The organism is Bacteroides sp. MSK.20.12 (assembly GCF_019052435.1).
Classification (GTDB): domain Bacteria; phylum Bacteroidota; class Bacteroidia; order Bacteroidales; family Bacteroidaceae; genus Bacteroides; species Bacteroides xylanisolvens.
The window spans coordinates 1-43135 of sequence record NZ_JAHQVH010000052.1 but is presented as its reverse complement, the minus strand read 5'-3'; the positions used below and the strand labels follow the sequence as shown (position 1 = coordinate 43135).

Here is a 43135-nt window from a genome sequence, read left to right as displayed (position 1 = left end):
CACGTGCCATGCAGGTGATTGATAGGTTTCATGTACAAAAACTTGTATACGAAGCTGTACAAGAGTTGCGCATTACATATAGATGGCAAGTGATAAAAGAGGAGAATAAAGCTATGAAAGCGGCAAAAGAGAAGGGGGAAGTATATAAAGCAGAAGAACTTAAATCCGGAAAAACCAGACGTGCCGCTTAACAAAAACGATGCGTTTCAAAAAGTACAAAAACGACACGTACAAGAAAAAAGGTGAGCGCGGTCCTATTCAGCATGATCAAAGCCCACCGTTTTTCTTTCACTTGAACCCTCTTTAAATGGCTTTAAAATATCATTTAAAAGCCATTGCAGATTCAAAATAATTCACTATCTTTATGCAATGTTAGGCTGCTATACCTGACACCTCATCCGGCTTCGTGTACAGCATCATGTCTGTATATTTAGCTTGATAGTTTACGCTTGCACTAAACTCCACTTTCCTGCATTCCTTGAATGGGCTGCCGACAAATGGGTTTCGGTCCATCCAGTCGCACAGTTCTAAAATGGAAGACTTGTTCGAAGTGAAATACACGAACGAATGCCCTTTCAGAACGGTTAGTACATCCAGATAGTCAGCCAGACGCCAGAACATCTTGTAAGTACCCACCTCGGTGGAGAGGTACGGCGGATCAACCAGGAACACCACACCCGGAACATCTTTGTAACGTTTGAATACTTCCTTGTAGTCTTCGCTGGTTATAGTCAGTCCTTCCAGATAATCCTTTGCTTCGGGATAGTCTGTCTGCCGAATCCTATTGTAAATGGCTTCTTTCTTCATTCCTTCCAAACTGGTCACATATTTCATGGCGAACAACAAGGATGCGGAAACCGTGATATAATCCACGTAGCCGTGCTCTTTTTCTTCCCTCTCAATACGGGCAAACATTTTATCGCGAATCTCCCCGGTTATACGTTTGTTTCTGGGTTCCCCTTCAGCTATCCGACGCAAATCGGATAACAGCACATTAGTGGCCGGGATATTTACAAGTCGGCAGCGGTAGTTGTCGAAGTCATTATACACAACGGTGGCATCAGACCTGACACATTTGGTAATATGTGACAGCAGGCCCGAGCCACCAAACAGGTCCACAAACACGGTGCTGTCCGGGAACTGTCCCAGCACCTTGATAAATTCCCTCGCAAACATGCGTTTCTGCCCCACGAAAGGAAGCGGGGCGGACAAATACATCTTTTTCATTTCATTCTGTTTTAAAACGGCCGCAAAGGTCCCCAGAATAAACGAAAAACAGCGGGAAACATGAACTGTTCCCGCTGCAAGACATATACAGCAAACTACACGTTCAACCCGAAGCGGACCGTCTCGTCACCGGCGATCAGCGCACGGGTGCCCGGGATATTATTCTCGTAGATATGTACATTGCCCAGGTAGAGGGTGATCGACTTCAAGGGAAGTTCTATCTGCCGCGCCATCAGGTACAGGTGATAAATATCGGAAGGCAGCCCGAGGTTCGCGTCACTGCTACGCTGGTAGGCGGATAGAACCAGTTCACCGCCATCTAACTGGAACTGTACCAGACTCAAACAGGGTGCCTGGTTGCTCTCGGCACCGGTTTCGCCCAGGAAAAGCACGTAGTTCTTGCTGTTGCGCCTCTCCCGGTTAATTTTCGCTATCAACGGGGGCAGCTTCTCGAAATAGGTCGGGTAACTGTTCACCAGGATGGAGCCGCAATAGTCCCACCAGTTGATGCCGGCCTCCCGGTACTTCTCCACGTTGCGCTCACCCTGCATAAATAACTGCAACTCGCTGCGGAGCTTCTTACGGGCGATATGATGCCCCTCGAATATGTCGAGCAGGTCCGCCGGTGTCAGCGAGAGCTGCTCGTTCAGAAGGTACTGTATGTTTCCCTTCTTGTTGGTCTGTGTCTTTCCCGTGGCAAGAATCTTGTCCAGGATACGGTAATACTTGTTCATAGCCATTTCCTCCTTCTAAATTTGAAACACCCTAAAGATAAGGGGAAACGGCACTCCCTACGGCATAAAACAACCCGTTCACACTGCAAGCGTCTTGCAGTCGCTCTGGAATCGTTTCACCAAGGCATAAACCTTGCGTTCGCTCACCGAATACTTTTCGGACAATACGGCCACAGCATACGAGACTTTTTCACCTTGATCGAGTAGGCGGGTATAGTCCGCGTACAGGTCGATATACCGGGCATCTTCCAGACGAATGCCGGCCGCCTGAAGCCTTTTCAACAGCTCCCGGTTAAAGTTTAATATCTCAATCACTTTCATACAACAAAAAAATTATATCTTTGCATCGCCAATCATTTTTTAGACAACAAAAAAAACGTCAAACCGTGACAGAGGGTATTTGCCCCCGGTCGCGCGGTTTGGCGTTTCATGTTTATAAAAGTGATTGGCGTTACTTTTTAACAGGCCGGGGGCTTTTTTCTTATCCTCCCCCGAAGGATTTATTCCACCCGGTACTTCTCCGGATCAAAAGCGTCTTTCTTCCTCCAGCCGTCAGACAGCGTGTCCTGAACATGCTTCATGGCTTTCGTGTAGAAATCGGTCAGTTCCTCCAGTGTGACGAACTCCCGATATTGGGGAACCTCATCCGTACCGAACTTGAATGTCACGGGAAGCGTAGCACCACCAGTCTGTACGGCCAGATCATACGCTGCCTTATAATTGAACTGGTTTTCACTTGACAGCCATACCGGCATACCTTCATAGAGAAAACCGGAAAGTATCTCACGGTCAATTTGCTCATTATACCAGTCTGTAATGACGGACTTTATAGTATCCATGTGAGGTCTGCCGACAAAGCTTTCCTCCATATAGGAAGCGGATCCGTCTTCACGTTCCTGCACATCCCAGCGGATGCGCCATCTGTTGCGTGCCGGGCTCACGCACTCGATCAGTCTTATCCCGGATGTTCCTTCTACCCGTTTCATGTAAATATGTATTTAGTTCGACCTTTGCCGAAGGTTTCCGTCTTGATGGTGGTTTCGAACGGGAAGCCGTCCGGCATTTCCTTCACTTGCAAGAGGATGTTCTTCATCTCCTCGCTGTTGGTAAAGAACTTTTTCGGTTCGCCGTTCATCTCAATGGCCACGATACAGCGGTCCTCGCCCTGTTCGGTCTTGATGCCCGTCTCAAAGTCCTTCACAATAATCGGTAAGTTTACCAGTTCCCGGATGCTTACCACCACCCCGGGAAAACGTTTCTTGCCGTCCTCCGGCTTGTAGGAAACGTTCAAGTCTTTAAATGATCTCATGTCTTTGCCTGTTAATTTTTTAAACAACGTATGACAGTCGGCGTGCTTGGCCATCCCGTAGAACGACGCTATCAGCTCACGCCTCCTCCTTCTCGATTTTACCTCGTGCATTTTTCGGGCGAACTTCTGCTTGATGCGCTTGCGAATGCGGACATGGTCCGCACCGAAAGTCACATACCCCAGAAAGTCGATGCCCTCGCCCGGCGGGAACACGCGCTCGTTCCCCTTCACCAGGAGACCGGCACACTCCATGCGCCCGTGGACGGCATCACGAATCTTCCACAGTTCCGCTTTCGTTTTACCCAGTACGACGCCGTCATCACAATAGCGGTAGAAATGACGCACAGCATACCTGTCCTTCAGATAATGGTCCAGATACACAGACAAAAGCAAATTGCCCAGCCCCTGCGAGCTGCGCAGGCCGATACTCAGACCTTCAGGCATCAGGCGGACAAAGCTCTCCAGCATGGTCACGAGCTTTGCGTCCTTGAACACCCGGCTGACGCAATACATCACAAAATCCTGCTTCACGCTCTCGTAGAATTTGGTGATGTCAAACTTGTAACAGTAACGCGTACCATCAGGGTCCTCGGCCATGTCACGGCGGACATACGCCAGGAGGTCGTGCATACCCCGTCTCTTGATACTGGCGGAGGTGGTACGGATGAAACGTTTCCGCAGATGGCGGTCCACCACCGCCATGATGGCATGCACGGCGATGCGGTCCTTCATCGGGATCACCTGGATGCGGCGCAGCTTGCCGCCCTCGATGATCTCGCGTTCACGGTAGTCCTTCACGCGGAAAGTACCGGATGCGATCTGCGCGGCCAGCTCCTCCAACACCTCGGGCTTATGCGCGAGCAGATAGCCCCCCTGGCGGCTGCGTTTACGCTTGCTGCCGCGAAGGACCTGCCGGAAGGAAGCCTCCATGTTGGAAGGCTCCACGATCTCCTCGATAATATACCCAACCCTGCGCATAAATTACTGTTTATTGCTTTTAATACGGGGCCTTCAATCCCCCGGGCCCGGCTTCTTCGAACCGTTTCCGGCCTACCAAACCCTACCCGACACTTTATTTTTCAGTTTTCCGGCCCTTGCGGACCGCTGTTACTGCGGCTTGCCCCCCTCGGCACCACGGTGGGGACAAGTCCCCGGTGTTGTACGCCGATTAAAATTTCCTTTCGATTGTTGTTCAGACGAGAACCGATGTTCGTGTTCGTATTCGAGGAATCGTTGTTCGCATTCGACATCGAAACACCGCCATTCGGGTTCGCGTTGTTGTTGCCACGATAGACCACACGGCCTATGGGGAGGCGCCACCTTTCAAATGCAAAAGTACTATTTTCAAATTATTATTTAACAAACAGATACAAAACCTGACGTCAAAAAATATTTTTCGACGGGCTGACGCCCGTAATGAACGGCGTTCCCCTGCTCGGGGAACACCGGACGTTTTGTCGCTTCGCTCCCGCTTTGACGCTTTACGCTGCCGGTCATGCCACCTCGCTTAACGACTTGAACGCAGCGACGCTTGACGCCCTGACGAGCCGGCCGCGGAAGGCCAGACGAGAACCGATGCTCGCGTACGTATTCGAGGAATCGTGGTTCGCATACGACATCGAAACACCGCCATTCGGGTACGCGTTGTAGCTGCCACGATAGACCACACGGCCGGAGGCAGTGGATATGTAGTAGATGTCGCAGTAATTTGTCGAGGAGGAACCCGAAACGGAACCCACCGGAATCACGTCCATATATTTGCCATGCGCCACGGCGGTAATCCAGATACCGGAGCTCACGGAACCCTTAACCAGGCGGGTACTGCCGTCAGGCATCCAGATGCGCCACTTCCCGGAATTGCCCGTGTCATTAGGGAGGTCCACGCCGTCCATCATGTCATATTTATGACCATAGATGTCCTCGTAGCCAAGGCAGCAAATATTATTCACCTGCGTAACCGTGGCCCCGCCGTAGTCATCCTTCTCACGGTACCACGCATACTGGTGGACGGAGTTTTCTATCAGGCTGTTCGTCACATTAGGGTTGATTGAGGAGGCTTCCTCGTAGCCGATCGTGTCCGTCATCCCGCGGCTCGCCGTACCACCCGTAGTACGGTTGTTCGTGTGAGAGCCCGCGCCGCATTGTTCCTGGCTGTCACGACGACCGTACTTCGCGTAGAAAAGATTCGCGATGCGCGAGTGCATAAGGGCATCAATCTGCTGCATACCACGCTGGACACTGTAATAGTGAAAATCAGCCCAGGTCATGCTCGCCGTAGTGCTCCCGCCGGTAATGCAGGCGCGAAGTTTGGAACCGACAACACTGCTGCCCACAACGGCACACAAGTGCTCGTCATTAGGCACCCATTCGGGTTCCATATCCTCGATCCTGTCACTGTTAGAAAGGACAACCTTATCGAACTCTGCCGTGTTCAGAATGGAGAAGTGAAGAGCAGTGGCACCCTCCGGAACATCGGCAATCAGGTACATACCGGCCTCGAACTTGTTGCTCAAGGTAGGGACGACGATTGAACTGATGACCGTGCCGGAATCGTCTGTGAAAATGCTTCCGACAAGGCTTGTACCGGGAACGCTCGGGAAACGCACACGCTTGTAACCGTCCACGTTCACCTTGCATACCGAATACGTACTGTCAGTACTGTAGCTGTTCGAAAGCGTATCCTTTCCGCTCATGATCTTACGACCGGAAAGATAACCGCCACTCGTGCCCTTAATGTCGTCAAGCGTAAGGACGTCAGCATCCGGAACGGAAGGCATGTTATCCGAACCGTTACTGCTGTAACAGGAGTAATGCTTGCCGTTCAGGTAATCATTGATACCCTTGCTCCAGAAGAAGGGCTCGTACATCATCCAGTCACCTTCAGTGCCGTCCAGTCTGGCAGCCGTGCCGTCGGCGTACTTGTTGCTGTCCGTGTCGTCCAGCGGGTAGTAGGTCATCTCACCGTCCAGGTTGTTCACCGTGGTATCAACGTTCGCCATGTTCACACCCCGCGTCGTCGCTTTTTTAGTCACTTTAGCAAGTACACGGTGACGCTGCTTCAGGATGGCGGAAATATGACCGCTCACCTCATACGCGTTGTCATACTTGTAGCCGGTACCGTTGTCAAGGTTGCTCACGTTCGCGTCATCCGATACCTCGTCGTCGAACTCGATCATCGTGTATTCCGGCTGCCGGATATTCAGTTCCGGGAAGTGCGCCTTCAGAGCGCTGTACGTATCGTCATCAATGTAGCGCGTGAGCTGTACCGTACCCACCAAAGCGCACGTGTCCGTAGTATTGCCATCGGAATCCACACCGCCCATCCCGACAAACTTATTCAGCCACGTACCGTCATCCTCGCGGTCAATACCGGTTACTCTGATACGTTCCACACTCGTGCAACGGCCCAGCAGGGTTTCCCAGTCAATACCTGGACAACTGTCAAAGATGAAGGTCTTCACCTTGCTGTAGCTTTCCAATGTCAGCCCGCCGGTGGTCAGTCTGCCCAGATATTCCAGACGGAGGCTGGTCAGTGTACCGGGAAGGTGGAGCAGCGTCACGGGAGAACCCTTGGCTAGCACCACGCTCTGCACCTGCGTACCGCGGGCCTCAAGTTCTTCCAGCTTGGTCTGCGCACTCAAATCCAGCTCGGTACTGGTACTTCCCCCGGTTTTCGCCTGTGCCTGGTTACGAAGGTTGAGTTTACGTAGCTGCTTGCAGTTGCCGATGTTCAACCACCAGCCGGTACTGCCGTTGCCGGAACTTTGAAGGTTCAGTTCGCGCAGCACGGTACATTTGCCCAGGTCGAAAGCGTTTTTCAGGTGGTCGGCGGCCCCGCTCATATCCAGCACCTTCATACGGCTCGCGCCATAAACCCTCAAGGGATCGTTCACCGTATAGGCACCGGTGATGGAAAGGCTCGCAGCCGCATCTTTCTTGATGATGCCGGTATTCCCTATATTCGGGCTGTTGTTCGTACCGTAGCCGAAAGCATAAACCTCGTTGGCCGTAATCTTCAGCACGTCGGGGGTGTCAGCAGCCGTACGTGCCAGATAGAGGTCGATGTTGTCACTGGTGAAATTGCTCGTGCCGTACTTGGCATCCAGAAGGGCGAAACGATTACGCACGAAATATTCACGGTGCGCACGGTTACTGCCCTGAAGGGCGTAGATGAACGGCCACACCTTGCCGTACATCTCCTGCGTGGCGGGCAGGATGTACTTCAGCTCGCCGCTCTTGTTATAGGCACGGTCGCACCAGTTGCCCGCCTGCTCCACGTTCAGCATGTCCAGGACACGGCTGGTGGTAAGTACACCGCGAAGAGCCTGCGCCTGTGTCTTCAGGTCAGCGTCCAGGTTGGCCAGAACGAGGTTCCAAAGCCAGCTGTCACGGCCTTCAAAGGCATATTTCCCGGCCTCGGCATCATAAGTGTCGCGGTCGGTGGTGTAGTCATACACCAGGAAACAGTCGTTGCGTTTTCCCATCTGGGTATCACCGTCGTAGTAGGTGATGTACCATATCAGGCCGTCCCACGTGCGCAGCATCATGTTCTTCGCACGCTGGTCAACGGCAAGGAAATAGTCCGTCCAGAGGTAATACGTCAGCAGGAAAGCCTTGTCGAAATAGTCACTTATCTCGTCCCTGAACTTCTCGCTCTTAAAAGTGGAGAGGTCGGCGCTCGTCGCACCGTCCGGAACACACGAGCGTATCCATGCGTACAACCGTTTCACGGCCGTACGCTGCGACTCGTCAAGGCCCGCCCATTTCACATCATCCGGAACGTTGGTCTCGGCACCGGCATCAAACACCTCCTCCAGATGAGCGTCACTTGTGGTCTTGAAAAGGCACATGGCCTCGGTATTGTTCAGCATTTCCAGAGTGAGGGGACAGGCAGGATCGTAACCCTCCACGCCACTAAGGCCGAACAGGTCGCCGCTCTTGCTTTTCTCGTTGTTGAAGTTGTACTGCCCCACATAGTCGTTCTCACCGTCCTCCGCAGCCGCCACAAACATGTCGATAGGCACACCGTCGATAGCGGTACGCACGGTGACCGCGTTCAAATCGCTGCCGCCCGTCTCGTACTGGTAACGCTGCGGAGGGGTGAGAAGCCCCATCTCCTTCAGCACGTCGTTGAACAGTTTGGCACCGCCTGTATTCAGCGACATGGACGAGTCGGAATAATCACTCTTCAGACAGATCAGGTTCATGGCGATGCCACCGGGACGGACGGGATATTTCTTTTCCGCCTGCTCCTTGCCGCCAACGGTGAAGCTAAGGTTCGTGCCGCCCTTGCTGATATAGATACGGATGTTCTTGCTCGGATATTTCGTGGAACTGGTACCCTGAATACGGATATAACAGTCACGAAGCACGAAGTCGTATTCGGATCCGAAAGGGGAGTAATAGAAGATATCCGCCGAAAAGTCCGTCTTCTTGTTGTTCTCGGCATACACGTCATCGAGTTTGTTCTGGCGCACGATACGCAGCACCCCCTTGCCCTTGGCACGCAGCTTGTCCATATCCACAGTGTCGGTATCACCCAGGATATCGTTCTCCTCGTACAGCGCGATCATCTCCTCACCGTCCGCACTGTCCACCATCCGGTTCTCCAGTTCCTCGTCGTCACTCAACCGGCGGGTATAGATACGCACGCTCTTTACCTCCACGTCCGCCCCGGCGCTGTCAATGGTGATATATTTCGGATTGTCCTGGCGGAAGCTGAAGGCGTTGTCGTAGATGTCGGCACCGGTACGGTTGCCGTCCACATAAAGCTCCATCAGACGGCTCTCATTGCGGGTACCCACCATGAGGGCCACCTTGATCCACCGGTCTTCCACATAATTCGTGCCCAGCTTGATCTCACGCTCCACCAGCTCGTCGTCCTCGTTGGTATAGGACACTTTCTCACCGGTCTTGAAACTCGCTTCCGAAGGGGTGATATAAAGCCCCTTGCCACTGTCGAGACAGTCCACAACTGCGGTATCGCTGTCAGTGGGATTGCTTACCCGGAGGGTCAGTTCAATGGTCAGTCCCGTACTTTTCACATCGGTGGCAAAGGGCCGGTAGCCGATGACGGCTTTCGCACCGTTGGTCAGCTTCAGCGCCTCACCCGTCCAGCCGTTGCTGCTCCAGTCAAAACCCTCGAACGTGGTCTCCACGCCGTTCGACTCCCATGTTCCGGGGTTACTCTCCCCGTTGCTGCGGCCCGCCGCGTCAAGCTTGACCGCCAGGCCGTAGGTGGCCTCGCTGATATCGATACCGCTCTCACCCACGTCGATGCGCAAAGTGTACCCGGTCGGACCGGCTTTCAGGACAAGCGTCTGCGTGCCTTCCTCGGTAAACCGGTTACTGTAGGTCATCATGCTGCGGGGAGCGCTCACGGTACTGCTCTTGACGCCGTTTTTCCAGAACTCCACTTCAGCGGGCACACGGTCGGGATCATAGGCCACCCAGTCGAAAGTGAGCTTCTCGTAGCGGCCGGCTTCAAGGACCGGCTCCAGATGCTCGTCCCGTCCGAGGATATGCCCGTCGGCATGAATGAGCTTCAAACCGATGAAGGGCGCGCCGGTTCCGGCCTTCAGCAGGTCGATATGGATGCTCTCGCTTTTCAGCGTGAGGTCGTCAGTTTCCATCTCGGCCACCAGCTGGGCGGTATGCCGCCCCACGGACAGGCCGGTCATGGAAACCTCGAAACTGCCGTTCGTCGTGCCGCTGCGGGTGACCGTATGCGCGTTCTGCTGTACACCGTCCACGTACAGGCTGACGGTTTTCGTGCCGGTACCGCTCACGGCGTAGGGTATACTCGCGGAATCATAGGTACCGTAACCGCCGTTCTGGATGGTGGCCGCCAGGTTGTAACCGCAGGAAAGGGACAGGGTGACGCTCTTCACGCTCACGTACGCCTGCTTCTTCTGCGCCTTGCCCGTGGTGGGATCGGTAGTCTCGGCAATGACGTAGATGTCGCTCGTGCCCACCAGCAGGTATTTGGTCAGGTCAAGGGTATAGGTACCCTTGCTCACTTCCTTCAGCGAGGAGGAATAAGTGGTGGTCGTCCCGCGCTTCACCTGGATGGTGACGGTCGCTTTCTGTCCGGTACTGCTACCCTTGTCATCACCGCCGGCAACCTGGTGGTCATAGGTATAGGTAAGTTTCACCGCTCCGCCTTCCTTCACGGTTTTCTTGTCGGTCTCGGCAAGCAGCACGATCTTGGTGGTGGAGGACTCACCGCCGCCACCGCTGCCGGCCGGGATGTCAACGCTCGCGATCTCCGCCCCGCTCTTGTTGGTCAGCGCAAGGCGGACACTGCTCTCGTCGTCGCTCACTTCCGCGCTCATGCCGAACACGGTACCGGCTTCCACCTCCTGGAATTTGGCGGCGACGGTCCTGTTCTGGACGGGATTGGTACTGTCAGCATCCAGGCTCTCGTCCACTTCCAGCTTGTCGATGGTCAGATCCACGTTGCCCTCGCTGTCGGGAACTTTCTTCTCGCCGTTCACCGTCAGGCTCTTCATCGTTCCGGCACCGCCGAAGTCCTCCCAGCTCGCCTCCTGCTCCCAGCTCGACAGACTTGTCCCCACGAACTGTTTGGTCTCCCATTTGCCCTGCGAGACTTCATAGGTGATGCAACGGCCCTTGTAACGGTATTTCTCATCCACGGCACCGATCGCGGAGGAAAGGACATAATAACCGCTCTCCAAAGGGACTTCCGCCGTCACATTATACGTGTTACCGCCACCGCCCGTACCACCGGGAATATCAACGGAGGCAATCTCCGTCCCGGTCTTCCCCAGCAGGGTGAGTTTCACCGTGTCGTTCTCCTCATCAGGGACGGCCGTCATGCCACCGACCAAGCCGTCGTTCACACCGGCGGCGGCATCCTCCGCCTGTTTCGCAGCCGCGGATGCCGCTGCCGCGGCGGAATTTGCAGTTTCAGCAGCCTGATTGGCGGTACCGGCCGCATCAGACGCCATACCCGCAGCTTTATTCGCCAAAGCCGCAGCATTATCCGCTTTCGTGGCAGACGCATTCGCCGTGGCAGCGGCATCATCGGCCGGTTTACGCAAAAGGGTAAGCGGAGCACTCACCAGCTCACTGCCGCGAAGGGCGGGGAGACTTTTGATATTGTCAAGGGAGCTGACCTCCACAAGTTCATCAACGCTCTGGCTCTCGGCCTTGATAGCGTTCAGGATCTCCTGTTTTTCCGCATTTGTCATGGCTAATCCTCCATTACCCTTCTATCTGTTTCACTATTTGGGAATAACAGCCCGGAGTAAGACCGGTGACAGCTTCCTTTATCAAAACCGCATCCTCCGATGTCAGATCCACATCCGCATCGGAACCCATAATCCTCATGCAAAGACTGTAAGCATGTAATTTCTTTTCATTATCCGTCTGAATATTACCGCTCGGACGGAAACCGGTACCGTTGAACAGGCACTGGGAGACTATGACTCCCATACACTGGGGTTTCTTATCAATCAACAGCACGCTACCGTCGAAATCCTTAAAATACACATTAAAATTTACTTTCATATCCTTTATTTTTAGATATATGTCATCTTAACGACAATTCCATTAACAACCTCAAGGGTATAGTTATAAGTTATAAAATCACTCTTTACAGCCCACTGGAAGGTACCTGAAACACCCTTTCGGTAACTGTATGTCCCATCGCTGGCCAGGCTCCATCCCGTACCGTAATTGTTCGACAGGATATCACCACAATACACCGCCCCGTTCACATGCACACCACCGTCAAAATAGCCGGCATAAGTATTGGCACTGATAGGATAGCTCTGACCAGAGGACTTGCTGGAGGCATAGATAGCGGCACCACCCAGATTCGAGCCTACGGCCTTGACACCGAACCGTCCCTGCGTGGCGGCATTAAAGGACACATCCACAATACCCTCCATGTCCGTTTGTGAGACACCAAGTTTCAGACTGCGGGAATCATTGCCGAAATAATCACCGGCTTTCCAGTACAACCGTCCGGAATCAATCGTAAAACCGCCGATTTTACCCTCATAGGCATACACTGTACCATAAATCTTGGCGTTGCGCGTCTCAATACTACCGTCTTCCAGAATCTTGAAATTATCATTAGCCGTAACAAGCCCCTCCAACGTGATATTATCGCCCTTGATTTTTACGCCGTCACCCCCAACACCTACAAGGGATTTCAAATTTCCATCACCGTCAATGGCATACAACCCGGAATATTTGGAAGTAACCATCAGGCCGGTCTCTTCCAGCAGGTTCTCGTCTTTGTCGAACACCGCCGCCGAAATCTTTACCAGACGCTCCGACTGCTCGAAAAGGGTTTTATAACGGTGTGTCAGGGATTCAACACGGTCGGTGCTCAATATGAGCATATACAGGTAAATATCACCGGTAAAACTCAATTTAAAATCACCTGTACCGTTCCAGAGTCCGCTACAGGTGTACTGTACGTACCCGTCGGTCGCGGACAGTTCTTCCTCCACCTCCATGCTGTTGAAATTGGCAAAGCCTGTCTTATCCACACCCACAAACTCCACACGCAGCGTGCCGGCCTTGGCACAGCGGTAAAAGAAAGTCAGGAACACCGGGACGGCTTCCTTCTCCCCACTGTCATTTTCAGGCATGGAGGGAATACTTTTCAGGTTCTCACGTTTCTGGAGGATGTACTTGTTACGAATCCGGACAACCGTACGGCCGTCATCCTCGGTCACGCTCGCGCTGTCACCCTTCCTCGTCAAGACGTTACCGTTCGCCCAGATCCACCGGTTGCCCACAAGGAAGAACACGGTCTCGTTCTCCGTGTTCCACTTCATAAGGCCGTCATCAAAGGCGGGGTTATTCAGGTAGCCGCGCTCGGTGGCGAAGTCATTCCGCAGGGCGGTGACGGAACTGACGATTTTCCCCTCGACTATCTCGAACTTCGTCTTGATATCCTCGCCCGTTACCAGAAGGAACGTACCACGCAGGTAGGCGTTGTCGCTGTACAGGCCATCACCGTGAGGCTGGTTGTCTGAAGGGAACCAGTCGTCACTGATACCGTCAAGGTTGCCCAGACGGGCACGCAGGCAGCCGGTGAAGTTCTTCGCCTTCACCACGTCCATCACGTCCACACGGGGCTGCCCGTCCTCGGTGGCGGAGATCAGGATCAGGTTCTGGCGCAACGGATTCTCCGTGTTGCCCATCAGCACGCACTCGTCACCAGACTCCGGAAGAGAAGCGCCGAACTCGTCCTCGCCCACGAGGATGGAACCACCCTCCACGCCGGCCACCTCAACCCAATAGCTTTTCAAATTCCCGCCGCTGAAGGTCTGGCAGCGCATGAGGTCATGGGCCACGAAAGTGTTCTCCTGCTCGAAGGTGATCCTCCAGTAACCGCCCTCAAGAACAGCGGTCTTTATTTTCCCGTTGGCGGCACTGACACAAAGCTGGCCGCCGACGCTGCGTACCTTCTCGATAAGCAGCTCCAATACTACCATGACCTGGCGTACCGTCAGCTTGTCGATGGTCAGATGGGACAAAGCGTCCTCCATCCAGAGCCGCCAGCCCTCACCGAAAAGACCGTCCACGAATTTCGGACTGCGAAGAAGCTCACGCACGACAAGGGTCAGCAGCCCGGCATTGCCCTTGTCATCAATACCCGCATTATCCTCCTGTCCGAAAGAGGCTCCCGCTTCGAAGGTGATCTTCCCCTTTGCACGGTCATTCTTTTTTTTGCTGATGTGTTCCGCCTGACTTCTCCGCGCGGAAAAAAGATTGTTGTCCGTAGGCAGTGTCTTGTCCCAGCTACGGATAATGTCAGGAAGCGCGGCACCCTCCGCCTTTGACTTCGTATAGTTTTTCAGTTCCCCGATACTGTCATTCACCCGTTCAAACGCACCACTATGCAGGGCATCGCTGATCTCGATGTCCATCTCCCCGGGTTGGTTCACCTTCCGGGTAATTTTCGTGATGCGGCTGCTGCGATAACCGGTTTCGGGGAAATACTCCTCGCTTTCAAGTCTCACACGGCGGCCTACGGACAGGGAAACACCGTTCTCCTCAATCCACACATGGTCGGTCGGGGCCTTGTAAACGGCAAGATCCTGCCAGCATTCGGTATTGAACTGTTCCACCGCCGTAAGAAACTCCTCCTCGGCAAGCGGGTAATATTCGTCCGGCATACGGATATTCCAGAGAATATAACGGTCACCGGATTTCGGAATAAGTTTGCCGCCGGGGAGTTGCGTGTCATCATCATAGGGCCATATCGTAATAATCTCGAACTCACGGGTGGCACTGTTGAAATTCACCTCGAAATAGTGGTCCTCACCCTGCCCCAGTCCGGAAAGGTCACCGTCCTGGAACGATACACGTTTGGTCTCGTCGGGCAGCTCGTAATCGTTCGGATCGAAGTTCAGGCTGTCGTCCCTGAAATAATAGACCGTGAAAGGGTTGCCGTCGTCATCTTTCACATCTTCGCTGCGCACACTGCTGACAGCCCCGATCCTGCGGGGATAAATGCCGCTGAAGGCGTCTTGCTCGTAACGGTCATAGATGCCGTACTCCTCCGTATGTATCTCGACATATTGCCTGCCCCCCGGAAGCATCAGGCGGCTATGCCCGTATTTTGACGGATCTATGTTCCGCGTGCTGCCTACCGGGAACAACCGGGTATAAAAATTGTCGGTACCCGTCGTGTCGCGTTCGATTCCGGTCAGTCCCTTCCCGTAGCCCAGCGTTATTTCCTCGCCATGCTCACACCGGCACACGTTCACGGTCTGGCCTTCCACCCACCATTCAGCCTGCCCGCCGACCGCTTCGGCTATCTCTTTCAGGGCTTCGTTGCAGTACTTCCCCTCGTAATCGATGACGATAAGGTCCGTACCGTCCACCCGCCCCACTTTCCAGTCGGTGGTGTGGTTCATTCCGTCATTGATACACTTCACGATCATGGCCACGTGTTCACGCGGAGTCGCTGTCAGCGTGAACACAGGCTCGGTGTTCCCGTCGGTGGTTTCCAGCACAAGAAAACGTCTCACCAGGCTCTCGATACCGTAAAACTTCAAATCATATACCCACTCCTGGCCGCTCTTCTGCTTCGGGGTGTACCGTTCGGTCAGCCAGTAGCGCTCACCCTCAAAGTCCACCCGGTCATTCACGTCCAGGGCGATATATTCGTAATGCGTGAAAGAGAGTGTCAGGACATTGTCACCCTGCACCTCCTTCACCTGGGTGGAGCTGTCGCCCGCCTCGATATCGGTCCGTCTGTTGCCGTTGCTGTCATAGATGGTCAGCATGTCTGTATCTTGTTTAAACGTCGTTTGAATAGGGTTTGAATCACATTTATATGACCGGGACAGGTTCCCGGAACTTCACCTTGAACTTGCCGGCGTGCACGCCTTCCTTCCAGAGATAGGTCAGAGGCTGGAACTTGCTGCAATCCGTATATTTCACACGGAGAGTCAGGGCAAGTTGGGGAAAGGAAATCTCAAGCCACCCGTCACGGCCTTTCTTCAGGAAATTGATGAACTCGAAATACTTCTTCAGCCAGCCGGCCTGCGTTTTGCCAAACAGGGCGAAATGAAGCGTCACGTCACGGGCCTCGTTCCTGGGCGTCAGCACGGAGGAATATTTCTCCCCGTCCTCCTCCCGGATATTCACAGCCGTGTCCGTTTTCGTCTTGCTCGGGGTCAGGATGGCGGTCAGGTTATCCATCCCGCCGCGCTTGTCCTCAACGAGGAACACCCCGTATGTACTCCAGATGTCGGTACCGTTGACAAGTACCAGACCGCCTAATATCTTTTCCATATCATTTGCATTTTACTCCGTCACGATTGATTTTACGAATCTCTTCCTCTATTTTGCCAAGGTGCGACGCGCTCGTGCCGGTGTTCTCCTCGATACGGGCAAGATGCCCCTCGGCGGTGTTCATCTTGTCGATGACGCTCTCCATCTTCTCATCGATGCTCGACCAGTGTTGCAACCCGCTGGTGAACATGCCGTCCAGTTTTGTACCCTGGTCCTGTGTCATGGCTGAAAAACCGCCGGTTTTGGCGCTCTGGCTCGTACCGCCCGAGTTATCGTACCCGGTGGCCGCGGCAAGATTGTCACGAAGAGCGACGGCTTCCTCGACATACTTCATGTACTCGTCCTGGAGGGCCTTACGCTCGGCTTCTGTAAGGTCATTGTCTTCCATCGCCTTGCCGAATTTCTCCCACCAGCCTTTCAGCTTGTCGGAATACAGCTCACCGATCTTGTTTGACAGCATCGCACGCATGAAATACTCGGATATGTCCTCCGCCGCGGCTGCGGCATCATACTTCATATCCATCAGGTTATCCACGAAACTGCTGTACATGCTGTCGAAGGAAATACCGGTGAGACCTTCATACAGCTGGTCGGTAAGTTCCTCCAGCTTGCCCGCCTGGTCGATATAGTCATCCAGCTTCTCGGTCAGACGACCTCCATATCCGCCCTTGCCGGTATCCTGGATCTGCGTCCACATGTCCACGTTACTGCGCAACTTCTTCATTTCCTCCGGACTTAGGTTCCAGATGTCACCGTTCCAGCTACGCCCGATCTGACCGCTCAAACGGTCAATCTGTTCCTGTGAGAAACCGCCCCAGTAATAATTCCAGCTGTGATGCGAACCGTGATAGCCGGCCTGCGACATGGCCATGTCCAGATAGTTCGAGTTCGTCTCCTGCTGGAGCCTGTAGGCATCCCGGTAGGCGGCCACGGACTTTGTACCCTTGCTCGCCTTGATCTCCTCCGTCAGGTCCTCGATAGCCGTCTGCAAGGTCTCGTTGCGCTCGGTCAGCCGGTCGATGGTTTCCTGGACCTCTTTGGCATTGCTTGAAGTCGTCCAGGAGGAAAATCCGCCCCAGGTCAATGCGTCGAATATCTTGCCCACACCGGAAAGCAGCGATTTTCCGATAGTCACAAAAAGATCACCGGAAAGCACATCGTCAAGAATACCGCTCACGGCATTGAACACCGCGTCGAGCAGGCCACCGATGACCACACTCAAACCATCCTTGAAAAGGTCTATAATACTTACAATCCAGCCGACAACAGGCACATCCTCAAGTGTTTCGGAAACCTTTCCGAAAGCCTCGCCCAGTTTGCCGTCCACTTCCTTGGCACCTTTGCCGAGTGTGATCAGGCCATTATACGCCCCGCTGATACTGCCGGAGGCAATCTGCTGCAATCCGTCCCTCACATTCTCCATACTGGCCTTCAGACCGGAGGCAGTATTCGAGAGGGACTGCCGGGCACTGTCAGCCGTTTCCTGCAAGGCGTTTATATTCTCACTCGCGGCATCGGCATTGGCCTGCGCCGTTTCCAGGGCTTGCCGGGCGGACTCCTTCTCCTGTTCGGTTCCGGACTGTTGCGCCTCAATGTATGATTTCTGGGCGGCAATGAGTGCCGTATAGGTGTCCGCATACACCGCCTGTGCCTCCTTCAGGTCTGAAAGGGCTTTCTGGTAGGCAGTAACCTCGGCACCCAGTTTCTTGAAACTGACCTTGCCGGAACCGCCCAAAGCCCTCTCCATCTGCTGGACGGCAGAGACAAGCGCGTCCTGGCTGGCATGGTCGGCATTTCGGAACTCGTCAGTGAGCATGTATTTTCTGGCATCCGCCAATACAGGCTTTATCATATCGGAAAACATCCCGCCGAATTCACCGAAGACAGTACCCCAGTCAATACGGGCTTTCAGTTCCTGCACTTCGATGCCGGCAAGTTTGCTGTCACGTTCAACACCGAGAGAGAGCTTCTCGCTGCCGGATGTCGTCTTTTGTATCTTTTCCGCATATTCGGTCGCGATGGCGAGTTTCTGCTGCTGGAAGGTGCCGTAGGCCTGCAAATATTCCTGCATCACTCCGAACTCTTCCCGATAAGCTTCCGCTATTTTTTTCTGTCGGCCGGACTCGTTCAGCTCACGGGCCTTGTCTATTTCGGACTGCTGATCTTCCGACAGCGAACCGGACTGCCCCGCTTTCGCGTTGTCACGTTTCCAACCGGCTTCCTGCCTGGCTATTTCATCCTTGCGTGCCTGGTATTCATTGTCTATCTGGCGCAGCTTCTTCTCCAGCCCCTCGGTCATCATCTCAATCTCCGCCTCGTCATTCTTCCTTTGCAGCCCGGCGAGTTCCTGGCCCAGCTTTTCAGAAACCTGTTTGCGGCGTTGGGCTTCTTTCTCCGCCTTGTCCGCCTTCTTCCGTTCGGCCTCGGAATCCTTATCCTCACCGGGCTTGACCTTGTCGTACTCCTTTTTGGCGGTATCAACGGCATCCTTCAGTTCTTTCGCCTTCTTCTCAAACTCCTCACGGGAAAGGCTGTTGGACGTTTCCTGAAGAAAGGCGTTATAAGCCTTGAGCGCGTCCTGGTATTTCTCTTTTGCCGCAGCCACCCAGTCAGTGCTTGAATCCGTGGGCAGGTTACGCCGGTTTTGTTCCGAAACCAGTTTGTTCAGCTGATACTTCAGTTCGTCACGGGAATAAGTTCCGGTAAGATTTTCGTCACCCTGCGTAATCTTTCCGTATTCCTTCTCCTGGACAGACATCCGGGCAAGCAGGGTTCTACGCTGCTTTATCTGCTGTGCAAGGGTCTCGTTACTCACACCGGTCAGGTTTTCGAAATAGGCATTTACCTCGTCCTTGCGGATTTGTCCGTTCAGGCTCTTGCGTTTTCCGTACAGATTCTGAAGCTCTGCCTCCTCATCCCTTGAACGTGCGGATTTCTGGACATATCGGGCTCTTTGCCGCCCGTAGCTGTCCTGGTAATATTCGGTTGCCAACCGGGTCTTGCCTTCAAGTTCTTTTATCCTGTCATCCACACGTTTCAATTCATTGGCGGGATTGGATATGGACTCACCGGCTTCCAATCGGGCTATCTCTTCCTTGATTTTCTTGATATTCTTCAGTTTCTCATACTCGGTGTCGTATTTGAAGAATATATCCGGATATTTCTGTTCCAGCTTGTTTAGCGCCTCACGCCGGGCATCCGTGGACACGGCTTCATCCCCGGCAATGGAACACAGTTCCTCTATTTTGCGCCTGTGCTCTTCCTCGGCCTCTATGGTTTTCTGCTTCTGCTGCTGATACCTTTCCTCGGATTCCTGCAAACGTTCGATTTCCGTCTTCATGGAGATCAGTGCCACGGCAACACCGGCAAGCAGGGTCGCAACCAGCACATAGGGATTGGAAAGCATGGTCCGGTTGAGCATTTTCTGCGCTTTCTCAACCAGCAGGAGCCAGTTGTAATGCAACGCCTCCGCAGCCACCGCCCAGCCTTTCACGGCCGTGACTGTCATGACGGCAGTCCGGTACACACCATACGTGCCGACAAGCCCGAGCAGGATACGGCCGAAACGTTCGTAATGCTCCACCATGTAGGAAACACCGGAAAGCGTGGTGTTGATGACACCTTCCGACTGCTGCCCGATTTCATTGAACATCATTGAAACGGCATCCTCTATATTGGAGATCTGTCCGGTTATCGTTTTGGATTGTGCCTCCATCAGACCACCGAATTTTCCGCCCTCGTCCGTCAGGCTCTCTATGACCTTCTGCACTTCGGGAAAACCGACCTTGCCTTCCTCCACAAGCTCCTTCACCTTGCTTTCAGCCACGCCGAACTGCTTGGCCAGTTCGGCGATCATAGGGATGCCCCGGCCGGTGAACTGGTTCAGGTCCTGTGTATAAAGCCGTCCCTGGGACATGGTGGTGCCGTAAAGATAGACCAGATCGTTCAAAGGGATGGAAAGTCCGGCAGCGATGTCACCCAAGCGGATCAGCGTCTCGTTCACTTTCTCCGCTTCAAACCCGTAGGCAAGAAGCTGCTTGGCACCCTGCGCGACATCCTCCAGGCCGAAAGGAGTGGTCGCGGCCGTATGTACCAACTGCTGCATCAGGGTGTCGGCCTTCTCCGCACTGCCGAGCATGGTCTGAAACGACACCTCCAGCTGCTGGAACTCGCCACGTACCTTGGTGATGTTCGACACCAGCTCCTTGATAGTAAAGGCGGCCGCCAGCTTGCCGACGGTGTTGTTCAACAGGGAACCGCTCCTGTCAAGTTCCCGGATCTGTCTGTTGGCGGACGATGCCTGCTGGGACATCCGCTCGATCTTGCCCACGGCCTTGTCAAGACGGGCGCTCAAATGGTCCACCATAAGGAATTCTATTTGTACCGGTTTCATCTATTTTAGCTTGCTTTGAAAAAATCCTACTATTCCATCCGCTTCATCCTCGGCGCTCCGCTCATCCGCAGGACCGGAAGATCCGGACTTGTCACGGACATACCGGGGAGCGTCACTAAGCATCATGATCAGGGTCTGGTAATTCACCTTGTTCAGTATATAGTCCACGCTCCAGCCGGTGGCACTGGCAATCTGCCACACAAAACCGAAAGGGCTATGGGAGCCTTCATAACGGCTCTTTAACTCCCCTTCTTTCTTTGGCTCAGTCTCAAGCTCATCGGATTCGTCCGCTCGGCTGATCTGATAATAGGTATAAAAGGGTCGGTACCCATCAGGCTGACAAAACGCTTGATCGCACCCACCAGATAACGCTGTTCCATGAAGTTCCTTATGAGCCATGCCACCGGGCGCAAAAGCACGCGGCGGCTGAAAGGGCCACGACAAAGGGTATAGGCCACCATACGGCTCACCGCCTTGCCGTGAGAGGCCAGAAACTGCATTTCCTCCTCCTTGCTGAACCCCCACATCTCCTCACTGGTGATCCCCATCGACAAATATGTCCGGGCAAAAAGAATCTGACCGGACATATAAGGCCGCCTCATGGTCACGCGCAGCTCCAGCGGGGATTTCCTGAAAGGGATATGAAACGCTTTCAGCGGGACGCTCACACCGATATCCAGCAGCGCGTCCGCACCCTCACGCTGGATCTGCTTGATGACAGCTTCGTCCATACGCTACTCCTCGGCCGGGTTAGTGGAAGCAGCAGCGGCAGATTCAGCAGGAGGCAGTTTATACTGTTTCCACTCTTCCGGGATAGAATCCGTATTGAATACGCCATGGGGCTGGGAGCCGTCTTCCGGCATGGCCACTTCCAGCGTGCATTCGATTTTCGCCGTTTCTGTCAGGGTCAGCTTGCCGCCGAGATTGGAAAGTAGCGTGCCATTGGGAATCAGGATGCTCTGCCCCGAAACAAGGGCTATTTCCCACGGACCGGTCAGCAACACGGCTGCCGTTGGGGCCGTCCAACCAATCGGGGTTTTCTTTTCCGAGTCCTCTTCCTTGTAGTGCATGGTACCACCCAGCAAGCTATGCAGGTTTTCGTAGTTCAGCTGGATAACGTTGAACGTGGGGGCGATGCTGCCATTCGACTGGGGAATGATAAGCACCGGGGTTCCCGGCACCTGCTCCGCCTCGATTTTGGCGGATTCGGGTTTCTGCCCGCCCATGTCAAACGAATTCTTCTCTATGTAACCCACCACAAAGTCCTTGTATTTCACGGCACCGACGCCGTACATGAAATTCTTATTCATTGTTTCTTGATTTTGAAAGTTAATACTATGCCGGCAACACATCCGGTTATAAAAGCGGCCAGCGCTATTTTAACGGGACTAAAGCGACGTTCAAATTCCGTTTCAACTGTGAATGAGTCCTCATGTGTCTCATTACGGATACGGGTCAGTTCCTCCTCATAACACAGTACCAGCCGCTGGAGGCTGTCGCAGGATGCCTCCGCTATGATATTGCCGGTCGCATCGCTCTTCACCGTCAGGCCCGCCTGCCCGTTCCTGGAATGGTAGGACGAACCGGAGGGAAGTTTACGGAGGCTGTCCGGAGGAATCATCAGGCTCACCGCCGATTTCGGAATCCCCGTCATCAACAACCCCCGCCTCACGTTTGACACGTTGTCGGCGCTTGACGACAGGCTGCTGTTCCGGTTCACCTCCGTCCTGCTCTTTCGAGTACTCGCGCATCCCGTAAAGAACAGGACAATCATCATGATGCCTGCAACTGTTGGCAGTATCAATGGCTTTCCGGAGGCGTGCCATTTCACGCCGGGTCGCCTGCAAAGCTTTCCTGTTTTCATTCAGTTCCTCTTTTAAGGGTTCTACAATATTCTCGATCAGGATACGGGTGGCATGTTCGGTATTGTCAATCCGTACCGTCTCGGCTTCGGCGGTAGCCTTCTCCGCTTTCGCCCTCGCTTCCCTGACCGTTGATTTCAGGGTGATGATGGCTATTATCGTGGCTACCAGACCACCGCCCAGCACCAGATTCATGACAGCACTGAAGTCCATACGCACACTGGTCTTTCAGGTCAAAGCCTATTTACCGGCATCCTTACCCGCAAACAGTCCGATGAGCCACTGGACAAATCCCGTATCGGCAACACCATTGGACACAAGGGACGCACCGAACCCGTAACACAACGCGATATACCACGTGGCATCAGCGACAAAGCCCGCATCCAGCCACCATAAAAGCATGGCGGCCACAATGCCCACACACCAGCTGACAATCTGTGTCGCCAAGCCCTGCATTTTTGGAAACAGAGCCTTGATCCCTTCCGTGAGCAACACCACGCCACCGACAAAACCGGCAAAGGTGGTGATCATCGCGCTATAATCGACTTCCGGTACTGTACCGGTCTGGGCAAAAGTTGCTGACACGAATCCGAGTATCAGCACAAAGAATAAAAGAAATCTTTTCATGTTGTTGTTGATTTATTGAGTTATACCTATTTGTTTAAGCCATCTCTGTACATCAAAACTGGGGCAGGCTTTGGCCGCCAGTTCATTGTGACCGACGATTCTCACATCGGGAAAACGACGATGGAAATCCTTCACGTACTTCTCAAGCGCCTTTTTCTGCCAGGAGGTACGGGTGTCCGCAGGCGTTTTACCATCCTTTGCACACCCGCCGGCATAGACGATATGGCGGCTCACGGAATTGTAACCGGCCACGCCGTTGGTCACTTCCCACGGGTCCACATTCGCGTCCTCGTTATTGTTCACCAGGCGTTCCACTCCGCCGTTCAAATGGAACAGGTCGGTATAGCCCACCTGCTTCCAGCCGCGGCCGCCCTTTGAGACGGGGTTCGTATGCCAGGCGCGAATCTCCGCACCGCTTACCTCACGCCCTTCAGGAGTGGCCGTGCAATGGATGACAAGATACTTCAGCTTTCCCATCACTCACCGCCTTCCTCTTCATCAACGGCCGCCTGGGACAGTGCTATCTCCACCTTCTTCTCCGGATCGGCGTCCAGGCCCAGTACAAGTGTGCCGGATACCGCCTTGCCGCTACTGTTCACACCGGCGGTGACCGTCAGAGAGCCATCGGTACCGACTGCCGTGAAACCGGCAGGAATGGAAACCACGCTGTAATCACCGGAGGCAGTGACCTTCACCTCCTTGCTCTCACCGGCGGCCTTGAAGGAAAGAGCGGCCGGGTCGGCAGAAATGCTGCGTTCCACTGCCTTGAACACCGGAGTCTCACGGGTGTCAAGCACCACGAACTCCTCGCCGAAGGCGATTTCCGTATCGGCCTTCATCAGCAGCTTGAAGAAGTACAGCTCGCTGGAGTTCATCCACTTGTCAATCTGGATCACCTCCTCGTCGTCCTGGAGGTTCACACCGGCAAAAAGGTTGCCGTCAGCGCTCATCGAGCAGAGCGTGGCTACGATAAGGCCATCAGGCCAGGAATTCAGCGTCTCGATGGTGATGCCCTTGTAACGCTTCTTGTTGATGTCCGTCTCGCTCGTGTTCTTGTACTCGCGTTCGGTCAGCTCGTCATCGTACTTGTCGAAGTCGTCAATACTCATCAGGATACGCAGGTTCGGATTCTCACGCAGGGCTTTTGGAATAGCCTTGCGGACAGCCTTCAACTTGCCGATCATGGAAGTATCGGAAGGAGCCGGAACCACGATCACATCCGGATCTTTAGCCGCCTGGGTCAGGATACCGTTGAAAAGGTGGTCGTCGTCCGAACCGAACTCGCCGTTCAGGTAATGCCAGCCCAGCTCGAACTTCACACTCTTGCTAAGTTCATCCAGAAGCGTGTTCTGCGCTTCGGGGGGAAGTTCGGCAAACACGAGGTTGCCCTTCGGCTGCCACTTGCGCCAAACATGCTCGAAGGCACGGGGATTGAAAGTCGTGAACGCCATGAAGTCCTCCGGATCCAGTGATTTCTCCGAGTAATTGAAATTGCCTTTCGAGTCTTCCAAAGTCGGGTTCTCCTTACGCTTCTGGAGCATCTTGCCGGTCTTGATACGCGGCAGGCTGATTTTTTTCTCCACACCGGGGATCACCATGATCAGACCTTTTTCTACAAGGTCATTCCCGGTGGTGGCCAGGACCAGTATTTTCTCCAGTACCTCGCCGTTGTAATTCGTGTTTCTTACTACTATTGCCATGGCAAATGTTTTATTTATGGTTCAACTTGTCCTTAATCTCGCTCATGCGCTTGTTCCAGGGGCTTTCACCCGTCGGATTCACACGAAGGTCGGTCATGACACTACGTTTGGGGGAAAGCTTCTCCAATGCCTTTTCCCCGTTCTCCCGGTCTTTTGCCAGAAGGTTCTCATAGATGGGGCGGGTGGCGGCATCGATACGGCCGTCCTGTTCCGCATCATCAAGCAGTTTCTTACGCGCGGCAGCGTCATCCGCATCCGCCTTGTCCTGGAACACCTTCAGTTCGCCCTTCAGGCGGGTGACCTCGGCATCAAGGGCCGGGACTTTGCCAGCCTCCGTTTCCAGCAGTCCGATTTCACGCAGGAAATCGTCATCCGTCGCACAGTTCTTGAACCGCGGACGTCTCTTGAGTTCGTCTAAATTCATGCTATTCTCGTTTTGTGGCTTGTGCAGCCGGTTATTGAATATTTGAAATACTTGTTCGGGGGTACTGTCCTCCGGTACCGGGTCAGCGTCATAAATACCGTCGATAAGCCCCAGCGCCAGCGCCTCGTCGGCACGCAGCCAGTGATCCTTGCCGTCAAAATACATCGCGCGGATTTCCTCCTTGTCCTTGCCCATACGGGTGGCATACATCTCGCAAAGGGTATCCTCAAGCGCCTCGATCTCACGGATGCAGTCCTTCATCTCATCCTTGTTGCCGTAACAGCCGCCCTGGACACTGTGAAGCATCAGACGGGCATAACGGCTCATCTGCACGGGCTTGCCGCAAAGGGCGATGACGGAGGCCATGCTGGCGGCGATGCCGTCCACGTAGATGGTAATGTCGGCCTTGCTGTTCTTCAAGGCATTGAAAATGGCGATGCCCGAATAAACCTCGCCGCCGTTGCTGTTGATACGCACGTCCACCTTCCCGGTCAGGGCTTCCGCTTCCAGAAGTTCACGGGCAATATCACCGCTGCGCACGTTATCATCGTACTCACCGATGTCACCGTAAAGAAGGATGCAACAGGCATCGGTTCCGGGTATCATATTGAAAAATCTACTCATGTCACTATCGTTTTGGCAGGTCCTTCCCTGCAAAGTTTACGGTGCGAAATTAGGGGGATTAAAAGCCTTTTTCAAACCGCGTTTTCATCATGGAGACTTTAAAGGATTGCCATGACGCTTTAAAATGTCATCATGCGGAGCGCGTTTTTTTTCGCTCCTTTTCCTTATCAATTTTGCACGTAAAAAAGGAGGTAATATGGCCGAACTTACAAACGAGCAGAAAAAGGCATGGGCGAAAACGCTCTACACCCGCGAAACGCTCACGCAGGCGGAAATAGCCGAGCGTGTGGGGGTTTCACGGGTGACTGTGAACAACTGGATAGGCAAAGGAAACTGGGAGCAGCTGAAGGCTTCCATAACCATCACACGGGAGGAGCAGCTGAAGAACCTGTACCGGCAGCTGGCGGAACTCAACAACGCCATCATGGGAAAGCCGGAAGGGGAACGGTTCCCGAACGCCGCGGAAGCGGACACCATTTCCAAACTGTCGAACGCCATCAAGAAACTGGAAACGGAAGTGGGGCTGGCGGACATCATCTCCGTGTTCTCCGACCTGCTCAAATGGGTGCGGACCTACGATTCCACGCAGGCGAAGGAGATCACCCCGCTTCTGGACGCGTTTGTCAAATCAAAATTATCCTGACATGGCAAAGAAAAGACTCACACCCCAGGACAGGATCGCACTGGACAACTGGAACGAGCTGGTGGCATCCGTGCGAGAACATTCGGACATCAACCCCACGGACACGGAAACGGAAATCAGGCAGAGGCGGGAAAGGCTGGAGAAGAACGACGAGGAGTGGTTCAAATACTACTTCGCCATGTATTGCACCTGCGAGTCCGCCGCCTTCCACAAAAAAGCCACCGGGCGGCTGATGAGGAACAACCGCTGGTACGAGGTAAGGGCCTGGTCACGCGAGCTGGCGAAATCCGCACGCTCCATGATGGAGATATCCAAACTGGCACTGACAAAAAAGATACGCAACGTGCTGCTGATCTCCAACTCGGCTGACAATGCGGAAAGGCTACTGCTGCCGTTCATGGCGAACTTCGAGGAGAACCAGCGGATCATACAGGACTACGGACAGCAGAAAAAACCGGGAGCGTGGGAAACCGGGGAGTTCACCTGCATGTCCGGATGCTCCTTCCGCGCCATCGGAGCCGGGCAGTCACCGCGCGGTACGCGTAACAAGAACTTCCGGCCGGACTTCATTCTGGTGGACGATATAGACACCGACGAGGAGTGCCGGAATCCGGAACGGATCAAAACCAAATGGAAATGGCTGGAGGAGGCGCTGATACCGACCATGTCCGTATCGGGAAACTACCGCATCCTGTTCAACGGAAACATCATCGCGCCGGACTGCTGCATCAAAAGGGCCATCGAAAAGGCCACCGAACTGAAAGCGAAAGGAATCGGGCACGTGGATATCATCAACATCCGGGGAAAGGACGGACTGTCCGTATGGCCCGAAAAGAACTCCGAGGAGGATATCGACCTCTTCCTTTCACTGGTGAGCGCGGCGGCGGCACAGAAAGAGTTCTTCAACAACCCGGTGGTGGACGGCGGCGTGTTCGCGGAAATCACCTACGGGAAAGTGCCGGCACTCTCCAGGTTCAAGTTCCTGGTGATATACGGGGACCCCGCACCGGGAGAGAACAAGACGAAAAAAAGTTCCACCAAAACGGTGTGCCTGCTCGGGAAACTCGCGGGAAGGCTTTATCTGATAAAAACGTTCCTGGACAGGGGGCTGAACGCGGAATTTGTAGAGTGGTACATCAAGCTGCTGGAGTTCGTGGGCGGAAAAACCACCGTGTACTGTTACATGGAGAACAACAAATTACAGGATCCTTTTTTCCAGCAGGTATTCCAGCCCATCGTGCGGCGGATACGCAGGGAAAGGAAAATATCACTGTACATCACCGGAGACGAGGAGAAGAAAACCGACAAGGCCACACGTATCGAGGCGAACCTGGAACCGCTCAACCGGGAGGGGAACCTGATACTCAACGAGGCCGAAAAGGACAACCCGCACATGAAACGGATGGCGGAACAGTTCAAGCTGTTCAACCTGCAACTGACCTATCCGGCAGACGGACCCGACTGCGTGGAGGGGGGAAACAGAATTATAGACCGCAAGGCCAGACAGTCGGAAAAGCCCGTCATTGTCACAAGGAAAAGCACGCGGTCACAAAACAAATACAGAGTGTAAACTTCAATACCTATCATTATGAGCAAATTTATCGAACTTTCAGACTACGACGCGAGCATACACCGCGAGATTCTGGACGCACTGACAAGGGAGGACGACGCCGTCGTGGAGATATGCGAGGACCGCGCCGTCGCCGAGATGCGCTGCTACCTTTCCAGACGTTACGACTGTGACAAAATATTCACGGCAACCGGTGACAAACGCAACCAGCTTGTCCTGATGATGGCCATCGACATAGCCGTGTACCACATTTTCTGCATACATAACCCGAGGAACCTGTCACCGCTGCGGAAGGAACGCCACGAAAGGGCGGTTGAATGGCTGAAAGCCGTGGCGGCCGAGGAGATATCGGTGGACGGCCTGCCCCTGCTGTCCGAAGAGACGAGGGCGGCAAAATCCAATTTCCTTATCAAAAGCAACCGTAAACGTGTAAACCATTGGTAATATGAGCAAAAGAAAGAAAGGGGCCGGAAAGATAACCCAAAGCGGGAACCTGCCGAGGCCCGGGCAGAAAGGACCCGCAACCATCATACTGACACAGCCCAGAAGGTTCGGTATAGACATAGCGGACTACATGCTCGCGGTAAGGGCTTTCGAGAATGTGGACTACTCCAGACGCTTCAGGCTGTACGACCTGTTCAGCGACATACTCATGGATACGCACCTGACAAGTGTCATAGAGAAACGGAAGAATGCCGCACTGGCATCTTCCATAGAATTCCGCAGGAACGGGAAGCCGGACGAGAAGGTGAACAAGCAGATCAGGTCCCCATGGTTCCGGAAGTTCATAGGGGACATCCTGGACGCCAAATTCTGGGGGTTCTCACTCGTGCAGTTCTACCGCAAGGGGGAATGGGTGAACTACGACCTGATACCGCGCAAACACGTCGATCCCGTGCGCAGGCTCATACTGCGGCACCAGACGGACACCACCGGGACGTCCTGGGACGAGTACCCCGACCTGTTGTTCATCGGTTCACCCGACGATCCCGGACTGCTGGTGAAAGCAGCCATCTGGGTGATATACAAACGTAACGACGTGGCGGACTGGGCACAGTTCGCGGAAGTGTTCGGAGCGCCCATCAGGGAGTACACGTATCCCACGGATGACGACGAGGCACGGCAGAAGGCGCTGGACGACGCGGACAGCACCGGAAGCCTGTCGGTTTTCGTGCACGCGGAGGATACGGTGCTCAAGCTCGTGGAAGCCGCGAACAAGACAGGGAGCGCGGACCTCTACGACAAGCTCTGCGAGCGCTGCAACAACGAAATCTCAAAGCTATTCCTCGGAAACACGCTCACCACCGAAGCCTCCGACAAGGGCACACAGGCACTGGGAACCGTACACAAGGACGTGGAGGAGAAAGTGACGCTCTCCGACAGGCAGGACATCCTCGACGTGCTCAACTATGACATGGCCGACATATTCGCAATGCTCGGAATAGACACCACAGGCGGGGAGTTCTGCTATCCGGAAAAGAAGCTTATCGAACCGGAGAAAAAGATGTCCATCCTCACACAGCTGCGCACGAACTTCAACCTGCCGGTAGGTGACGACTACCTCTACGAGGAATTCGGGATCGAGAAACCGGCAAACTATGACGAGCTGAAGAAACGCCAGGAGGAGAAAGCGGCGGAAATCGAGGCGGCGAAGGCCCGAAAGACCGAAAAGGCGGAAGAGGATGAACCGGATCCGGAAGAAGAACCGGAACTGGAAAAGCACGGTAAAGGAACACCCAAAGAAAAGAAAAATGCCCTTAAAAACGCATACAACTGGCTGAAACGTTTTTTCGGGAAAGCCCCGGGGAGAGACGGGGCAGCTTTAGAATGGTGATGAACGACCTCTACAGAATGGAGGACAAACAGGTGGAAACTTTATTCTCGTTCGATGAAGAGGTACTGAAGAAAGCCCTGAAGAACATATACAGCAAAGATTTCCATCCAATGACCGACATCGAGGAGAACCTGTTCGAGGCCACGTGGAAAACGATGAACAAAGCCACCGACAAGGGGTTTGGGACACGGAAAACCGATGATCCGGATTATGACTTCTACCGTGAAATCCGAATGAACAACGCCGTGTTCGCAGCTTTCAAGGTACACAGGGCACAGAACGACATGGCAGCGCTGCTGCTGGACAAAAACGGAAGTTTAAAGCCGTTTGAACAGTGGGTGAAGGAAGCCATGCCCATAGCCGACCACCAGATGATCCATTGGCTGCGTACAGAATACGACACGGCCGTCATACGGGCACACCAGGCCGCGGACTGGAGACAGTTCGAAAGGGAAAAGGACATATTGCCGAATCTCAAATGGATGCCGTCCACATCCATACATCCGGGAGCCGACCACAGAATATTCTGGGGAACCATACGCCCCGTCGATGATCCGTTCTGGAACGAGCACAGACCGGGGGACCGGTGGAACTGCAAGTGCACGCTCTCATCAACGGATGAAGCGCCGACAGCGGTACCGGACGAAAACGGGCAGAACAAGGCACATGACGGTCTGGAAAACAATCCGGGAAAAGACGGCAAACTGTTTTCAGACAAACACCCCTACGTTACTGAAGCGCATCCGGGAGCAAGAAAAGCCGTGGACGCACTGACCAGGCGCATCAACGAAATGATAGCCGAAATGCCGGACAACCTGACGCTGGAGGAAAAAACCGACATCGCCCGCAACAATCTCAAGATAGAAAAGGCACTCGGCGTTACCAAAGGCAAGCCGATGACATACGAACAGGCGAACAAGGGAAAGGAGAACCCTAAATTCGGAAAAGAGGAAGGATACCGCGTGAATTGCCAGACCTGCACCGTGACACACATGCTCAGAAGGTTGGGGTTTGACATCGAGGCAAAACCCAACATCAGACAAAGCGCATACAATGAAATGGCAAAACAAGGTATCACATGGGAAGAACGTTTCCTGAACCGGGACGGAACAAAGCCGGATTATGACTATACCTATAAATGGCAGGTCAGAAAGGGATATCAAGTAATGAATGCAAACCGGCTGAAGGAATACTTCAGGGAAAAATTCAGAGAGGATGGAATATACGAGATATATTGTGCCTGGAAAGGCGGCTCCGCACACGTGTTCTGCGCGGAGGTGACTGAAGGAAAGACAAGGTTCTTCGACCCGCAAACCGGAAAGGATGATGCAAGCAATTACATACAGAGCATGAAAGCGGGCCGTGTGGGAGTGATAAGAATAGACAACAAACTGGTAAATCCCAAAATCATGGGACTATTCATCACCAAATAAACGGGAAGAAAGTGCCAGCCCCTCCTCACCGTCCACCAGACGGCAGGACTGGCCGTCGAACAGAATAAAGGCGGGAAGACCGACAGGCAACTCAAAACCATCCCCGTCAACACAGCCCACGGAATAGATGCTTCCTTCAGGGGAACTGGCTGATAAGACAACGGAGTTGTAACCGCTACTGTTTGCTAATTCCGACACTTGTTTAGGTATTTCCATAACGCAAAAAGGCACATAAAAAACGCCTTGCTGCAAAAGTATAAAATTATTTTTTAATTCAGTCATTCATGGACATAAAAGAATATTCAAAGCTGCTAAAAGCCAAACGGAAAGAACTGGATGGACTAATGAAACGGAAGATGCCGGTTATCGCCGGACGAATGGCAAAAGACCATTTCCAGGACAATTTCCGGCAGGGAGGATTCGTAAACGGGGGATTACACCCGTGGCCGAAAGCGAAAAGGCTGTCCTCGGGACGGACCGATGCGGCAGGGAACTACGGGACGCTGCTCTCCGGAAGGAACCATCTCTTCAGCTCCGTCAAATACATGCCGGGAGAATACCGGGTGAGGGTGGCAAACGAACTCGTCTATGCGCCGGTCAATAACTGGGGAGGAGAAGTGCATCCGACCGTTACGCCCCAAATGCGGCGTTTTGCATGGGCGAAGTATTACCAGGCTTCAGGCAAGGCTAAAAAAGCCGCCACGGGCAAAAGAAAAGGCAAAAAGAAGGGTTCTGCCGCAAACAATGAACCGCAGGAAAATCAGGAAGCGCTGAAATGGAAAAGGCTGGCGCTGACCAAAAAGAAAAAGCTCCGGATAAAAATACCGCAACGCCAGTTTATCGGGGAAAGCCGGGAACTGTCCGAAAAGATAGACCGGAAAATGGAGAATGAAATCAGAAATATTTTAAACTTATAACAACATGGAAGAAATTTTTATCGCAATCATGGAACGCATCGCCGAAAAGATACCTGAACTGTCATACATTGACGAGGACTACGGACAGCTTGAAGCCGGGGCGGAGGAGGACCACTACCCGGTAACCTTCCCCTGCGTGCTCATCGGGAACGCCGAATCGGACTGGAATGACCTCGGTTACGGGGTACAGAAAAGCGAGTCACTCATCACCATACGACTGGCCATTGACTGCTACGATGACACCCACTACACCTCCGGAACCTATGACAAGGTAAGGGAACGCCAGCTCAAGGCTAAAGAGCTGTACAAGGCCTTACAGGAGTTCCAGTGCACGGAAGAGACCAGCCCGCTGGTCAGGGTAAAGAGCCGGGACTATTCGCTGCCGGGAAACATCAAGGTGTACGAGACGGTTTATTCCTTCACGCTGCATGACGAGTCGGCCATGCAGTAAGGGGAAGGTTCATTCCCCCGTGAACAGGGAAAGCTGGACGGCTGTCAGGCGGGGTTTCTTAACCTTCGGGACGGGCTTCACCTCCAAGTCCTTCAGTTCCCGACACTTGCGCCGGATAATGGACATGATCCGCTCCTCGGAAATGAAAAACTCCTGCCGGGACAACACTTTCAGGGCATCATCAAAACGCAGGCGCTGCACCTCCGTCCAGTAATAGTAACGGCGGCACAAGGCTTCATCACGGAGTTCTATCAGGTTCTTGTCTCGTCCTTTGGCCATAAGTTCAGGTATATGCTGCAAAATTAGGCATTTAACCGGGGATGTTAATAAAAAAACGCCGCATCGTGTATGAATGCGGCGTTTTTCTGTTTAGAGTGTGAACAAAATCACATGGTCATCAGTTCGGTGTCATCCTCACCCGGGACAAACGGCTCGATGCGGGTGATCACCTTGCTCTGTACCTTCACCCGTCCGCTGCCATTACAGACCGGACATTTTGCGGATAAAGGAGCTCCTCCCTGGTCCAGGTAAAAGATACGTCCCTTGCCTTCACAACGCTTGCAGGCCATGACGTGCGGCGCGATGTTCTTCGTCTTTTCCATAACTACAACCGGCAGAATGAAGGCTCGATACGGCGCCAGACACCGTTCTCGTCACGTTTATGAAAATAGTAGTTCACCGCGGTCTTGTACACCACATTGCTCTCACGGAAGAGGTCCATGATCTCCGTGTATTCGCTGTCGAAACGGTCCTCCAGCTCATACAGCTTGCTCACCGACTTGTAGTCCAGATCACCCTGGCGGTTACGCTCGATCATGGTCATACCGAGCTGGTACATCGGATCATCGGTACCGAGTTCCCGGCTCATGGCGTAACGCTTCAGGTAATCCACCAGACGCTCGGCGGCGAGGTTGGCACGCTCGTCGAAGCTCTTCACCTTGTTACTCCTCACTTCCAGCTTCATGTCACCGTCCACGATGGTGAAACTCGCCTGGTCATCCTTGCGAAGTTGCCCATAGTCACGCATCAGGTCACGGAAAGAGGCGGCTTCCTTCTCTACCCAGTCACGGAAGGCCTTCACGTCATCCACAACTGGAAACAGCCTGTTCTTCACTTCAAGCATGAACTGCGCACGAAGCCCTTCGTAGGCATCGCGACGATTGCGCTTGTTTTCCTTCTCTTCCTGCTGGAGCTGTTTCAAAAGCTCCTTTCTGTCCTGGACGGACAGGCTTTTTAATTGTTCTTTCAAGTCCATAACTAAAAAATTAAATGGTTATTACTGTTGTTTATTCTCACGTTTGCGGCGGATGGCGCGCAGCTTCACCTGCAACGTGTCCAACGCCTCACAGTCAAGTTCACGGAACTCCATACCAGCGATACGGCTGTCCAGGCAGAAAGCGTTCACCTTGTCCCAGTCGGCCGTATTGATGCCCAGCAGCTGCATCTGGTGCAGTACCGCGGAACGCTTCTGACGGAGAATCTTCCGGAGTTCTTCCTGGTGAGTGGGCGGCACCAGCTTACGCATCCCGGCTATGGCCGCACTGTATTCCTTCAGTGTCATGTCGCGCAGACTCGTGGTACGTCCGTCCGTGTACTGGGAAACTACGCTTTCCTTCAAAGCATCGCGGTCAGATGTCGGAAGGCGGTTCAAAAGACTATAAAACACCGCATAATTCTCGGGTTTATTTAACTGCTTGCGGCTGTTGATGTCTATCTGCATGGCTATGCTGTTTTTTTTTGTTTATTTTAAGGTCATTAATTTCCTTAATCACTCTCTTTACTCTGATAGTACACAAATAATCAAGAAGATGCTCTTTTTCATTTTTTGTACACTTATACTGGTCGAAAAATTCAAGTATGCCCATTCTATTCAGATTTTCATTAACTCAAACTATTCATACCACATCAGCACAACTCTATTATTTCACCCACGGCAGCCTGCAAAAGGGTACGCAAGACCGAAGGGTTTCCGCTATCATAGATGACTTCCACACAACACTCATGGCGTGCGTTACGTGACACAACCAGCTCGCAAGTCATATTCTCACAGAGCCATTTTTCCACTACTTTACGGACACCAACGGCGGTGACCACAATTACCATTTTTTTACTCATAATATTGACCGTGCTGTATGTTATTCAACTCTTATCCTCCCGGTGTACTGGTTTCCCCGAAACTTCATCCCCTTGGTGAAGCCGCCCGGATATCCCAGTTCCTTGCTTCTCGCGTTTGCCAGCAACAAATGTTCCCGGCTAAGGGAGGCTACAAAACTTTTGTCCTTTTCCAGTCCCATCTCTCGGGCCTTCCGGGTGACGCTGCGTTCGGAAACACCGAGCATTTCAGCCAGCTCCCGGTTGAGGGTATTGTGATAGTGGCGCCGCATGATGGAAAGCATATTACCGTTCCAAAAGATACGGGTGGAATATCCCTTATGCTCGACGAGCCGTCCCAGTGTCCGGTGCATGAAAGTACCGTCAGCAACCTTCCGGTGCTTGCGGTACTGTTCACGCTTGTACGCCAGCACACATTCATGACACCAGGAACTCCGTCCCCCATTCTTCAACGGATAGAACTCACGCATCCACAACTTTCGGCCGCAATGCGGACAGACACGTTTACGTTTCTGCTTGTTGTTATTTTCACTCATAGCTGTTTATGCTACATTCATCAGTTCATATTCAAATTTTCACCGAACGGAATAGTATTAATGTCAGTCTTTCTCGTGTAGGCCTGCATGAGTGCCATGGAAAGTAGCATACAAACACGGCTGTCGGCCTTGACAGTCCCCGAAATGGCGCCGACAACATACTCACCCTTGCCGGTGATGATCGAGCCGGTCATCTGTTCAAGACCATCCGGATGGTCCTCACTGGCCGTAACGCTCATAAAGGCGCTAAGGTCGTTCTCCTTACAAAAGTTCTCCACATACCGGCAAAGTTCCTGTACTGCCTCTTTCTGTTTTTCTGTAATCATTTCAGTAAAATTTTAAACGTTAATAATTATATGTTGAAATAGCGAAATCTCTTTTTGAGCACTGCTCGAACATCGTCTCCTCCCAGTCCGGCTCATCATCCTGGGGAAGATCGTCCTCATCAAGTTCCACCTCCCCCCGGTAAATCAGGTACCGCGCCTCCAGGAAGAAGAGGACCACGCGGCGCAGGAACTCACGGGCCGAGGCGATGCCGTGCCTTTCCATGAAGACGGCGATACGCTCCGGGCCGATGGTGTTCGTGCGGATGTTCACCAGACGCTGCCGGCGGAAGTCCTTCAGCGTGCTGCCCTTTATTCCGAGCACGCTGTCAGCGATACGACCGAGGTTCTCCGGGATATGGTAACCGGAACCGTCATCATCCGTCCCCACCAGCAGTTCGGCGGCGGCCGTCAGCATACCCTCCACGCTCATGCGCTGGGCGGCGGCCGTCTCCTTCAGGAACACGTACTGGTAGTTGCTCACGTAGGTATGTATGAGGTAGCCTTCCGGGCGGCGGAACACCTCTTCGGAGGCAAGCTCCATCGAAAGGTTGTTCAACGTCACACCGGCACCGCAACAGAAGGCGCACACCAGGCGGACGGCAAGACGCTGGCGGTTGCCCCAACCGCCGGCGATGATGGCACGCTGCAGGCTGCCGGCAACGGCCGGATCCATCTCGAAGAACAGCACCGACTTCTCCTGACGGCGGAAGAAGAACGACATGTCCGGAATACGGTCCATGCAGAGGAGGATGCGCCGGGTGGCCGTGGAGACCCTGCCACCATCCGTCATGCGGATGTAGGACTTCACCAGGTGGTTCATCACTACCGTCATGTCGGAAAAATGATAGTCGGCAACCTTCCCGCGGAACAGTTCATGAAGCAGAACGGGCAGCTTCACAACGTAGTTGTAATACTCCTTTCTCATGGCTCACTTGCTTGAAGGTTTCCAGTCCACTGTTATAATCGCATCCAGCTCACCGCTGCCGCCACACACCGGGCAGGACACATGCACGTCCTCGCGGCTGCCCTCTTCCGTTCCCCAGAACCAGCCGTTGCCCTTGCAGTAACCACACTTGTGGCCGGTACTGACGAAGTTCTCACGGTTAGGCCCCTTACACATATAGGCGGGAGGACAAATCTCCAGCTGTTTCTTTATCCTGCTCATGCCTGGCCTCCTTTCTGTTTCGGTCCCGCCACATTCCAATAGTCATAGGCGCCCTTCTCCCAGATTGTGTATTCACCAGTGGCCCCCTGATAACGTCCCTTACTGAAGGCGACGTAGCCCTCTACCCATATCTTCAGGTCGGCATCATACATCACGCTCGTGGCCGCATCACCTTTAGGATTCTTGCCGCGGGCATGGCTGATGAAAACAAACAGCTTGTCCGGAAACTCCTCCTTCAGCTGGATATAGTCACGATACGTCATCTGTGTGTATTGGAAGCTGTCAATGATCACGATGTTGAAACTCTTATGACGCCGGAGCCTGATCTTCAAGGTGGGGATGTCCTCCTTGATGAACGCCAAATGGCGGCTTACCTCGGCCATACCAAAGCGCCGCAGGTTATTTTGGACTGTCAGAGAAGTTCCTTCCTCCAGGGAGTTGAACGCCACACGGTCATACTTGCAAAGTTCCTTGCAGAGCTGCATCACGAAAGAGGTCTTGCCGTTACCACTGTTGCCCCACACGAACCAGCAGCCCCGGACTTCCGGAGTGTCGAAGGCATCCTTCCATTTCCCCTCAAAAGGGAATACGTCATACTTCTTGTTCAGAATGTCCCTGACATTCAAGGCACGTCTCATGCCCGCTTTTTTATTATCCTTTTTCTCTTCTTCCATGGTCAGAACAGTTTTAGTTGTCGGATATTGTCTATTTGATCAAGCACGGCCTGCCGTGCGGCACCCCGCAGTTTCTCGTGGCAGAGCATCCTGCCGAGCGCCCACAGAAGGGCATTCTCACGGGTGGAGAACTGTCCCCATTTACGTCCCGGGTTGAAACCGCCACCGGAACCGCCCACCTCCATGTGAACGCCGGCAACCCACCAGCCGTCCTGCTGTCCCACAAGGGCGTCCAGGTAGTCGCGACCATTCCGGTAAACGGTCACCGTCTCGTATTCCCTCAAGACTGGGTAATCGCTCCAGGGAGCAGGAAGCTGCTCGCGACCGTCGATCTTTAAGTATTCAAATTTGTTTTCCATATCCTTAAAATTACGTTTGAACGGTATTTGAACGGGAGTCATTCCCCCACCATGCGTTTCACCTTGTGAATGGACTTCCTCACACGCCGCAAATCAAAGTCACATGTCGAAGCCTCCTTTATCACCTTATCGATGTCTTTCTTGTCAGTCACACCGTTGGCGGAACAGATCGCGAACACGTCGTTCACGTCTGTAGGCTCCAGCTCATAAAATTTCCGTCCGATACGGCTGTAGAACTCCTTGTAGCCGGGCTTCTGGTATCGCAGACCATTGCTGATGCGTTTGGCAATATAATCGGTACTCAAAAACACGACGCCGCATTTCTCCTCCAGTTTGTTGTACAGGCTGATGAAGTAGTGGAACACCGGTTCGGTCAGCTTGTCCGCCTCGTCGAACACCAGCAGGGGCGCGTCCATCTGGATGATGTCATCCAAAATAAGTCCCCACACCTCACGGATATTATACCCTTCGGTCCGGATTCCGACCGTACGGGCGATCTCGCGGACAAAGTCGCCCTTCTTCATGTCCTCCGAGCAGAGGATATAGAAAACCTCCCTGTGCTCCTGAAGGTAAACACGGGCGGTGGTGCTCTTGCCGCAGCCGGCCTCGCCGGTCACCCAGGTGACGTTACGCCAGCGCTGCGCGTCGGAGAGTACAGCCGTGATCTCCTGGTAAGCACCGGTCTCCACGATCTGCCAGCCGGTAGCGCTTACACCACCGACCTGCGAGGCGACATTACGGAACATCTCGTCGCTGATATTCTCATAACGGCCATTCAGGATATTGCTAACAGTACCTACACTAACCCCCTTCAGGCTGCCAGCAGCCTTCGTCTGGCTCGGGTATTTCGCCACGTAAGCCCGGAGGCTTTCACTGATGGCGTCCTTTTCTTTCATTGTAATTTCCATAATCAATATTTTTTATCTTGTTATAAATCTGTTCCTTATAATTTCCCGACCACCTTGCGGATGCTCACTTCCTTCTTCTCAAAGCTGTCCCATGTCACGTTGCTGATGACTTTCATGTCTCGGCCGATGGAAGGACGGGCCGGCTGGCTGTATTTTCTTGTGCGACGGTCAATCTGGCGTTGCGCCTCCTTTCCGAGACCTTTCAGGTCAGGGGTACGCAGACCGTTCTGTTCCGGTGCGACACCATGTTCGTACTCGATGTCCTTGGCAACGACCTGGCGGTTTATACGCTCGTTGATGACGGCCTCCTGCTGGGCGCGGATGAAACGTTTCTCGGCTTCCGTCTGCTCCTGCTGGGCACGGTGGATCATCAGCGGGAACGAAGCCACACACTCAAAGCGCATCGCTCCGCCCTTATCCTTGTACAGCAGACGTACGCTGCTCATGTCATAAGGATCGTACTGGACATAGAACTTCTTGTAGGTGTTACGTCGGCGCCATTCCAGATCAGGCTCACCGGGAGCGGAGAAAACCTCGTAAGGGTATTTCTTTCCCTGTACCGTGATCTCGATACCGTTGGCGGTGAACAGCGACGGTTTCTCGGTCGTGTACCAGAACATCTCCACCATATCCGACACACTTACCGCATCGGTAGCCTCGTTCACGCTGGTATTGTACATCTCAATCCGGGAGATGCCGGTGGCAGGGTGTTTCATTGAATTCCACTGCTCACGGGCGGCGGCATACTGTTCCTTCAATTCCTCCAATGTGGGGAGGGAGTCGATGTTCGCGTTGATGAATTCCAAATTCGGACGGCTTGTATCTCTCTTTGCCGTAATATTCTGCCCGGTGAAACCGAAACATTTCTTCAATACCTGGCTCTGGAAGCGGTAGAAAATGTTCTCAATCGTCTTAGATTCGCCATTATACGGAGCTGTCGGGCGGTGGATACGGCTGATCTTCGAGAAAAGGCCCAGCGCCGCGTTCTTCTTATGACCGCCCTGGTTGTCGCACACGATCTCGTAGGGTTTGTGCCGGCTCGTCTGGATAGCCATGCGGAAAGCATGGTACTGGGCGATATAGTCCTCGTTGTCGCTGATGTAATAACCGAGCAGGACTTCACTATAGGCATCCACCACCTCGTACACGCTTGTAGTGCACTTGTTTCCGTTCTCGTCACGATAGTAGAGGTTCAGCTTCGTGCCGTCGCCATACCAGAGGCTGTCACGACGGCCCGGAAGGATGGTCCGGTGCTTGCGGTCATAACGCTGGTGTGCCTTCATTTCCCCATAAACGGCATCGTACCACAGAGGTTCGACACGCGGGCTGTTGAACCATTCGCGGAGGCTGCGGGGACTCTTCAGGGGCTTCCAGCCACGTTCCGGAGCGACACGGTTGTACTCCTCGAAGATCTCCATGTCAGTATAAACCGGAACGCGGCTGCGTTTCAATGCAACAAGGTAACGCCCGCCGTCCTCCTCGATCTTCAGCGTGTTGCTGTTGCCGTATTTACCGCTCACAAGCACACCGTAGTTGTCGGGACGGAACTTGTTTATCAGGGCTTTCAAACGCCCCACACTGCCCGGAAGACTGTGCCCGTACACCGGACGCCATTCCTCACTCGTGACAAGCAGAAGTTCCCAAAGGTTACGGCGGAAACCAGTCAGCTTGTTATTGGATGAACTCAAGCGTTTGAACTCTTCCATCAGCGCGTTCAGCACCGAAGCGTTCCAGGTGTATTCCTTCTTCACATCCTCGGGAAGAGCGACCATCTCACCGTTCTTGTCGTAACGGTAATCCTCGAAAAAGTTCTCGGCCTTCTCGTCTTTCTTCACTATGTTACGGATCATTTCCTGTCTCATTTGTTTCTCGGGTTCGCCATGACGCTCAACCCAACGTTTCTTGTATTTCTCGGGAAGGGAGGAATAGGCATACAGAGCCGGATTATTTTCACCACCGCCACGGGAAACGACATCCAGTTTTTCTCGGGACAGCTGGCTATTCAAAGTGCCTTTGGGCATTATATCCAGCAACTCTTTGTAAGTTACACACAATATATTATCAAAGTATTCCATCTCCCAGCTTGATTATCAATCCTCTAAATCATTCAAAGGGACATGCTTCTTCAGCAGCCGCACGGAGATCCCGAAATTCAACACTACGAGAAGTTCCAGCAGCGGATTAATAAAAAAAATAGAGAGCAGGATCCCGAAACTCATACAGAAGTAAAGCACGCAAAAGCGCTGTTTTCGTTTCAGACGAGCAAACCAGTGCAGCTGGTCGCTGAACAATGTCATCAAATCATTTTTCATGGCTACTTGTATTTTGAGGATTACCACCTACTTTGGATCCACCGCGCTCAATGGCGAGCTTACGAATGGAACGGGCCAGTTTGCTGTTCTTACGGAAGGCAAGCGCATGACTCACCATCACGTTTGTACAGCCCATCAGTTCGGCAATTTTATTCACCTCACCGTATTCTACAACTATTCGTTCTTTCATACTATCTAATATTTAAATTATCGTAGTGGGCAGTCGCGGATTCGAACCGCGGACCATAACCTCTCCACTATAGGAGTTTAGTTTGTTCTACCAGCTGAACTAACTGCCCGAGAAAATTATTAAAGCTCCTTTATCGCATCCTCCGGAACACATATTACAGTCCAAACCTGACCATTTTTCATATAATCGATATTATATTCCCGCACGAACGTACAAATGTTATAATCCCAGTCACGAACTATACCATCAATGATCTCACCATTTCTCTTGGTGATTCTCACACTTTGTCCCTTTTTAAATTTTACTTCCATTTTGCTTCTTTTTAAATTCTCATTGTTACCTCAAGCCTTTTTTGTAGCTTTGGGGCGTGTTTAAACTTTAATCACGTGGCAAATATAGTCTAAGTTTCTTAGACAACAAAGTATTAATCCAAATAATTTAGATTTATGAGCGTTTTTTCTAAGAATCTTAGATATTTAAGGGAGAGTAGGGGACTTAAATTAGATGAATTTGAGTTTCTGGGCATCAAAAAAGGTACAATGTCAAACTATGAACTGGGTAATACAGAACCTAAATTGAGTTTGTTATGTGAAATATCTAAGTTTTTTAGAATATCAATCGACGACTTTCTTTTAAAAGATATAGAAGCCGAAAAAATTACACCAGTAGTAACGGAAACAGCTCCTCCAGAAACAGCTAACAATAATTTTAGGGAGCTTCTGGATGTTTTAAGGGAAAAAGACTCCACCATTCGAGAAATGGCAGAGGAAATAGGGATGCTCAAACAGACAATTACACAACTTAAACAGGACAAGTCGGGGCGTGTTTCGGATGCAAGCGATTCTACGGTTGCCAATGCCATCTAAAACGTGTTTTATGGGGAAAGGGAGGTAAAAACAGTTAAATCACTATTTTACAGCAGAATATATAAAAATACAGGGGAGTAAATAAATATTATCTATATACAATTTACCCCCTACAATATTATAAAAACCGATGAATACCAAATAAAAAAAAGATATTTCCCCGTTTTATTAGAACAAAATAGGCACAAAAATGAATAACCAAATGAATAAGCAATCAAAACATTTCGTTTTTGTAATAGCTTAAATGAATAACCAAATGAATAAGCAAGTGAATAACCTTTCCACTTTTTAAGACGTTCAAAGCGTTCAAACGGATAAATACAGCCTTCCATCATAGTTTGACACTTATAAGGGCAAAAAAAGCCGCTTTTGCGGCTTTTAATTGCGTTCTAAGGCATTTTATCCCTTTCTGGTACATGTTATCAAGCGAGACTGAATAATCATTGCACGTTTCGTGTATTTGGCAATGTCATCAACCAGTCCAGCATGTAAAAGACTACTCTTAGTGATTCCGACCTGTTTCTCCGTCAGAGTTTCAAAAATGGCCGATATACTACCAAAGTAGATGTTCTTTTTCTCAAAAATCAAATGTACATGGATAACTTTACTCATGATATATAGTATTTATTTCACTGCAAATATACCAAATATCAGCTATATGGAATAATTTCAATAAATAAAAATAGGAGAGAAGCGAAGCGCTCCCCTACTCCACTTGCATAAATCACACCATTTGGTTATCTTTGTATATGGAAGTATGGCCTGGGCAAAGCATCGGAGTGAAATAATACCATACTGCCTGAATTCTCCCCTACTCCACTCCTAATGTAAAGAGATTCATTTGAACGGCGTTCAAACAAGGTTCAAATGTAAGCTCGATGTAAAGCGATGTAAACGCTTCGTTTTTCCACCCAGCTCACTCCTACCCCGTTCTAACGCTTTGAAAACCAAAGCAATCAGATATTTTCAGACCGACCAAACTTTGACACGCATCGTTTCTTCCCCCTTAAACTCGAAAACGGAGATACACTCAGGCAATTATTGGCCAGAAGCAGATATTTATTATTTAAATCACCTGATAAATGGACCAAGAGTCAGAAAATCAGGGCAGAATTACTTTTCAAGCAGTTTGAAGATATTAAGCACGTAT

The 43135-nt window shown here is 52.5% G+C and carries 46 protein-coding genes, 1 tRNA gene and 1 pseudogene; 10 read left to right on the top strand and 38 right to left on the bottom strand.

Going from position 1 to position 43135, the window contains the following annotated elements:
* Window positions 1-191, top strand: a 191-nt coding sequence (locus KTR06_RS21005; RefSeq protein WP_254306451.1) for a transposase, incomplete at its 5' end; no start/stop codon positions are given.
* A 181-nt stretch (window positions 192-372) separates the two neighbouring features.
* Here the strand turns inward: KTR06_RS21005 and KTR06_RS21000 are convergent.
* From KTR06_RS21000 to KTR06_RS20910, 19 genes are all read right to left on the bottom strand, one after another.
* Window positions 373-1227, bottom strand: coding sequence for a DNA adenine methylase (locus tag KTR06_RS21000; RefSeq protein WP_005943904.1), 855 nt, complete (start codon window positions 1225-1227; stop codon window positions 373-375).
* A gap of 95 nt (window positions 1228-1322) precedes the next feature.
* Window positions 1323-1967, bottom strand: a complete 645-nt coding sequence (locus KTR06_RS20995; RefSeq protein WP_084824279.1) for a thymidylate synthase — start codon at window positions 1965-1967, stop codon at window positions 1323-1325.
* A gap of 72 nt (window positions 1968-2039) precedes the next feature.
* Complete coding sequence (locus KTR06_RS20990; RefSeq protein ID WP_004326021.1) at window positions 2040-2282, bottom strand: hypothetical protein; 243 nt, start codon at window positions 2280-2282, stop codon at window positions 2040-2042.
* Between the two features lie 179 nt (window positions 2283-2461).
* Entirely contained in the window at window positions 2462-2947 is a 486-nt protein-coding gene (locus KTR06_RS20985; protein ID WP_005943907.1) for a hypothetical protein, read from the bottom strand.
* Window positions 2944-4248: a reverse transcriptase domain-containing protein gene (locus KTR06_RS20980; RefSeq protein ID WP_005943911.1), complete on the bottom strand. Its 1305-nt coding sequence runs from the start codon at window positions 4246-4248 to the stop codon at window positions 2944-2946. Before KTR06_RS20980 ends, KTR06_RS20985 begins: the two co-directional genes overlap by 4 nt.
* A gap of 515 nt (window positions 4249-4763) precedes the next feature.
* Window positions 4764-11483, bottom strand: coding sequence for a hypothetical protein (locus KTR06_RS20975; protein ID WP_217290779.1), 6720 nt, complete (start codon window positions 11481-11483; stop codon window positions 4764-4766).
* A 13-nt stretch (window positions 11484-11496) separates the two neighbouring features.
* The gene (locus KTR06_RS20970; RefSeq protein WP_005943920.1) at window positions 11497-11802 is read right to left on the bottom strand and encodes a hypothetical protein; all 306 of its coding nucleotides are present in this window, start codon (window positions 11800-11802) and stop codon (window positions 11497-11499) included.
* A gap of 11 nt (window positions 11803-11813) precedes the next feature.
* The gene (locus tag KTR06_RS20965) at window positions 11814-15548 is read right to left on the bottom strand and encodes a hypothetical protein (RefSeq protein ID WP_149882696.1); all 3735 of its coding nucleotides are present in this window, start codon (window positions 15546-15548) and stop codon (window positions 11814-11816) included.
* 46 nt (window positions 15549-15594) lie between these two features.
* Window positions 15595-16059 carry a hypothetical protein gene (locus tag KTR06_RS20960; RefSeq protein WP_004326780.1) on the bottom strand — a complete coding sequence of 155 codons (465 nt, stop codon included), beginning with the start codon at window positions 16057-16059 and terminating at the stop codon, window positions 15595-15597.
* 1 nt (window position 16060) lies between these two features.
* Window positions 16061-20452: a tape measure protein gene (locus KTR06_RS20955; RefSeq protein WP_149882697.1), complete on the bottom strand. Its 4392-nt coding sequence runs from the start codon at window positions 20450-20452 to the stop codon at window positions 16061-16063.
* Window positions 20453-20653, bottom strand: a complete 201-nt coding sequence (locus KTR06_RS20950; RefSeq protein ID WP_005846360.1) for a hypothetical protein — start codon at window positions 20651-20653, stop codon at window positions 20453-20455.
* A gap of 38 nt (window positions 20654-20691) precedes the next feature.
* Window positions 20692-21183, bottom strand: coding sequence for a hypothetical protein (locus tag KTR06_RS20945; protein WP_004327425.1), 492 nt, complete (start codon window positions 21181-21183; stop codon window positions 20692-20694).
* Window positions 21184-21186: 3 nt separating this feature from the next.
* Window positions 21187-21747, bottom strand: coding sequence for a hypothetical protein (locus KTR06_RS20940; RefSeq protein ID WP_008667129.1), 561 nt, complete (start codon window positions 21745-21747; stop codon window positions 21187-21189).
* 11 nt (window positions 21748-21758) lie between these two features.
* Window positions 21759-22073: a hypothetical protein gene (locus KTR06_RS20935; RefSeq protein WP_051997801.1), complete on the bottom strand. Its 315-nt coding sequence runs from the start codon at window positions 22071-22073 to the stop codon at window positions 21759-21761.
* Entirely contained in the window at window positions 22048-22527 is a 480-nt protein-coding gene (locus KTR06_RS20930; RefSeq protein ID WP_042971660.1) for a hypothetical protein, read from the bottom strand. Before KTR06_RS20930 ends, KTR06_RS20935 begins: the two co-directional genes overlap by 26 nt.
* A gap of 27 nt (window positions 22528-22554) precedes the next feature.
* Window positions 22555-22941, bottom strand: a complete 387-nt coding sequence (locus tag KTR06_RS20925; RefSeq protein WP_004327422.1) for a hypothetical protein — start codon at window positions 22939-22941, stop codon at window positions 22555-22557.
* A gap of 12 nt (window positions 22942-22953) precedes the next feature.
* Window positions 22954-23418: an N-acetylmuramoyl-L-alanine amidase gene (locus KTR06_RS20920; RefSeq protein ID WP_004327421.1), complete on the bottom strand. Its 465-nt coding sequence runs from the start codon at window positions 23416-23418 to the stop codon at window positions 22954-22956.
* Window positions 23418-24641: a BACON domain-containing protein gene (locus KTR06_RS20915; RefSeq protein ID WP_005943934.1), complete on the bottom strand. Its 1224-nt coding sequence runs from the start codon at window positions 24639-24641 to the stop codon at window positions 23418-23420. The genes KTR06_RS20920 and KTR06_RS20915 overlap by 1 nt, the downstream gene beginning before the upstream one ends.
* A gap of 10 nt (window positions 24642-24651) precedes the next feature.
* Window positions 24652-25689, bottom strand: a complete 1038-nt coding sequence (locus KTR06_RS20910) for a head maturation protease, ClpP-related (protein ID WP_005846345.1) — start codon at window positions 25687-25689, stop codon at window positions 24652-24654.
* A 196-nt stretch (window positions 25690-25885) separates the two neighbouring features.
* Between KTR06_RS20910 and KTR06_RS20905 the strand changes: the two genes are divergently transcribed.
* Genes KTR06_RS20905 through KTR06_RS20885 form a run of 5 tightly spaced genes read left to right on the top strand, consistent with a single transcriptional unit; the run spans window position 25886 to window position 31169 of the window.
* Window positions 25886-26332 carry a hypothetical protein gene (locus tag KTR06_RS20905; RefSeq protein ID WP_004327418.1) on the top strand — a complete coding sequence of 149 codons (447 nt, stop codon included), beginning with the start codon at window positions 25886-25888 and terminating at the stop codon, window positions 26330-26332.
* 1 nt (window position 26333) lies between these two features.
* Window positions 26334-27902 carry a hypothetical protein gene (locus KTR06_RS20900; RefSeq protein ID WP_149882698.1) on the top strand — a complete coding sequence of 523 codons (1569 nt, stop codon included), beginning with the start codon at window positions 26334-26336 and terminating at the stop codon, window positions 27900-27902.
* 18 nt (window positions 27903-27920) lie between these two features.
* Window positions 27921-28346 (top strand): phage protein Gp36 family protein, encoded by a 426-nt coding sequence (locus tag KTR06_RS20895; RefSeq protein ID WP_004327405.1) that lies wholly within the window; start codon window positions 27921-27923, stop codon window positions 28344-28346.
* Between the two features lies 1 nt (window position 28347).
* Window positions 28348-29736 carry a DUF935 family protein gene (locus KTR06_RS20890; RefSeq protein WP_005846339.1) on the top strand — a complete coding sequence of 463 codons (1389 nt, stop codon included), beginning with the start codon at window positions 28348-28350 and terminating at the stop codon, window positions 29734-29736.
* 17 nt (window positions 29737-29753) lie between these two features.
* A complete protein-coding gene (locus tag KTR06_RS20885) occupies window positions 29754-31169 on the top strand; it encodes a toxin glutamine deamidase domain-containing protein (protein WP_042971669.1) in 1416 nt (471 codons plus the stop codon).
* On the opposite strand, the gene KTR06_RS20880 is transcribed toward KTR06_RS20885, so the two are convergent.
* A complete protein-coding gene (locus tag KTR06_RS20880) occupies window positions 31152-31385 on the bottom strand; it encodes a hypothetical protein (RefSeq protein ID WP_005846335.1) in 234 nt (77 codons plus the stop codon). The genes KTR06_RS20885 and KTR06_RS20880 overlap by 18 nt on opposite strands.
* A gap of 68 nt (window positions 31386-31453) precedes the next feature.
* On the opposite strand from KTR06_RS20880, the gene KTR06_RS20875 reads away from it, so the two are divergent.
* Both KTR06_RS20875 and KTR06_RS20870 read left to right on the top strand, forming a co-directional pair.
* Window positions 31454-32086: a hypothetical protein gene (locus KTR06_RS20875; protein ID WP_042971665.1), complete on the top strand. Its 633-nt coding sequence runs from the start codon at window positions 31454-31456 to the stop codon at window positions 32084-32086.
* Window positions 32087-32090: 4 nt separating this feature from the next.
* Window positions 32091-32537: a hypothetical protein gene (locus KTR06_RS20870; RefSeq protein ID WP_005846330.1), complete on the top strand. Its 447-nt coding sequence runs from the start codon at window positions 32091-32093 to the stop codon at window positions 32535-32537.
* Window positions 32538-32546: 9 nt separating this feature from the next.
* On the opposite strand, the gene KTR06_RS20865 is transcribed toward KTR06_RS20870, so the two are convergent.
* The 17 genes from KTR06_RS20865 to KTR06_RS20790 form a co-directional block, all read right to left on the bottom strand.
* Window positions 32547-32816, bottom strand: coding sequence for a hypothetical protein (locus KTR06_RS20865; RefSeq protein WP_007750722.1), 270 nt, complete (start codon window positions 32814-32816; stop codon window positions 32547-32549).
* Window positions 32817-32923: 107 nt separating this feature from the next.
* Complete coding sequence (locus tag KTR06_RS20860; RefSeq protein WP_008652655.1) at window positions 32924-33139, bottom strand: hypothetical protein; 216 nt, start codon at window positions 33137-33139, stop codon at window positions 32924-32926.
* Window positions 33140-33141: 2 nt separating this feature from the next.
* A complete protein-coding gene (locus KTR06_RS20855) occupies window positions 33142-33792 on the bottom strand; it encodes a DUF3164 family protein (RefSeq protein WP_042971666.1) in 651 nt (216 codons plus the stop codon).
* Between the two features lie 21 nt (window positions 33793-33813).
* Entirely contained in the window at window positions 33814-34257 is a 444-nt protein-coding gene (locus KTR06_RS20850) for a hypothetical protein (protein WP_007750725.1), read from the bottom strand.
* A 185-nt stretch (window positions 34258-34442) separates the two neighbouring features.
* Window positions 34443-34652, bottom strand: a complete 210-nt coding sequence (locus KTR06_RS20845; RefSeq protein WP_227238811.1) for a hypothetical protein — start codon at window positions 34650-34652, stop codon at window positions 34443-34445.
* A gap of 20 nt (window positions 34653-34672) precedes the next feature.
* Complete coding sequence (locus tag KTR06_RS20840; protein WP_008025221.1) at window positions 34673-35185, bottom strand: hypothetical protein; 513 nt, start codon at window positions 35183-35185, stop codon at window positions 34673-34675.
* A gap of 20 nt (window positions 35186-35205) precedes the next feature.
* A complete protein-coding gene (locus KTR06_RS20835) occupies window positions 35206-35511 on the bottom strand; it encodes a hypothetical protein (RefSeq protein WP_217290778.1) in 306 nt (101 codons plus the stop codon).
* Window positions 35512-35530: 19 nt separating this feature from the next.
* Complete coding sequence (locus KTR06_RS20830; RefSeq protein ID WP_217290777.1) at window positions 35531-36436, bottom strand: hypothetical protein; 906 nt, start codon at window positions 36434-36436, stop codon at window positions 35531-35533.
* A 3-nt stretch (window positions 36437-36439) separates the two neighbouring features.
* The gene (locus KTR06_RS24810; protein ID WP_004326987.1) at window positions 36440-36676 is read right to left on the bottom strand and encodes a hypothetical protein; all 237 of its coding nucleotides are present in this window, start codon (window positions 36674-36676) and stop codon (window positions 36440-36442) included.
* A complete protein-coding gene (locus KTR06_RS20825) occupies window positions 36673-37350 on the bottom strand; it encodes a hypothetical protein (RefSeq protein ID WP_004325648.1) in 678 nt (225 codons plus the stop codon). The genes KTR06_RS24810 and KTR06_RS20825 overlap by 4 nt, the downstream gene beginning before the upstream one ends.
* Before the next feature lie 2 nt (window positions 37351-37352).
* A complete protein-coding gene (locus KTR06_RS20820) occupies window positions 37353-37751 on the bottom strand; it encodes a hypothetical protein (protein ID WP_005846315.1) in 399 nt (132 codons plus the stop codon).
* Window positions 37748-38617 carry an AAA family ATPase gene (locus KTR06_RS20815; RefSeq protein WP_149935296.1) on the bottom strand — a complete coding sequence of 290 codons (870 nt, stop codon included), beginning with the start codon at window positions 38615-38617 and terminating at the stop codon, window positions 37748-37750. The genes KTR06_RS20820 and KTR06_RS20815 overlap by 4 nt, the downstream gene beginning before the upstream one ends.
* A gap of 35 nt (window positions 38618-38652) precedes the next feature.
* Window positions 38653-40692, bottom strand: coding sequence for a kinase (locus KTR06_RS20810; RefSeq protein ID WP_196015747.1), 2040 nt, complete (start codon window positions 40690-40692; stop codon window positions 38653-38655).
* A gap of 15 nt (window positions 40693-40707) precedes the next feature.
* Window positions 40708-40929: a hypothetical protein gene (locus tag KTR06_RS20805; RefSeq protein WP_005932418.1), complete on the bottom strand. Its 222-nt coding sequence runs from the start codon at window positions 40927-40929 to the stop codon at window positions 40708-40710.
* Window positions 40919-41119, bottom strand: a complete 201-nt coding sequence (locus tag KTR06_RS20800; RefSeq protein ID WP_004327297.1) for a hypothetical protein — start codon at window positions 41117-41119, stop codon at window positions 40919-40921. The genes KTR06_RS20805 and KTR06_RS20800 overlap by 11 nt, the downstream gene beginning before the upstream one ends.
* 26 nt (window positions 41120-41145) lie before the next feature.
* A tRNA-OTHER gene (locus KTR06_RS20795) sits at window positions 41146-41228 on the bottom strand.
* Between the two features lie 10 nt (window positions 41229-41238).
* The gene (locus KTR06_RS20790) at window positions 41239-41430 is read right to left on the bottom strand and encodes a hypothetical protein (protein WP_004327296.1); all 192 of its coding nucleotides are present in this window, start codon (window positions 41428-41430) and stop codon (window positions 41239-41241) included.
* Window positions 41431-41565: 135 nt separating this feature from the next.
* On the opposite strand from KTR06_RS20790, the gene KTR06_RS20785 reads away from it, so the two are divergent.
* Window positions 41566-41985 carry a helix-turn-helix domain-containing protein gene (locus KTR06_RS20785; RefSeq protein WP_004327295.1) on the top strand — a complete coding sequence of 140 codons (420 nt, stop codon included), beginning with the start codon at window positions 41566-41568 and terminating at the stop codon, window positions 41983-41985.
* Between the two features lie 399 nt (window positions 41986-42384).
* Here the strand turns inward: KTR06_RS20785 and KTR06_RS20780 are convergent, their stop codons facing one another.
* A complete protein-coding gene (locus KTR06_RS20780; protein ID WP_004327294.1) occupies window positions 42385-42597 on the bottom strand; it encodes a hypothetical protein in 213 nt (70 codons plus the stop codon).
* Window positions 42598-42993: 396 nt separating this feature from the next.
* Between KTR06_RS20780 and KTR06_RS20775 the strand changes: the two are divergent.
* Window positions 42994-43135, top strand: a pseudogene (locus KTR06_RS20775) (DDE transposase); the annotation flags it as partial.

Bases quoted from the DNA above. Each gene is read 5' to 3' on its own strand.
- KTR06_RS20870 (WP_005846330.1), top strand. From the start codon at position 32,091: ATGGAAGAAATTTTTATCGCAATCATGGAACGCATCGCCGAAAAGATA.
- KTR06_RS20860 (WP_008652655.1), bottom strand. From the start codon at position 33,139: ATGGAAAAGACGAAGAACATCGCGCCGCACGTCATGGCCTGCAAGCGT.
- KTR06_RS20910 (WP_005846345.1), bottom strand. From the start codon at position 25,689: ATGAGTAGATTTTTCAATATGATACCCGGAACCGATGCCTGTTGCATC.
- KTR06_RS20840 (WP_008025221.1), bottom strand. From the start codon at position 35,185: ATGAGTGAAAATAACAACAAGCAGAAACGTAAACGTGTCTGTCCGCAT.
- KTR06_RS20920 (WP_004327421.1), bottom strand. From the start codon at position 23,418: ATGGGAAAGCTGAAGTATCTTGTCATCCATTGCACGGCCACTCCTGAA.
- KTR06_RS20995 (WP_084824279.1), bottom strand. From the start codon at position 1,967: ATGGCTATGAACAAGTATTACCGTATCCTGGACAAGATTCTTGCCACG.
- KTR06_RS20970 (WP_005943920.1), bottom strand. From the start codon at position 11,802: ATGAAAGTAAATTTTAATGTGTATTTTAAGGATTTCGACGGTAGCGTG.
- KTR06_RS20975 (WP_217290779.1), bottom strand. From the start codon at position 11,483: ATGACAAATGCGGAAAAACAGGAGATCCTGAACGCTATCAAGGCCGAG.
- KTR06_RS20785 (WP_004327295.1), top strand. From the start codon at position 41,566: ATGAGCGTTTTTTCTAAGAATCTTAGATATTTAAGGGAGAGTAGGGGA.
- KTR06_RS20955 (WP_149882697.1), bottom strand. From the start codon at position 20,452: ATGAAACCGGTACAAATAGAATTCCTTATGGTGGACCATTTGAGCGCC.
- KTR06_RS20925 (WP_004327422.1), bottom strand. From the start codon at position 22,941: ATGAAAAGATTTCTTTTATTCTTTGTGCTGATACTCGGATTCGTGTCA.
- KTR06_RS20880 (WP_005846335.1), bottom strand. From the start codon at position 31,385: ATGGAAATACCTAAACAAGTGTCGGAATTAGCAAACAGTAGCGGTTAC.
- KTR06_RS20780 (WP_004327294.1), bottom strand. From the start codon at position 42,597: ATGAGTAAAGTTATCCATGTACATTTGATTTTTGAGAAAAAGAACATC.
- KTR06_RS20980 (WP_005943911.1), bottom strand. From the start codon at position 4,248: ATGCGCAGGGTTGGGTATATTATCGAGGAGATCGTGGAGCCTTCCAAC.
- KTR06_RS20825 (WP_004325648.1), bottom strand. From the start codon at position 37,350: ATGGAAGAAGAGAAAAAGGATAATAAAAAAGCGGGCATGAGACGTGCC.
- KTR06_RS20805 (WP_005932418.1), bottom strand. From the start codon at position 40,929: ATGAAAAATGATTTGATGACATTGTTCAGCGACCAGCTGCACTGGTTT.
- KTR06_RS20850 (WP_007750725.1), bottom strand. From the start codon at position 34,257: ATGCAGATAGACATCAACAGCCGCAAGCAGTTAAATAAACCCGAGAAT.
- KTR06_RS20990 (WP_004326021.1), bottom strand. From the start codon at position 2,282: ATGAAAGTGATTGAGATATTAAACTTTAACCGGGAGCTGTTGAAAAGG.
- KTR06_RS20940 (WP_008667129.1), bottom strand. From the start codon at position 21,747: ATGTACGGCGTCGGTGCCGTGAAATACAAGGACTTTGTGGTGGGTTAC.
- KTR06_RS20935 (WP_051997801.1), bottom strand. From the start codon at position 22,073: ATGATTCCTCCGGACAGCCTCCGTAAACTTCCCTCCGGTTCGTCCTAC.
- KTR06_RS20960 (WP_004326780.1), bottom strand. From the start codon at position 16,059: ATGGAAAAGATATTAGGCGGTCTGGTACTTGTCAACGGTACCGACATC.
- KTR06_RS20810 (WP_196015747.1), bottom strand. From the start codon at position 40,692: ATGGAATACTTTGATAATATATTGTGTGTAACTTACAAAGAGTTGCTG.
- KTR06_RS20815 (WP_149935296.1), bottom strand. From the start codon at position 38,617: ATGGAAATTACAATGAAAGAAAAGGACGCCATCAGTGAAAGCCTCCGG.
- KTR06_RS21000 (WP_005943904.1), bottom strand. From the start codon at position 1,227: ATGAAAAAGATGTATTTGTCCGCCCCGCTTCCTTTCGTGGGGCAGAAA.
- KTR06_RS20830 (WP_217290777.1), bottom strand. From the start codon at position 36,436: ATGAGAAAGGAGTATTACAACTACGTTGTGAAGCTGCCCGTTCTGCTT.
- KTR06_RS20865 (WP_007750722.1), bottom strand. From the start codon at position 32,816: ATGGCCAAAGGACGAGACAAGAACCTGATAGAACTCCGTGATGAAGCC.
- KTR06_RS20965 (WP_149882696.1), bottom strand. From the start codon at position 15,548: ATGCTGACCATCTATGACAGCAACGGCAACAGACGGACCGATATCGAG.
- KTR06_RS20855 (WP_042971666.1), bottom strand. From the start codon at position 33,792: ATGGACTTGAAAGAACAATTAAAAAGCCTGTCCGTCCAGGACAGAAAG.
- KTR06_RS20985 (WP_005943907.1), bottom strand. From the start codon at position 2,947: ATGAAACGGGTAGAAGGAACATCCGGGATAAGACTGATCGAGTGCGTG.
- KTR06_RS20790 (WP_004327296.1), bottom strand. From the start codon at position 41,430: ATGGAAGTAAAATTTAAAAAGGGACAAAGTGTGAGAATCACCAAGAGA.
- KTR06_RS20820 (WP_005846315.1), bottom strand. From the start codon at position 37,751: ATGACTCCCGTTCAAATACCGTTCAAACGTAATTTTAAGGATATGGAA.
- KTR06_RS20845 (WP_227238811.1), bottom strand. From the start codon at position 34,652: ATGAGTAAAAAAATGGTAATTGTGGTCACCGCCGTTGGTGTCCGTAAA.
- KTR06_RS20890 (WP_005846339.1), top strand. From the start codon at position 28,348: ATGAGCAAAAGAAAGAAAGGGGCCGGAAAGATAACCCAAAGCGGGAAC.
- KTR06_RS20895 (WP_004327405.1), top strand. From the start codon at position 27,921: ATGAGCAAATTTATCGAACTTTCAGACTACGACGCGAGCATACACCGC.
- KTR06_RS20930 (WP_042971660.1), bottom strand. From the start codon at position 22,527: ATGGACTTCAGTGCTGTCATGAATCTGGTGCTGGGCGGTGGTCTGGTA.
- KTR06_RS20835 (WP_217290778.1), bottom strand. From the start codon at position 35,511: ATGATTACAGAAAAACAGAAAGAGGCAGTACAGGAACTTTGCCGGTAT.
- KTR06_RS20885 (WP_042971669.1), top strand. From the start codon at position 29,754: ATGGAGGACAAACAGGTGGAAACTTTATTCTCGTTCGATGAAGAGGTA.
- KTR06_RS20905 (WP_004327418.1), top strand. From the start codon at position 25,886: ATGGCCGAACTTACAAACGAGCAGAAAAAGGCATGGGCGAAAACGCTC.
- KTR06_RS20945 (WP_004327425.1), bottom strand. From the start codon at position 21,183: ATGGACGAAGCTGTCATCAAGCAGATCCAGCGTGAGGGTGCGGACGCG.
- KTR06_RS24810 (WP_004326987.1), bottom strand. From the start codon at position 36,676: ATGAGCAGGATAAAGAAACAGCTGGAGATTTGTCCTCCCGCCTATATG.
- KTR06_RS20915 (WP_005943934.1), bottom strand. From the start codon at position 24,641: ATGGCAATAGTAGTAAGAAACACGAATTACAACGGCGAGGTACTGGAG.
- KTR06_RS20800 (WP_004327297.1), bottom strand. From the start codon at position 41,119: ATGAAAGAACGAATAGTTGTAGAATACGGTGAGGTGAATAAAATTGCC.
- KTR06_RS20900 (WP_149882698.1), top strand. From the start codon at position 26,334: ATGGCAAAGAAAAGACTCACACCCCAGGACAGGATCGCACTGGACAAC.
- KTR06_RS20875 (WP_042971665.1), top strand. From the start codon at position 31,454: ATGGACATAAAAGAATATTCAAAGCTGCTAAAAGCCAAACGGAAAGAA.